Raw genomic sequence first — 56,235 nt, 5'->3', positions numbered from 1 at the left:
TTCGGCAGCGCCGCGGGATCTACGCCGTGCCGCGCGGTAGGCTGCCTGTGACGGAGGCCGCAGAGGGAGCCGGCGACCGAACCTCACGTCCCCCTGGCACCAGTGAGCACGGCTGCGGGAAGGGTGGTGCGGATGGACTGGCGTGAGTTCGCCGAGGCGATGGCCGCGCTGTCCCGGCGCCTGCTGGCGCAGGACGCGCTGCAGGACACGCTCGACGAGATCGCCTCGGCGCCGGTCGAGCTGGTCGACGGGTGCGAGGCGGCGGGCATCCTCGCGGTGCGCAAGGGCCGCGCGGTGACGCTCTCCGCGCGCGGCGACGTGGTCGCCGAGTCCGACCGGTTGCAGGGTGAGCTGGGCGAGGGGCCCTGCTTCGACGCGGCCCGGCGTGTCAACGGCGACCGCATGTTCCGTATCGCCGACCTCAGGCAGCCGCAGCCGGACTGGCCGAAGTACGCGCCGGCCGCCCGTGACCTGGGCATCGGCAGCATGATGGGCTTCCTGCTGTACGCCGACGGCCAGGACTTCGGCGCGCTGAACTTCTACTCGAGCCGCCCCGGCGCCTTCACCCGGGACAGCGAGACGGCCGGCTGGCTGCTGGCCTCGCACGCGGCGGTGGCGCTGGCCAGCGCGCGCACGGTGGACCAGTTGGAACACGCCCTGGAGACCCGGCACGCCATCGGCGAGGCCATGGGCATCCTGCGCGAGAGGCACCGGCTGAGCGAGGACGACGCCTTCGCGGTTCTGCGCCGCATCTCCCAGCACCACAACGTCAAACTCCGGGACGTGGCCCAGAACATCCGCACCACCTCCCCCAAACAACCCTGACCACGACCACCGGCCCCCCTGACGCCGTCCACTGGAACGCCGGCCCGCACCCGAGGTGGGCGGACCCGCGCCGGCCCCCGGCCGAGGGGCGCGCACTCACGGCGGCCCGCGCCTGCCGTGGGCGCCTCAGGGGAAAGCCTCACGCACGGCTGGTGCGGGATCGGGTCGCGATGGCGCATTCTTGGTCGCGTTGGCGCATTCTTGCTGTGTCTTGTTGGTGTGTCGTTCAGGTGGCGGCGCCGGGACGGGGTAGGGCCGATGACGCGCAGAGCCGAGCAGGCGGGCCGGACGGCCGCGCGGCTGTCCGCGCTGCTCGCCGACGCCTCCACGGAGGCGATCAGCGCCGCCGGCGGCCACACCGGCGGCGTCTACCTGCGCTCCGGCACCCCCGGCCTGCTGCGCCTGGCCGTGCTCGCGGGGCTGCCCGGCCCCCTGTTCCGGCCCTGGTGGCGGATGCACGTGGACCGCCGGTTCCCAGTCGCCGACGCCTTCCGGCTCGGGCTCCGTGTGGTGCTCCCCAACGCCACCGAGACCATGCGCCGCTACCCGCAGTTCGCGGCCGGCCTGCCCTTCCAGTTCGGCTCCCTGTACGTGCCCGTCTCCCACGGCTCCGCGACCTACGGGGTGCTGGCCGTGCTCCGTCCCTCGGTGCCGGACGCCACCGAGGTGCTGGCAGGGCGCGACCGTATGGTGGGCCTCGCGGACGACCTGGGCGCGGCCCTGTCCGAGCTGGCGGACGGCGAGGATGCGGCGGTGGCCTGGGACGGCGAGCCGCTGTGCGTGCGGCCGCCGGCCGTCCGGGGGTTCGAGGGCCGGGTCGGCCGCTTCTCCTGGGACCCGGCGACCGACACCGTGAGCGCCGACGAGTGCTGCCGGGTACTGCTCGGGCTGACCACCGCCGAGCTCCCCGGCACCGGGCGGGCCCTCGCCGAGGCGGTGACGGCCGGCGAGGCCCCCCAGGTGCTGGCCGGGCTGCGGGCGGCCGCCGCCGGCCGGCCCGGCACCCTGCCGCTGCCGGTGCGGACCAGGGGCGGCGCGCTGCGGCTGATGGAGTTCTGGACGTCGTACGTGACGCCCGCACCCGGCGCGTACCGGGTCAGCGGCATCGTCCGCGACCCGGGCCCCGGCCCGGTCGGGGACGCGGCGGCCGACCTGCTGCCGGACGGCGTCTTCTGCGTGGACCGGCTGGGCATGGTCGTCTACGCCAACCCGCGCGCCGCCCAGCTCCTGGGCCTGCCCCGCAGGCGGCTGGAGGGGCGCTCGCTGTGGGAGTGCGTGCCGGGGCTCGACCACCCCACGTGCGACGACCATCTGCGCGCGGCGCTGCTGTCACCGGACCCGGTGCACTTCCACGTCGTCGAGCCGCCCGGGGACGGGACGGGATCGGCGGGAGCGGCGGGAGCGGGTACGGAACCGGGAGCGGGCGCGGGGGCGGCGTCCGCGCGGCGGAGCCCGGGCCGGCTGCTGGGGCTGTCCGTGTACTCAGGGCCCGACCTGCTGACCTGCGTCCTGCGGCCGATCGACGCCGCCGACGCGCCCGCCGTCACGCCGGCCGGGGCGCCCGTGCTGCCGGAGGCCCCTCCTGATCTGGCCGCCGCCGCGTCCGTCACCGCCGAGGCGGCGCACGACGGCCCGGCCGGCACCGCCGCGTTCCCCGGCACGGCCTCCACGCCTCCCGGAACCGCCGGCACGTTTCCGGGCCCCGCCGCCGTGCCGGCCGGGCCCGGCGCCGCGTCCGCCGAGACCACCCCGGCATCCGCCGGCACCGCCCACGCGCCCGCCGGTCCCGCCGCCGTCCCGGTGGCGGGACCCGCCGCCCACCTGTACCGTCCCATCGTCCTGGCCATCGCCCTCACCGAAGCCGTGACCGCCCGCCAGGTCTCCGCCGTGGTCATGCAGGAGTTGCTGCCCGCCTTCGGCGGCAACCGGCTCGCCATCTACCTGCTCCAGGAGCGGCACCTGTACCTGGCCTGGGAGACCGGCTTCCCCAAGGGCTTCCTCGCGCCCTTCGAGGGCGTCGGGCTGGACGCCCGTATCCCCGGCGTCGAGACGCTCACCACCGGTCGTCCGCTGTTCTTCGACTCGATGCGGCAGCTCGCGGACGCCTACCCCGGGCTGGCCCTGGACGCCGAGGTGGGCTCGCGGGCGTTCCTGCCGCTGATCGCGTCGGGACGCCCGGTCGGCACCTGCATCCTGGGCTTCGACCGGCCGCGCGCCTTCAGCGGCGAGGAGCGCACCGTGCTGACCGCGCTCGCGGGCCTCATCGCCCACGCGATGGAGAAGGCGCAGCGCTACGACTCCGAGGCCGCCCTCGCCCGGGGACTCCAGCAGGCGCTGCTGCCCCGCCGCCTCGCCGTCCACCCCGAGGTGGAGACGGCGGGCCGCTATCTGCCGGGCACCCAGGGCATGGAGGTCGGCGGGGACTGGTACGACGTGGTCGCGGCGGGCGACGGGCTAGCGCTGGTCATCGGGGACGTACAGGGGCACGGGGTGCAGGCGGCCGCCACCATGGGCCAGTTGCGCAGCGCGGTGAAGGCCTTCGCACTCGGCGACCGCCCGCCCGACGAGGTGATGAGCAGTACGAACCGGCTGCTGATCGACCTCGATCCGGGCCAGTTCGCGAGCTGCTGCTACATCCGCCTGGACCCCGCGACCGGGCTGGCCCGGGTCGCCCGCGCGGGGCACCCGCTGCCGCTGCTGCGCCACGCGGACGGGCACACCGAGGTGTGCGACATACCCGGCGGGGTGGTCCTCGGGGTGGACACGCAGGCCCAGTACCCGGTGGGCGAGCTGCGGCTGGAACGCGGCGCCGTGCTGGCGCTCTACACGGACGGTCTGGTCGAGCGGCCCGGCCTCGACATCGACGTCGGGGTGAGCGCGCTGGGGGTCGCCCTGTCGAGGGTCGGCGCGGCGGCGGCCCGCCCGGCCGGCAACTCCCTCACGAGCGTCGCCGACCGCCTCACCGCGACCGCCCGGCACACCGCGGACCGCCCCGACGACATCGCCCTCCTCCTCGCCATGCGCCGCCCCTCCCCCGCCCGCCCGCGCTGACGCCTGCGACCGGGACGCCATCGCCGTGGTACGCACTCTGCTGAACACAGTTGCCGCCGGATAGAGTCGGCACATGGTCCGACTCCCGGGTCGAACCGGCACCCGGCCGAACCGCCGTGCCGGCGACCGGCGCCTCGAGCACGCGCCCGGCCCGGCCCGGCGGGCACGCGAACGGGCCGAGGAGGCCCGGTCGGTGACCGGCCGGGCCGGTCTGCGCGCCGCGCTGAGCGGGCGCAGCGTGGCCGGGCAGGTGTTCATGCTGCAGGTCGCCATCGTGCTGCTGCTGGTGCTCGGCGCGGTGGTGGCGCTGGTGCTCCAGGTGCGTCACGACAGCACCCAGGAGGCCCGCAACCGCTCGCTGGCCGTCGCCGAGACCTTCGCCAACGCGCCGGGCACCCGCGCGGCCCTGAGCACGCCGGATCCGACGGCGGTCCTCCAGCCGAGGGCGGAGGACGCCCGCAAGGCGGCGCACGTCGACTTCATCGTGGTGATGAACACCGACGGGATCCGCTACACGCACCCCAAGCCGGACCGCATCGGCAAGAAGTTCGTCGGCACCATCCAGCCCGCGCTGAACGGCGGCACGGTCGTCGAGGAGGTCAACGGGACCATCGGGCGGCTGGTGCAGGCGGTGGTGCCGGTCAAGGCGCCGGACGGCAAGGTGGTGGGCCTGGTGTCGGCCGGCATCACCACCCACAACGTGGGCGGGCTCGCGGACCGGCAGCTGCCCGTCGTGCTGGGCGCGGCCGCCGCCGGACTGGCCCTGGCCACGGCGGGCACCGCGCTGGTCAGCAGGCGGCTGCTGCGCCAGACGCACGGGCTGGGTCCGGGCGAGATGACGCGGATGTACGAGCACCACGACGCGGTGCTGCACTCCGTACGCGAAGGCGTGATCATCGTCGGCGACGAGGGTGAGCTCCTGCTCGCCAACGACGAGGCGCACCGGCTGCTGGACCTGCCCGGTGACGCCGAGCGGCGGCGCGTGTCCGAGCTCGGCCTGGACCCGGTCACCGAGGAGCTGCTGGCGTCCGGGCGGATCGCCACCGACGAGGTGCATCTGGTCGGCGACCGGCTGCTGGCGATCAACCAGCGGCCCACGGACCTGGACGGCGGCCCCTCGGGCAGTGTGGCCACGCTCCGCGACTCGACGGAGCTGCGCGCCCTGTCCGGCCGGGCGGAGCTGGCCCGCGAGCGCCTGAGCCTGCTCTACGACGCCGGTGTGGGCGTCGGCACCACGCTGGACGTGACGCGGACGGCCCAGGAGCTGACGAAGGTCGCCGTGCCGCGGTTCGCCGACTTCGTCACCGTCGACCTGTACGACGCCGTGCTGGCCGGCGAGGACCCCGAGCCGGGGGCCGCGCTGCGCCGGGTGGCGGCCGGCGGGATCGCCCAGGACGCCCCGCTGTACCCGGTGGGCCACCAGATCCGCTTCGTCTCCACCTCCCCTCAGGCGCACAGCCTCAAGACCCGCCGGCCCGTCCTGGAACCCCGGCTGGAGGCGGCCACGGGCTGGCTGGCGCAGGACCTGGAGCGCACCGGGCAGATCGTGGCGTACGGCATCCACTCGCTGATCACGGTGCCGGTGCGGGCCGGGACGCTGGTGCTGGGGCTGGTCAACTTCTACCGGTCGGAGAAGGCCGAGCCCTTCGACGCCGAGGAGCTGGCCCTGGCCGAGGAGCTGGTCGCGCGGGCGGCGGTCTCCATCGACAACGCGCGCCGTTACACGCGCGAGCACGGCATGGCGGTGACCCTGCAGCGCAGTCTGCTGCCGCGCAGCCTGCCCGAGCAGAGCGCCCTGGACATCGCCTACCGGTATCTGCCGGCGCAGTCGGGGGTGGGCGGGGACTGGTTCGACGTGCTGCCGTTGTCGGGCGCGCGGGTCGCGCTGGTCGTCGGGGACGTCGTCGGCCACGGGCTGCACGCCGCGGCCACGATGGGCCGGCTGCGCACGGCGGTGCACAACTTCTCCGCGCTGGACCTTCCGCCGGACGAGCTGCTGGGGCTGCTGGACGAGCTGGTGGGCCGGATCGACCAGGACGAGTCCGCGGAGAGCGCCGGCGCCCCGGTCACCGGCGCCACCTGTCTCTACGCGATCTACGACCCGGTCTCCCGGCGCTGCGCCGTCGCCCGGGCCGGGCATCCGCCGCCCGCCGTCATCGCGCCCGACGGCACGGTGACGTTCGCCGAGGTGCCGGCGGGGCCGCCGCTCGGTCTCGGCGGCCTGCCGTTCGAGACCGTGGAGCTGGATCTCGCGGAGGGCAGCCGGCTGGTGATGTACACCGACGGGCTGGTGGAGGACCGTGGCCGGGACATCGACACCGGTCTGGAGGAGCTGCGCGGCGCACTCGCCGCGGCGGGCGGGTCGCCGGAGGAGACGTGCCGGGCGGTGCTCGACGCGCGGATGCCGTTCCGGCCGGGTGACGACATCGCGCTGCTCGTCGCGCGGACCCGTGCGCTGCCCGCCGACGCGATCGCGGAGTGGGAGGTCCCGGCGGACCCGGCGGCCGTGAGCGAGGTGCGCGCGGCGGTGACGCGGCGCCTGGCGCGGTGGGGCCTGGAGGAGCTGACGTTCACCACCGAGCTGGTCCTCAGCGAGCTGGTCACCAACGCCCTACGCTACGGCGGCGAGCCCATCCGGGTGCGGATGCTCCGCGACCGCACGCTGATCTGCGAGGTCTACGACAGCGGCAACACCTCACCGCACCTGCGCTACGCGGCCACCACGGACGAGGGGGGCCGCGGTCTGTTCCTGGTGGCGCAGCTCGCCGAGCGCTGGGGCACCCGTTACACGCCCACGGGGAAGGTGATCTGGGCGGAGCAGCCGCTGCCCTGACCGCGCCCCCCGGCCCGCCTCTCTCGTTCGTTCCTACGAAATTCCCGTGCGATGGATGTCCGCACGTTCGAAGCTCTGATAGTAAACCTTCCTGTCAGTACCGGTACGGACCAACGTCCGAGCAACTCCCAGCCCCCCACCCTCACTTGGAGCCCCCATGGTGCATCCGAACCCCGGCCGGGCCGCCAGGCCCGGCGCCTCCCGCCGCGCCGTCCTCGCCGTTCTCGGCGCCTCCGTCGCCGCCCTGCCCCTGCTGAAGGCCACCCATGTCGCGGCGGCGCCCGCGGCCGGGACCGGCCTGGACGACCCGGCGAAGAAGGAGATCGCCATGCAGCTCGTCTCGAGCGCGGAGAACTCCTCGCTCGACTGGAAGGCGCAGTACAAGTACATCGAGGACATCGGCGACGGGCGCGGCTACACCGCCGGAATCATCGGCTTCTGCTCCGGCACCGGCGACATGCTCGACCTGGTGCAGCTCTACACCGACCGCCGGCCCGGCAACGTGCTCGCCAAGTACCTGCCCGCCCTGCGCCGGGTCAACGGCAGCGACTCGCACGACGGCCTCGATCCCGACTACCCCAGGGACTGGCGCAAGGCCGCGCAGGACACCGCCTTCCAGCAGGCGCAGAACGACGAGCGGGACCGCGTCTACTTCAACCCGGCCGTAGCACAGGGCAAGTCGGACGGGCTGCGCGCGCTCGGCCAGTTCGCCTACTACGACGCGCTCGTCATGCACGGCGACGGCGACGACCCCACCAGCTTCCGCAACATCCGCAAGCGGGCGCTGCGCAGCGCCAAGCCGCCGGCCCAGGGCGGTGACGAGGTGAAGTACCTCGACGCGTTCCTCGACGCGCGCGTGTGGGCCATGAAGCAGGAGGAGGCGCACAGCGACACCAGCAGGGTCGACACCGAGCAGCGGGTGTTCCTGCGCAAGGGCAACCTGGATCTGAGGACGCCGCTGGACTGGAAGGTGTACGGGGACCCGTACCACATCGGCTGAGCCCCCGGTCCGGGCCGGCCCGCGCGCACATGCCGGGCCGGCCCGGGTGGGTCTCCCGTCCTGGGGACCCGGGCCGGCCCGGTGCGCGCGCCGTCAGCCGCCGTTCAGGCGCTGCTTGAGCAACTGCTTGCCCAGCTCCGCGCCCTTGCGGCTGTCCGCCTGGGCCTTGCGGAACAGTTCCACGACCTCGTTGTCCTTCTCGCGCTCCGCGTCCTGGATGTACTGCTCCAGGCGCAGGGCGTTGCTCAGGCACGCCTCGACGTACCAGACCAGGTTGTAGTCCTTGTCCCGCGTACCGGTGACGTCACCGGTCTCGGTACCGCTCGTCATGCGGGCCTCCTCCTCGGTGGGGGTCTTGAAGATCCGTCTTCGGTGCCACGCCGGGTACCCTCGCCCGCCGCGGCACACACACGGGACGTCATCCAAGGGCCCGGTCCAGGTTGTAGGCGGCGCTGATGAGGGACAGGTGGGTGAAGGCCTGCGGGAAGTTGCCCTGCTGTTCGCCGGTGCGGCCGATCTCCTCTGCGAACAGGCCGAGGTGGTTGGCGTAGGTGAGCATCTTCTCGAAGGCCAGCCGGGCCTCGTCGAGGCGGCCGGCCCGGGTGAGGGCCTCGACGTACCAGAACGAGCAGATGGAGAACGTGCCCTCCTCGCCGCTGAGGCCGTCGGGGCTCGCGCCGGGGTCGTAGCGGTAGACCAGCGAGTCGGAGACCAGGTCCTCGGTGAGCGCGTCGAGGGTGGAGAGCCACTTGGGGTCCGTGGGCGCGATGAACTTCGCCAGCGGCATCATCAGCACGGCGGCGTCGAGCACGTCCGCGTCCTCGTACTGCACGAAGGCCTGCCGCTCGGCCGACCAGCCGTGGTCCATGATGCGGCGGTAGATGCCGTCGCGGGTGCGCTGCCAGCGGAGCAGGTCGGCGGGCAGGCCGCGGTGGTTGGCCAGCCGGATCGCGCGTTCGACGGCCACCCAGCACATCAGCCGCGAGTACAGGAAGTTCTTGCGGCCGCCGCGGGTCTCCCAGACGCCCTCGTCGGGCTGGTCCCAGTTCTCGCACACCCAGTCCACGAGCGCGCACACGTCGTCCCACTGCCCGCTGGAGATCGGCTCGGCCCACCGGTCGTAGAGGTAGATCGAGTCGATCAGCGCGCCGTAGATGTCGAGCTGGAGCTGTCCGGCGGCGGCGTTGCCTATGCGGACGGGGGCCGAGCCCTGGTGGCCCTCCAGGTGCGGGAGTTCGCGTTCGGGAAGGTCGGTGCGGCCGTCGATGCCGTACATGATCTGCAAGGGGCCGGTCGCCTTGCCGTCGCCCGGGCTGATGTGACGGGTCACGAAGCGCATGAAGGCCGCCGCCTCGCCGCTGAAGCCGAGGCGCAGCAGGGCGTACACGGCGAACGCGGCGTCGCGCACCCACACGTAGCGGTAGTCCCAGTTGCGCTCGCCGCCGAGCCGCTCGGGCAGGCTGGTGGTGGGCGCGGCGACGATGGCGCCGGTGGGGGCGTAGGTGAGCAGCTTCAGGGTGAGGGCGGAGCGGTGGACCATCTCGCGCCAGCGGCCCCGGTAGCGGGACTGTGCGAGCCAGCGCCGCCAGTAGGCGACCGTCGCCGCGAACTGCTCCTCGGCCTCGGTGGCGGCGCAGCGGCGCGGGGCCACGTCGCCGCCGACCTGGTCCAGGGCGAAGACGGCCGACTCGCCCTCGGTCAGCTTGAACTCCGCGAAGGCGTCGGGCCCTTGGGTCTCCAGGGGCACGGTGGCCGTGAGCGACAGGGCCCGTTGCGGCGACTCGAAGAGGACCACACGGCCCTCGGTGCGCACGGTGTGCGGGTCGGCGCCGTAGTTGAAGCGGGGCGCCACCCGGGCCCGGAACGGCATGGTGCCGCGCACGCACAGCACGCGGCGGATGAGGCGGTGCCGCTCGGCCTCGCCGCCCTCGCCGGTCACCGGCATGAAGTCCTGCACCTCGCCCACGCCGTCCTCGGCGAAGAAGCGGGTGATCAGCACGTTGGTGTCGGGGAAGTAGAACTGCTTGGTGCGCGCCGTCTCGGCGGCGGCGAGATCGAAGCAGCCGCCGCGCTCGGCGTCCAGGACGGCGGCGAAGACGCTCGGATCGTCGAAGGAGGGGCAGCAGTACCAGTCGATCGTGCCGTTGGAGCCGACCAGGGCGACACTGCGCAGATCGCCGATCAGCCCGTGATCGGCGATCGGCACGTAGCGGGGCAGGCCCGGATGGGGTGCGCGGCCGGGCAGGCCCGGACCGGGTGCGCGGCTGGGGGTCTCGGCCATCGCGACGGCCTTTCTCGCGGGGCGCGCGGGCGGTGCCGGAGCCCGCGGCCGGGCCGCCTCCTCCGGCTCTTCCAGCTTAGGTGCGCGCGGCCGGAAGGCTCGGCGGCGGACGGCCCGCGCGGAGGTTTCCCGGCGCGGCCGGCAGGTACCCCACGGGGCATGACGCCCGAAGTTCCCGCGGACCCGGGCGGGTGCCGGGGCCCTTCCGGATGCACGGTGCGGCCGGGAGGGCAATCGTGGGAGGAGGTCCCGCTTCCGCGGCGCGGCCGCGCAGTCCGGACCCGGGCGGGACACGGCCGGACCCGAGGAGGACACATGTCGACGCCACAACCCGATGCATCCCGTTCGTCCGAGGACCGGTGCACCCCGGACAATGTGCTCCACGCCCGCACCGGCACCGACGTCTCACCGGAGGACGTGGTGCTGGCCGCGGGCCGCGACATCACCCCGCGCAACCTCGAGTGGGCCAGGCACAAGATCGAGACGGAGGGCCCGGCCGCCCTGGACAAGCTGCTGCCCTAGCCGGACCGCCCAGGCCTCACGGCGCCGGGGCCGGGCACGTGGAGGGGCCGGAGTTCCGCTCCGGTCCCTTCCACTGGGGGGCTTCGTGCTGCCAGACTCCGGGGCGTGCCCGACTTCGACATGCTCGTCATCGGATCCGGACCGGGCGGCCAGAAGGCCGCCATCGCCGCGGCCAAGCTGGGCCGCCGGGTCGCCGTCGCCGACAGCCCCGACATGGTCGGCGGCGTCTCCATCCACACCGGCACCATCCCCTCCAAGACCCTGCGCGAGGCCGTGCTGTACCTGACCGGCCTCACCCAGCGCGATCTGTACGGGCAGAGCTACCGCCTCAAGGACGACATCACGGTCGCCGACCTGACCGCGCGCACCCGGCACGTCGTCGGCCGCGAGGTGGACGTCATCCGCAGCCAGCTCTCCCGCAACCACGTGTCACTGTTCGCCGGCACCGGCCGCTTCGTCGACGACCACACCGTGGCGCTGCGTGAAGTCACCGGCCACGAACGCGTGTTGAGCGCCGAGCACATCGTGATCGCGACCGGCACCCGCCCGGCGCGGCCGGACAGCGTGGCGTTCGACGGGCGCACCATCATGGACTCCGACAACGTGCTCGAACTGGAGCGGGTGCCGCGCTCGATGGTCATCGTCGGCGCCGGCGTGATCGGCATGGAGTACGCCTCCATGTTCGCCGCGCTCGGCAGCAGGGTGACCGTGGTGGAGCGGCGGCCGGCCATGCTCGACATGTGCGACGCCGAGATCGTCGAGTCGCTCCGCTACCACCTGCGGGACCTGGCCGTCACCTTCCGGTTCGGGGAGACGGTGGCCGCCGTGGAGCGGCACAGCAACGGCACCCTGACCGTTCTGGAGAGCGGCAAGAGGATACCGGCCGACGCGGTGATGTACTCGGCCGGACGGCAGGGGCTGACCGACGAACTCGACCTCGGCAAGGCCGGGTTGACCGCCGACACGCGCGGCCGGATCACCGTGGACGAGCACTACCGCACACAGGTCCCGCACATCTACGCGGTCGGCGACGTCATCGGCTTCCCCGCCCTCGCGGCGACCTCGATGGAGCAGGGCCGGGCGGCGGCGTACCACGCGTGCGGGGAGCCGGTGGGCCGGATGGACGGGCTCCAGCCGATCGGGATCTACACGATCCCCGAGATCAGCTTCGTGGGGCGCACGGAGGAACAACTCACCGAGGACCGGGTGCCGTTCGAGGTGGGCGTCTCCCGCTACCGGGAGCTGGCCCGCGGGCAGATCATCGGCGACGCGCACGGCATGCTCAAGCTGCTGGTCTCCCCGCAGGACCGCACGCTGCTCGGGGTGCACTGCTTCGGCACCGGGGCCACCGAGCTCATCCACATCGGGCAGACGGTGATGGGCTGCGGCGGCACCGTCGACTACCTCGTCGACGCGGTGTTCAACTATCCGACCCTCGCGGAGTCGTACAAGGTCGCCGCCCTGGACGCCACGAACAAGCTCCGCCAGATCGACCGCCTCGGCGACTGACCCGCGCCCACGCGCCCCGGCGGGGACCGGGGCCGTCAGGGGCGGGGCTCGTCGGGGAACGCGTCCTCGTCCTCGACCACGTGCACGGCGGCCTCCTCGGCTCCGGCGGCGCCGGCGTCGATGCCCACGTCCTCGGCGATCTCGTCCTTGGTGGTGTCGGGGTGGGCGCCCTCGTCCGGGGCGACCAGGCGTCCGGCGCGTTCCGTGCCGGCCTCGGGGTCGACCGGCTCGCCCTCGCCGCCGGGCAGGTCCCCGACGCCGTCGCCCTCCGGCACTCCCACGTCGGGCCGCTCCTGGGCCAGGCGCTGGTCCAGGCTCTCGCCCTCGTGCTGCTCGGAGGCCGTGGTGCCGTACTTGTTGACGCCCAGCGGCTTCTCCGGCGGGGAGTACCCCTCGTCGAGGGTCTCGTCGTACGTCCGCTCCCCCACCGCGTCCTGCATGTCCAGCGGCGCGGCGTCCTCCTGCTCCTCGTTGCCCCCGGTGGGCTGGTAGGCGTCGTCGGCCATCGGATCGGTGCTCACGGGTTTCCTCCCTCGCGGCGGCAACGGTATGCCGGTGCCGGTGTCACGGCTGTCGGCATCCGCGTTTCCCGCCAGGGCCGTCCCAATCCGGGAGGATCCGGTGGCCGTCCCGATCCGGGGGCCGTCCCGATCCGGAGGATCCCGGGCCGGGGGCGCCCGGGCGCTACTCGGCCGCGGATTCGGCGGGTGCGGCCAGGTTCGCCGTCCACTTCTCCTCGATGCGGCCGGCCTTCCACACCACCAGGGCGAGGATCCAGGTGGCGAAGAAGAGTCCGACGATCACGAACCCGACGACGTTGAGGTCCAGGCCCGCGATCCAGTCCCAGAAGACGCCGTGCAGCCCGAGCTTCTGCGCCAGCAGGCCCAGCAGCTCGACGGTGCCGATGACCAGGGCGACCGCGACGGACAGGCCGGTGACGGTGAGGTTGTAGTAGACCTTGCGGACCGGCTTGGAGAACGCCCAGCCGTAGGCGAAGTTCATGAACGAGCCGTCGATCGTGTCCAGCAGCGACATGCCCGCGGCGAACAGCACCGGCAGGCACAGGATCGCGTACCAGGGCAGTCCGGAGGCGGCGCCGGAGCCCGCGAGCACCAGCAGCGCGATCTCGGTGGCCGTGTCGAAGCCGAGGCCGAAGAGCAGGCCGAGGGGGTACATCTGCCACGGCTTGGTGATCGAGCTCATCACGCGGCCGAGCAGGCGGTTCATGAAGCCGCGGTTGTTCAGCTGCTCCTCGAGGGCCGCCTCGTCGAAGTGCCCGGAGCGCATCTGCCGGAACACCTTCCAGATGCCGGCCAGGATGACGAGGTTGATGGCGGCGATGACGTAGAGGAAGGTGCCGGAGACGGTCGTGCCGATCAGGCCGGTGACGTCGTGCAGTGCGGAGTTGTCGTCGCGGACCGGGCCGGCCAGGGCCTTGACGCCGAGGGAGAGCAGCAGGGCGAGCACGAAGACGACGCTGGAGTGGCCGAGGGAGAACCAGAAGCCGGTCGACAGCGGCCGCTTCCCCTCGTTCATGAATTTGCGGGTGGTGTTGTCGATGGCGGCGATGTGGTCGGCGTCGAAGGCGTGCCGCATGCCCAGGGTGTAGGCGGTGACGCCGACGCCGATGCCGAAGGACTTCGCTCCGACGCTGTAGTGCTCCGGCACGACGATCCCGGCCAGCGTGAACCAGCCGATGACGTGCAGAGCCAGCACGAAGGCGGCCATTCCGCCGACCCTGACCCACTCCTGCCGCGTCATGGAGCCGAGGACGCGGTGCCAGGCCGGGGGCTTTCGCCCGGCCTGGGCGGGGAGGGTCGGAGCGGAGTCAGGGGCGGCCGTCATCGGGTCGGGTCTTTCCGTCGGGTGCGCGGTCCGGCCGGGCGCGCACGGGCGCGGCCCGGCCTCATGTGCCATCATCCCGTACTTGCGAATGATGTGCAGTAAAGTGCCCGGCTGGTCTTCACCATGAGCAGGGAAAGTCGCGCAAGAACCGCGGGCTCAGGCGGAGAGCAGTCCGCGTCCGAGCCAGTCGGCGCGGTCGCGCACGCCGGGGAGGACGAAGAAGTAGCCGCCGCCGGTCGGCGAGATGTAGTCGACCAGGGGTTCGTCGATCAGCCGGGTCTGGGTGGCCTCGAACTGCCGCGCCACGTCCTGCTGGTAGCAGCAGAACACCAGGCCCATGTCGAGGTTGCCGACGCTGTCGACGCCCCGGTCGTAGTTGTAGCCGCGGCGCAGGATGCGCGAGGAGTCGGTGGCGGCGGTGCGCGGGTTGGCGAGCCGGATGTGGGCGTCCAGCGGGATCGCGGTGCCCTTGGGGTCCTTGGCGTAGTTGGGGACATCGGTCTCCTCGGCGCCGTCCAGCGGGGCGCCGGTGTCCTTGCGGCGGCCGAACATCTTCTCCTGCTCGGTCAGCGAGACCCGGTCCCAGAACTCCACCAGCATCCGGATGATCCGGATGACCTGGTAGCTGCCGCCGTGCGTCCAGGCGGGCTCGCCCTGGCCGTCGCCCACCCAGATCAGCCGGTTCGTCTCGCGCGCGGAGGTCACGTCCGGGTTGGCGATGCCGTCCTTGAAGCCGAGGAGGTTGCGCTGGGCGCCGGTGGGACGCGGGGTGTTCTGGAAGCCGTCGACGCGCCACTTGATCTGCATGGCGCCGCGGGTGTGCCGCGCGATGTCGCGCAGCGCGTGCAGCACGGTGTCCTGCCGGTCGGCGCAGATCTGGAGGGAGAGGTCGCCGTGGCACTCGGCCGGCCGGAGGTCGTCGTTGGGGAACGTCCGCATCGGCGTGAGGCGGCGGGGCTTGGCCTTGGCCAGGCCGTAGCGGTCGTCGAAGAGGGAGGCGCCTACGCCGACGGTGACGGTGAGCGCGTCGGCGGGGACCTCGGGGCCGAGGATGCCGTTGTCGGAGGGCGGGGCGCCGACGCCGAGGTCGGCGGGCGTGCCGCCGGCGGTGAGGAAGCGGGCCCGCTCGGTGATGGTCTTCAGCAGGCCGGCGAGTTCCTCGCGGCTGTCGGCGATGACGTCGAAGGAGACGAAGGTGGCCGCGGCGGGGGCCGGGGTGACGACACCGGCCTGGTGGGCGCCGTGGAAGGGCACCTTCGCCGTGTCGCCGGCGTCCGCCGCGCGCGCCTGGCCGGTGCCGGCCTGGCCGAGCGCGAACCCGCCGCCGGCCAGGACCGCGCCCGCGGCTCCGGCGCCCAGGGCCGTCCGTACGAAGGCGCGGCGGCCGTGACCGGCGGGGCAGCCGCCCTGCGGGGCGGACGTTTCGGCGGGCGGCATGGAGGGTTCCCTTCGGTCGTACGGTCCCGGTGCGGGCCGGGGTGTCATGGGTGCGGGTGGGCGGGCGCGCGGGCCGGTGGGCGCGCGGGCCGGTGGGCGCGCGGGCCGGTGGGCGCGGGGGCGCCCGGGTTTCACGGCGATCAGGCGGACTTCCGGATCTCCAGCAGGTCCGGTACGGGGGCGAGGTCCTCCAGGAGCTGCCCGGTGGCCCCGTTCAGCCGGGCCCGCGTGGTGGCGTCGAGCCGGTCCACCGGGGTCCAGGAGCCGCCCTGGTGGGAGGCGTCCAGCAGCTTCTGGAGCCGGGTGACGTCCGCGTCGACGGTGGGCAGCAGGTGCGGGGCGCGGCCGGCCAGCAGGGGCTTCAGCACGGTGAGCAGTTCGCGGGTGCCGGCGAGGTTGGCGTCGGTGGTGGCCAGCTCGGTGCCGCTGCCCTGGTCGGCCTGGCCGGTGAGCTCGAACTGCAGGGTGTTCTCGAGGATCTCGTGGGCGCGCAGCGGAAGGTCGCCCGGGTCGAAGTCCTGGGCCGGGAAGGCCTTGCTCAGACCGGCGGCGTCGGCGGCGAGCTGCCGGGCGGGGGCCTTGAGCAGGGCCGCGCTCTGGCCGTGCCACAGGCCGTACTCGATGCGGTGGAAGCCGGTGAAGTCCTTGTCGGCGACGCCCGCGGTCAGTCCGTCCGGCCTGCCGTTGATCCTCTTGTCGAAGTCCTCGAAGGTTCCGTAGGCGGCGCCGAGGGAGGAGTAGGTGCGGTGGGCGGTCAGCCAGTCGGTGCGGGCCGCGTCCAGGCGGCCGCCCTGGATGTCGTCGTCGAGCCTGTCGGTCTGCGCGACGAGGGTGGCGAGGCCGCCCTCGACGTACTGCTTGTACTCCTTGAGCGGGGCGGCGAGATCCTGCTCGGAGACCGGGACGACCGCCCTGGCCCCTCCCCCTCCGCCGACCCGGACGGCCTTGGAGGTGACGGCGGTGCCGCCGCTGGGCACGCAGCGCCAGGCGTAGCTGCCGCCGGCGACGGTGGCGACCAGGTCCCGGGTGGTGCCCGGGGCGAGCCCCTCGATCTCGCCGTAGACGGCGCCCGTCGCCGGGTCGATCAGGTAGACCTCGGACGTCCTGGACCCGGTGTTGCGCATCTGGAAGGTCTGCCGCCCCGGCCGGGGCGCGCTGAACCCGTCCCCGCAGTCCGCCTCGGACACGGCGACGGTCTGCGCACCGCCGGGCTTGGGCCGCCCCAGCGCGACGACGAACCCGGCCACCACGGCCGGCACCGCGACAACGGCGACGGGCACGACCCACGCGGGGCGCCGCCGAGCGGCAGAGCCCGCGGGCGCGCCGGCCCCGGCGGCGGCGGCCGGGGACGGCTTCGCCGGGGACGGGGACCGTATGCCTCGTACGAAGAGGGTCATCACCACGGCCAGGTAGCCGGCGTAGCCGGTGACCTGGAGCCAGGTCATGGTCGGGGTGAGGTTGAGGACGCCCTGGATGAGGGTGCTGTACCAGGAGCCGGCGTCCACGGTGCCGCCGAGGTCGACGGCGTACGCGGCCTTGCCGGGGAGGACCCCGCCCTCCTGCAGGTCGCGCAGGCCGTAGCCGAGCACGCCGGCCGCGATGACGATCAGCACGGCGCCGGTGGCGGTGAAGAACTTGGTGAGGTTGATCCTCAGGACCCGCCGGTACAGGCCCCAGCACAGCCCGGCCGCGAGGACGAGGCCGATGCCCGCGCCGGTGAGAGGCCCCGCCGACTCCCCCGCCGCGCGGGCGGTGGTCCACAGGAACAGGGCCGTCTCCAGGCCTTCGCGGCCCACCGCGAGGAAGGAGGTGAGGATCAGCATGCCCGCGCCCATCGCGAGCGCGCCGGTCACCTTCTCCTTGATCTCACCGGAGAGGTTCCGCGCCGAACGGCGCATCCAGAAGACCATGGCGGTGACGAAGGCGACGGCGATCACGCCGAGGGTGCCGCCGAAGGCCTCCTGGGCGGTCGCGGACAGGGACGCGGCCGTGAAGGTGAGCACCGCGCCGAAGCTCATCGCCAGCGCGATCGCCGCGAGGACGCCGGTCCACACCTGCGGCAGCCGGGACTTCGCTCCGGCCCGCACGAGGGTGGCGACCAGGATGGAGACGATGAGTCCGCCTTCGAGCCCTTCTCGCAGTCCGATCAGAAAGCTCGGAAACGCGTCGTCCCACATGCCCTGCGGCCCTCCCCGGCACACCGCTCCGGCCACCGTGGGACCGAGTTAGCGAAGGCATGCCTTACTTCGCGACCATCATGACCACTGGCACCTGGTCGGTCGGTCATGAAGTGGCAATGGGAAGGCAAAACCCGGCGCACGCCAGTGCGCACGCGCTAGAGACCCCGGGGTCCGCCGGGGCACATGGATTCACCCTTCGGGGGGACAACCGGAACGGTGCGCCGGTCGTTGTCGTCTACAGTGCAGTAGACCGTCTACAGATTTGTAGTCACTCGTCGGGCGCCGCCCGGCGTGCGTCCGTGACCCGACGAAAGGCCGGCGACGATGATCGCACCCCCGTACCTGTCGTCGCAGCTCGCCGTCAATGTGCTGGACGCCCAGTCGCTGCTGGCCGCCTTCGGCGTGCTGGGCGTCGCCGTGGTGCTGTTCGCCGAGACCGGCCTGCTCGTCGGCTTCTTCCTGCCCGGCGACTCGCTGCTGTTCACCGCGGGCCTGCTGTGCACCGGTACGGCCGACCGAGGGGTGAGGCTGTCGCTGCTGCCGCTGCTGGTGGCCGCCGTCGTCGGCGCGCTCGCCGGTTCGCAGTGCGGCTACGTGCTGGGGCGCAAGGCGGGCGGCGCGCTGCTCGCCCGCAGCCGCTCCCCGCGCCTGCACGAGGGCGCGCGCCGCGCCGAGGAACTCCTGGAGCGGTACGGCTTCGCTAAGGCCATCGTGCTGGCCCGTTTCGTCCCCGTGGTGCGTACGGTGCTCAACCCGATGGCGGGCGCGCTCGGCGTCCCGGTGCGCACGTTCACCGTGTGGCAGGTCACCGGCGGCGTGCTGTGGAGCGCCGGCCTCGTCCTGGCGGGGTACGCGCTCGGATCCTCGGTGCCCAATGTCGACAAGTACCTGCTGCCGCTGATCGCGCTCATCGTGGTCGTGTCGCTGATCCCGCTGGCCGCCGAGGCCCTGCGCTCGCGCCGCGCCGCGAAGGCCAAGGAGGCGCGCGGATGATCCTCGCCCTGTCCGGCGCCTCGATCGACGGCTCTCTCTACACCGGCGTGGTCGGCCTGGCCCGCCGCTCCCCCGCGTGGCTGGACGACTCGGTCACGGCGTGGTCGGCGTACGGACTGGCGGTGTTCGCGGTGCTGATGGCGGTGGGCTGGTGGCGGGCGCGCCGGGTGGGCGCCGAGGCCGCGGTGACCGCGCTCGCGGCGCCGTTCGTCGTGGTCGCCGCCTACGCGGTGAACAGTCTGGTGAAGCTGCTGGTGCACGAGGTGCGGCCGTGCCGGACGCTGCACACGGTCACCCTGGAGGCCTGCCCGGGGCGTACCGACTGGTCCTTCCCGAGCAACCACGCCGCGATCGCCGCCGCGGCCGCGGTCGCCCTGTTCTTCGTCTCCCGGCGGCTCGGCGTGATCGCCGCCGTGGCCGCCGCCGCGATGGCCGTCTCCCGGGTCTGGGTGGGCGCGCACTATCCGCACGACGTGCTCGCCGGCGTCCTGACCGGCGGCCTGGTGGCCTTCGCGCTGATGAAGTGGCTCGCCCGCCGGCACGGCGCGCTGGCCCGCCGCATCACCGCGACCCGGCTGCGCCCGCTGCTGGTGTCATGAAGCACATAGGTCACAGCGCGCACACCGGTCGTACCCGTCATGTCGGGCCCGCCGAGCTGGCGGGCAGTACCGGGCTCGGCGCCTGGGCGGCGTTCGCCGTGCTGGCCGTGGTCGTCGGCCGCGGCCCGGCCCCGGGCGTGGACGGCGGCCTGCTGGACTGGTCGGTGGCCCACCGCTCCTCCATGTCGGTGTCGGCGGCCCGCGCGCTGACCGACACCGGGACGGGCGTCGTGCCGTACGCGCTCGTCGCGCTGGCCTGGATGCTCCTGGGCCGCACGCTCCGGCAGCGCACGGCCGCGGCGGCCCTGGGGTGCGCCTGCCTCGCCGCGGGCCAGCTCCTGCGCTACGGCGTGATGGAGCTGATCACCCGGCCCCGTCCGCCCCGGCAGGACTGGGCGGCGTACGCCTCGGGCTGGTCGTTCCCCTCCGGGCACACCACCACCTCGGCGCTGGCCGCGGGCCTGGTGATCTGGGCGACGGTGCTGCGTGCCCCGCGCGGCCGTACGGCCCTGTGCGCCGTCGTCGGCTGCTGGGGCGTGGCAGTGGGGCTGACCCGGGTGTACCTCGGGGTGCACTGGTTCACCGATGTGGTCGGCGGCTGGCTGTTCGCGGTGGGCTGGCTCGGGGTGTGCCTGTGCGCGGCGGCCTGGTGGCTGCCCCGGCGCGGGGCGGCCCGAGAGACCGGCGAGCCGCCGCCTTTGTGACGTAGACGTAGGCATAGGGGCGTAGCGGCCGCGCTTCACACGGCCCGGCGGCGGATGAGCACGCCGAGGACCAGCAGGCCGGGCAGCAGCGGCAGCCAGACCGTGAGGAGCCGGTAGCCGAGGACCGCGGAGGCGGCCGTCGCGGCCGGGCTGCCGCCGGTGGTGAGCGCGAAGGCGAGGGCCGCGTCGAGCGAGCCGAGGCCGCCGGGGGTGGGCAGGAGGGCGGCGGCACTGCTCGCGGCGAGGTAGAGCAGGGCCACCCTGGCCGGTGACAGGGGCAGCTCCACCGCCTGGGTGACCGCGATGACCACGAGGGAGTGCGCCGCGGCGAAGGCGAGCGAGCCGCCCCACAGAGCGGCGGCCCGGTTGGGGCGGGTGTGCACGGCCCGGATGTCGGCCGCCATCGTGGCGAGGGCCCGCGTGCAGCGGGACCGCAGCGGCCCGGCCACCACCAGTGCGAGGACCGCGGCGGCGGCCAGCACGGCGGCCACGGCCGCGGCGGACACCCGGGGCAGGCGCAGCAGGCCGGGGCAGAACGCGGCGAGTACGGCGATCAGGACGGCCCGGGCGGTGACACCGGCGGTGGCCTTGACGGCGAGCGCGCTCGCCGAACGGCCGGCGGGCAGCCCGCAGCGCATCAGGAACCGCAGGTTGACCGCCCCGGCGCCGAGACCGGCGGGCAGTACGTGGTTGGCGGCGGACGCGGCGAACTGCGCGGCCACCAGCCGTGCGCCCGGCAGCGGCTCGGCCACCGCGCCCTGCTGGGCCAGTGCCGAGCACGCCCAGGTGGCGACGGCGGCGGTGGCGCCCAGCAGCAGCCATCCCTGGTCGGCCACGGCGAGCCGGTCGGCGCCGGTCTCGAGCACCGGCCAGTGGCGGCGGGCCGCGTAGGCGGCGCAGAGGAGCAGCGCGAGCATGACCCCGGTGTGCCACCACACGCGCCGGCGCCGCGCGGTCGTGACGGTGGGCAGCGTGGTGGTCATCCGGGGATTTCCTTACTGCGCGCTCGGCGCGACGTACAGGCGCAGGTCGCCCAGCCGGTGAGGGGTCCAGGAGCGGGCGTAGTCCGGTGGACTGCCCTGGGCGGTGGTGAGGGCGGCGGCCGGGATGCGCCGCGCGGTCCGCACGATCTCCTCCCGTGTGCTGTTGGCGTTGTTCCCGGAGGTCGCGGCGGAGCCGCAGCCGGTGTAGAAGGCGATCGGGATGGCGCTCTCGCCGGTGAGCAGGCACGGCGGGCGCACGCCGAGGCGGTGCAGCTCGGCGGCCGTGCGGTCCCAGGCGATCCGGTCGGCGGTGGTGCGGTCGACGGTGTGGGCGAGGACGGCGTACTGCGCCCCCAGGTGCACCGCCAGGCCCAGCGCGGTCAGGCTCAGCGCGAGCGGGCGCCAGTTGCCGGCGGGCGTCCTGACGAGGTGGGCGAGCGCGTCGGCGACGGGGACGGCGAGCAGCGCGTAGGCGGGCAGCAGGAAGCGGGGCGCGGCGTAGCCGATCAGGAAGAGGTAGGGGAAGGCGGCCGTGGCGGCGCAGGCCAGCGCCACGAGGGTGGGCCGGGTGCGGCGGGCGCGCACGGCGAGGACGAGACCGGCCGCGGCGAGCAGCGGCAGCACGAACCACCAGGCGGTGACGACGGGATTGGGCAGTGCGCCGGTGCACGGGCGGCACAGGGCGCGGCCGCCGAGGCTGCGCAGCTGGTCGACGACGGCGAAGTGCCAGCCCAGGCCGCCCTGTATCGCCGAGCCGTCGGAGAGTCGCTGGAGCAGGCCGCCGTAGGCGGTGTAGGCCTCGATCACCCACTCGGCGGCGCCGGCGGCCAGCCCGGCGAGCAGCGCGGCGAGCGCCTTCCAGGCGCGTTCGTAGAGGGCGAGGGCGAGCAGCGGGAGTGCGACCCAGACCGCGTCCACCGGCCGCATCCACGCCATGAGGGCGGCGCCGGCGAGCAGGCCCGAGAGCGCGGCGCGGTCGCCGCCGCCGGCGGGGGCGCGCATCCGCGGGCGCGTGACCGCGCGTACGGTCGCACGCCCGGCCGTACGTCCGTCCGCGCGGACGCGGAGAAGGCAGCCCGCGCACACCAGGGCGCCGATGGCGACCCAGTAGTTGGGCATGGCCTGCGGGCCGTAGAAGAGGGTCACCCACAGGGAGGCGTACAGGGCGCCGGCCAGGGCGAGAACGCCGGAGGGGAACAGGCCACGCCAGGCCCGCAGGGCCAGGTACAGTCCGAGGCCGGACAGCAGGGCCAGGTAGACGCGCAGCAGCGCGGTGGACGACGACCACGAGGCGATGGGCGCGACCAGCAGCGAGACGCCGCGGGCGCGCGGGGCGCTGAAGAAGGCCGCCGGCGCGTGCGGGCTGACCTGGCTGACGTAGACCGTCTCGTCCCAGCCGAGGCCCATGCCGGGGCGGACCAGGACGAGCTGGGCCAGGACGAAGGCCGCGGCGACCGCGGCGAGCGGCGCGTCGCCCCGGACGCGGCGGGCCCGGCCGGAGCCGGGCACGGCGGCGGACCGCCGTGTCCCGGAAATTATGGCGTGCGTACTGTCGGCCATCTCCACCCCTCACCCCTACACACTGTAGGGTTTCTGACTCTCGCGGATCGCGGGAACGGCGCAGGAGTCGGGAAAGACGTCTGGAACACGTCGGCAGGACGTCGGGGAAAGCTCACGGAAAACGACGAAAGCAGGGTCAAGCTAACCCGTCTCGGGGCCGCTCGCCGGGTGCGATACCGCCGAAGGCCTGACTCCCTACGGACTGTAAGGTTGTGGGCATGGCTGATAGAGGGCCTCACGGCAGGACGGAACGACGCAGCTCGGGAGAGCTGGAGAGCGAGGTCCTCGCGGCCCTGTGGTCCACCGAGCGGCCGCTGACGCCGGCCGAGATCCAGGCGGAGATCGACGGCGACCTGGCCTACAACACCGTGCACACCATCCTCAGACGGCTGTACGACAAGGGCCTGGTGCTGCGTGAGGTCGACGGGCGGCGAGGGGCGTACCGGCCGGCGAAGAACGCGGCCGAGCTGACCGCCGACGCGATGCACGAGGCCCTGGACCGCGGGCCGGACCCGATCGCGGCGCTCCAGCAGTTCGTGACGGGGCTGAGCCCCGAGGAGGGGCGGGCGCTGCGCGAACTGCTCACCGGCGGGCTCACCGGGGGCGTGGTATGACCCTCGACGTCTACACCCCGCTGGTGCTGTCGCTGCTGCTGGCCGCGATCAGCCCGGTGGTCGGGCGCCGGGTGGCGCCCGCGCTGGCCGCGCGCGTGCTGACCGCGGCGGCCGTGGTGACGGCGGCGGCCGGTGTCTGGTCGCTGGTGCTGCTGGCCGCCACCCTCGTCAACGACGCGCCGCCGGTCGTCGCCGAGGCCCGGGAGAACGGACGGCACCTGGCGGAGCCGGTGCCCGAGGGGATCGGGATACTGGCCTGCCTGGCCCTCGCGCTGGTCGCCCACCGGCTGTGGCGCACCGTCCACACCGCCCTCGGCACGCGCCGCGCGCTGCGCCGGATGTGCGAGGGACACCCGCCGGGCACCGAGCTGATCGTCGCGGCCTCACCGGTCCCGCGGGCCTTCGCCATTCCCGGCCCGCCGGGCAGGATCCTGGTGACCTCGGCGATGCTCGGCGCGCTGGAGCCGGTGGAGCGGCGGGTGCTGCTCGCCCACGAACGCGCCCACCTCGCCCACCGGCACTCCCTGCTGGTGACGGCCGCGAACCTGGCCGTCGCGGCCAACCCGCTGCTCGGTCCGGTACGGGCCACGGTCGCCTTCCTCGTCGAGCGGTGGGCGGACGAGCGGGCCGCCGCCACGGTGGGCGACCGCACCGCCACGGCCCGCGCGCTGGCCCGCGCGGCCCTGACCGCGGGCCAGGCCCGGCCGTCGTGCGCCCTCGGCTTCACCGACCGGGCCGTCACCCGCCGCGTCGCCGCCCTCCAGTGCGCCCCGCCGCCCCACCTGCGCTCCGTCGCCGCCGCCGTCCTCGCCCTCGGCGCCCTCCCGGCCCTGGGCGCCGCCGACGCCACCGACGACCTCCTTCACCTCCTGGCGAACGTCCTGATGTAGCCGGCGCCTGGATCAGCGCGCGTTGGGTTTCCGGTGCGGGGGCTGTTCCGGCGCGGGGCGGTGGAGCGGCGGCGGGACCGGGTGGGAGACCGGGCTGTCCGGGTTCACCGTGACCCGTTCGCCGTGGTGGCGGATGCGCAGGGAGGGCCCGGCCAGCAGGGTGTACGTGGCGCTCTGCTGGGTGATCTCCACCCGCAGCCGGCGGCCGCGGAACTGCAGCGAGAACGCCAGGCGGCTGAACTTCTCCGGCAGCCGCGGCGCGAACTCCAGCGTCTCCCCCGACCGGCGCATCCCCCCGAAGCCGGTGACCAGGGCCATCCAGGTGCCCGCCAGCGAGGCGATGTGCAGCCCGTCGCGGGTGTTGTGCTCCAGGTCCTCCAGGTCCATCAGGGCGGCCTCGGCCGCGTAGTCGTAGGCGAGCCGCAGGTGGCCCGCCTGCGCGGCGATGACGGCCTGGACGCACGCCGACAGCGAGGAGTCCCTGACGGTCAGTGGCTCGTAGTAGGCGAAGTTGCGGGCGATGTGCTCCTCGTCGAACTCGGCGCCGCAGGTGTACATCGCCAGCACCAGGTCCGCCTGCTTGATCACCTGCTTGCGGTACAGGTCGAAGTAGGGGAAGTGCAGCAGCAGCGGGTACTGGTCGGCGCGGGTGCCCGCGAAGTCCCAGCGCTGGTAGCGGGTGAACCCCGCGTGCTGCTCGTGCACGCCAAGTTCGCCGTTGTACGGGATGTTCATGGCCTCGGCCGCGTCCCGCCAGGCGGCGCTCTCCTCGTCGTCCGCGCCGAGCCGCTCCGCCTCCTTCGGGTGGCGTTCGACGACGTCGGCGGCGGCCAGCAGGTTCGCCCGCGCCATCAGGTTCGTGTACGTGTTGTCGTCGGCGATCGCGCTGTACTCGTCGGGGCCGGTCACGCCGTCGATGTGGAACGTGCCGCGGTGGTCGTGGTGGCCGAGCGAGCGCCACAGCCGGGCCGTCTCCACCAGCAGTTCCATCCCGGTGTCCCGCTCGAAGTCCTCGTCGCCGGTGGCCGCCACGTACCGCACCACCGCGTGCGCGATGTCGGCGTTCACGTGGAAGGCGGCGGTGCCGGCCGGCCAGTACGCCGACCCCTCCTCGCCCTCGATGGTCCGCCAGGGGAAGGCGGCGCCGCGCAGCCCCAGCTGGGCGGCGCGCTCACGGGCGGCGGGCAGCGTGTTCTGCCGCCAGCGCAGCGCCTCGGCGACGGCGTCGGGCGAGGTGTAGGTGAGCACGGGCAGCACGAACATCTCGGTGTCCCAGAAGGCGTGCCCGTCGTAGCCCGAGCCGGTCAGGCCCTTGGCCGGGATCGCCCGCTCCTCGGCGCGGGCGCCGGCCTGGAGCACGTGGAACAGCGCGAAGCGGACGGCCTGCTGGATCTCCTCGTCGCCGTCCACCTCGACGTCCGCGCGCGCCCAGAAGTCGTCCAGGTACTCCCGCTGCTGGCCGACCAGGCCGTCCCAGCCGCCGTGCGCGGCGGCCGCCAGGGCCGCGTCCACCTGGTCGCTCATCGCCGGCAGCGAGCGGGCGCCGGACCAGCCGTGGGCGACCGTCTTCTCCACGCGCAGTTTCTCGCCCGGCTCCAGGACGGAGGCGACCGTCAGCCGGGCCAGGTCGGGGTGGCTCTCGCTGCCGGTGGTGGTCCGCTGCGGTCCCGTGACGACGTGGTCGGCGGCGACGGCCACGCGCAGGCCGCTGTGCCGGGTGCGGTGCACCAGGCGCAGCCTGCTGCCCGAGGCGAAGTCCTCCTCCGGCTCCAGCGGCGCCTGGAGGGCCATCGCCGCGCGCGGGTCGCCTTTGGACTCCGGCAGCTGCTCGTTGGCGACCAGCTCGGACTGGATGACCACGCGCGCCTGGGAGCCGACGGCCTCGACCTCGTAGGCCACGGCCGCGATGGAGCGCTGGGCGAGGGAGACCAGCCGGGTGGAGCGCACCCGGACCGTCGTGCCCGCCGGCGAGACCCACTCGCAGGTCCGCTCCATCACCCCGCGCCGCATGTCGAGGGTGCGCTCGTGCGAGACGAGCCGGCCGTAGCGCAGGTCGAAGGGCTCGTCGTCGACGAGGAGCCGCAGGATCTTGCCGTTGGTGACGTCGATGACCGTCTGGCCCGACTCCGGGTAGCCGTAGCCGGCCTCCGCGTAGGGCAGCGGGTGGATCTCGTACACGCCGTTGAGGTAGGAGCCGGGCAGGCCGTGCGGCTCGCCCTCGTCGAGGTTGCCGCGCCAGCCGACGTGCCCGTTGGACAGCGCGAAGACCGACTCGCTCTGGGCGAGCACGTCCAGGCTCAGCTCCGTCTCGCGCACGGTCCACGGCTCGACGGCGTACGAACGGTGGGTGATCACGCGGCACCACCCCGCCCGGTCGCGCCCGTGAGGAGTTCGGCGAGGTCCTTGACGACCACGTCGGCGCCGTGGGCGTAGAGCGCGTCCGTCTGGCCCACGCGGTCGACGCCGACGACGTATCCGAAGCCGCCGGAGCGGCCCGCGTCCATGCCGGCCAGCGCGTCCTCGAACACGGCGGCCCGCCCGGCGTCTGCGCCCAGGTCCCGTGCGGCGGCCAGGAAGGTGTCCGGGTGCGGCTTGCCGGGCAGGGCGCGCTCGCGGGCGACCACGCCGTCGATGCGTACGTCGAACAGGCGCTCGGCGTCGATCGAGCGCAGTACGTCGACGGTGTTGGCGCTGGAGGAGACGATCGCGGTGCGCAGGCCGTGGGCGCGCACGGACTCGATGTAGCGCAGGGTGCCGTCGTAGGCCTCGACGCCGTCCGTGCGGATCTTCTTCAGGACCATCTGGTTCTTGCGGTTGCCGACGCCGTTGACCGTCTGCGCGTCCGGCGGGTCGTCGGGGTCGCCCTCGGGCAGTTCGATGCCGCGGGAGGCGAGGAAGGTGCGCACGCCGTCGGCGCGCGGGCGTCCGTCCACGTACTCGTCGTAGTCGGCCACGGAGTCGAAGGGACGGAAGTCGGCGCCGTCCCGTGCGCGCAGGAACTCGTCGAACGTCTCCTTCCAGGCGGCCGCGTGGACCACTGCCGTCTTGGTGACCACCCCGTCGAGGTCGAAGAGGCAGACGGTGATTTCTTCGGGCAGACCGAGCTCTGTCATAAAGGCACCTTTCCCCGCGTCGCGGCGTTGAGCGGGTGTCGAGTGCCACACGTGACGCACTTTCCGACTTCCCGGTCAACCTTCGGTCCGCTTTCCGGGTGACACACTGTCCGGTGTGCCGACCGCCTTCGACGAACTCCTCGCCCGCGCCCGCGCGCTCCCCCGCGACGGACGGCGGGCCGTCCTCGGCATCACGGGCAGCCCCGGCGCGGGCAAGTCGACCCTCGCCGAGGCGCTGGTGCGGGCGCTGAACGGCGGCTCGGAGCTGTGGGCCGCGCACGTCCCGATGGACGGCTTCCACCTCGCCGACGCCGAACTCGACCGGCTGGGCCGCCGTGACCGCAAGGGCGCGCCGGACACCTTCGACGCGGCGGGGTACGCGGCCCTGCTGCGCCGGCTGCACGAGGAGTACCGCGAGCACCCCGGGCCGGACGGCGAGACGGTGTACGCGCCCGCCTTCGAGCGCGTCCTGGAGCAGCCCGTCGCGGGCGCCGTCCCCGTGCCGCCGACGGTCCGGCTGGTGGTGACGGAGGGCAACTACCTGCTGCTGGACAACGGGGCCTGGGCGCGCGTGCGGGCGCAGCTGGACGAGGTGTGGTTCTGCGAGCTGGACGAGCCCGAGCGCGTCCGCCGTCTCGTGGCGCGGCACGTGGAATTCGGCAAGGGTCCCGAGGAGGCCGCCGCGTGGGTGGCCGGCACCGACCAGCGCAACGCCGATCTGGTCGCCATGACCCGCGACCGCGCGGACCTGGTGGTGCCGGCGGCGGCCGTGCCGCGGCCGGAGTCCGGACCGGGGTGAACCGGGGCGGCCCCGGGGCCGTACCGGTGTGTACGGCGGACGGTCCGCCGGTACGACGCGCGGGGCGGGCGATGATCGGCGAACAGCACACGGTCCCGGCACCGGGGCCGCCGTCCCCCGAGGCGTCCGGCGAGGCGTCCCGCGAGCGGCCGCCGGGCGGGGGCTCCTCGGTGCGGGCGCGCCTTCGCGGTGCGGCGCGGCGGCACCGGCACTGGCTGGTGCCCCTGGCCGCGGTCGTGCTGCTGGCGCAGATGGCCGTCGCGATGGTCACCGCGGCGGCCGAGCAGACCCCGACCATCGACGAACCGGTCTACGTGGGCACCGCGGCCTTCTACCTGCACGAGCACAGCGTGGCCTTCAACCCCGAACACCCGCCGCTGGGCAAGCTGTTGATCGCGGCCGGGGTCGCGGTCGCCGATCCGCGCGCCGACGCCGCGTTCAGGAACTTCACGGGTGACCAGGGGGCGCTCGGCCGGCATCTGCTGTACGAGTCGGGCAACGACCCGTGGCGGCTGATGCTGTGGGCGCGGCTGCCGGTGATCGCGCTGACGCTGCTGTTCGGACTCGTGGTGTTCGCGTTCGCCCGGGAGTTCGCGGGCGCGGCCGGCGGGCTGGTGGCGCTGGCGCTGTACGCCTTCTCGCCCGACGTGGTCGCGCACGGTTCGCTGGCGACGCTGGACGTGCCGGCGGCCGGGTTCGTCCTGACCTCGGCGTGGCTGCTGTGGCGGGCGCGGCGGCGGCCCGCGCTGTACGTGCCGCTCGCCGCGCTGGCGCTGGGGGCGGCCCTGGCCACCAAGATGAACGCGCTCCCGGCGGTGGCGGTCCTGCTGCCGCTCGCCGCGGTGCCGGCGTGGGCGTCCCGCCGCCCGACGGACCACCGCCCCACCGATGACCGCCTCGCCGACCACCGCCCCGCCGACCGTCGGGAGCGGGTGCGGGCCCTGGCCGCCGGGGCCGGGTGGGCGTTCGTGGCGGCGGTGGTGTCCGTCGCCGTCGTGTGGGCGTCCTACCTGGCGGTCGACCCGCGGCTGCGGTGGTCGCCCCGGGATCCCGTGCCCGCCGTGCACGGGCTGCGCGGTCTCCTGGTCGACGCGATGCCCTTCCCCGAGGCGTACCGCGACGGGATGCGCGTGCAGTTCGGCTTCGAGAACCAGCCCTGGCAGGGCTTCCTCTTCGGGCACGTCTACACCGGGTCGCGCTGGTACTACCTGCCGGCCGCGCTGCTGGTGAAGACCCCGCTGGGCACCCTGGCCCTGTGGGCCGCCGGGGCCGCCCTGCTGGTGGCGGCGCGCAGGCTGCGCCCCGCGGCCGCCTACGTGCTCGCGCCGCCCGCCGTGCTGCTGGCCGCCGCGATGCACTCCTCGCGCGACTTCGGCACCCGGTACGCGCTGTTCATGCCGATGTTCGGGGCCGTGGCCGCGGCCGCGGTGCTCCTGCCGCGCCCCGCCCGCCGGGTGCGCCGGGCGGTGCTCACCGGGGTGCCGGCGGCGCTGGTGGCCTTCACCGCGGTGAGCTCGCTGCGGACGTACCCCTACTACCTGCCGTACTCCAACGAGGCGTTCGGCGGTCCGGCCCGCACCCATCTGCGGCTGCACGACTCCAACGTGGACTGGGGGCAGGACCTGGGGCGGCTCGCCGACCGGCTGCGCACCCGCTACCCGGGCGAGCGGGTCTGGCTCGTCTACAAGGGCAGCGGTGTGCCGTCGTTCTACGGCGTCCACGCGGACGATCCCCGGGCGGTGCCGCCGGAGCGGGTGCACGGGCTGCTGGCCGTCTCCGACTCGTCGGCCGCCAAGGCCACGGGACGGCTCGCCGGACTCATCCGCACCAGCCGCGCGGTCGACGACGTCGGCCACTCGATCACGATCTACCGGCGGTGACGGCTCGGAACGCTATCCGGGCTGCGCGAAGGCCTCCGCGCTGACGTGCGGCATGACCCGACTGGCCACGCGGTAACGGCCGTTGGGCACCTCGGACGACCGCGTGACGTGGACCGTCAGCGGGCCGGCCCACTCGTAGCCGCGGTGTTCGGCGTGCCGGGCGAGGCGGTCGGTGAGCTCCTGCCCCACGCGGCTGCCGCGGCGCGTCAGTTCGTCGTGCACAGCGCCGGCGAGCTCGACGTCGAAGGCGTTGGGCACGATGACCCGGTGCTCGCTGCACACGACGGCGTTCGCGTCGCACTCGCGGCGCAGGGCGTCGAGGAGTTCGACCGGTTCCTTGCCGGTGATCCGCGCCCACAGCGCCTCCCACCGGTTCTCCAGGGCCTGTTCCAGGGCGCTCAGTACGGTCATCTCAGGTTTCACCTGCCGAAGGGGTCTCGTGTGTCCGCCTGCGGGTTCCCGCACGGGGCGCGGGTATCCCCGACGAGCGCCGGCGGCCGGAAGCACTCGTACAAGCCCTGGTCACGGCGGTGAGTGAGCTATGTTGAACCTCTGTGGGAGACAAAGGAGGCGCTTCGGTGCCATCGCCGCAGCAGGCTCGCGCGAGTGCGTCCGCGATCACCTCGGGCAGGACGGCGCCGGAGGCGGCGGCCGCGCCGGCGTCCCAGCTCAGAGCGCTCTTCGACGGCCCGCACCTGTCTCCCGGCCAGCGCCGCATCGCCCAGTACCTGATCGAGAACATCGCCGAGGCGGCCTTCCTGTCGATCACCGAACTCGCCGACCGGGTCGGGGTGAGCCAGCCGTCGGTGACCCGGTTCGCGGCGGCGGTCGGCTTCAGCGGCTATCCGGCGCTGCGCGAGAAGCTCCAGTCCATCGCGCTGCGGACGCTGGCGAGCGGGCCCGGTGCGGCCGAGGAGGACCGGGCCAACGAACTCCAGGCGGCCGTCGACGCCGAGATCGAGAACCTGGAGAACCTGCGCCGGGACTTCGCCGATCCCGACCTGGTGATCGACATCGGCCGCAAGCTGTCCCGGTCGACCCCGCTGACCGTGCTGGGGCTGCGCATCTCGGTGTCCCTCGCCGAGTACTTCGCCTACGCCGCGCGGCGCGTCCACCCGGACGTACGGCTGGTCACGCTCGGCGGCAGCGTCGCCTACGACGCGCTGCTGCAGTCCCGGGAGGCCGGCGGCACGTGGGTGCTGGCGTTCTCCATGCCCCGGCACGCCCACGAGACGCTGACGGCGGTCCAGGTCGCCCGCAGCGCCGGGCTGAAGGTCGCCCTGATCACCGACCTGGCGCTCGGTCCGGTCGCCGACGAGGCCGACGTCGTCTTCGCCACCGGGACCGGCTCTCGCCTCGTCTTCGACTCCTACGCGGCGCCCGGAGTGGTGTGCGCGGCCCTGTTGCAGGCCATGACCGACGCCGACCCCGAGCGGACCCAGGCCCGGCTCGAGGAGTACGAGCAGATCGCCGACCAGCACCAGTTCTTCCTCCGGGACTGACTCCGCCCCGCGCGGCGCACATGGGAGTATGCCGTTCAAAGCGGGCATGAATGTTTTCATACGTCTTGCAAAGCGGACGGCATATATAAATACTGCTCACGGATCACGGCCCGGCCCACTCCGGGTACGTACCGCAGCTCGGCCATCACCACCCGCAACCGCCCGAGAAAGCCGACGGCCCGCCCATGTGCCCTCCGCACCGCAGCTCCACCGGGCGCCGCCGGCTCTCCGGGCCCCCGCACCGGCACCCCGCGCCGCCGTCTCCTACCCGCGTCGGCACACGGGGTGTCCGGCCGGGCCTCGCACGCGCGAGCGCCCGCCGACGGCCCCGGTCATCCCCTAGGCCGGGGCCGTCGAACCTCGTCGGACCACCCTCCACGACGCCGCACACCCGGAAGCGATGATCATGCCCCTGACGACCACGCGCATCAGCACGGACTGGCCCTGCCAGGTCAAGACGCCCGGCAGCTACGACTGGGAGCGCTCGGCGGCCAAGTGGCTGCGCGAGCTGGTGCCCGCGCGCTACGGCAGCTATCCCGCGCTGATCCGCCACCCCGTGCTGCTCGCCCGTCATGCGCAGATCCAGGTCCAGCAGGAGATCCGGGTGGCCCGCACCGCCCTGCAGACCGCGCGCGCCGACCTGCCCCGGCTCGGCATGCCCGAGTCGGTGATCGAGCACACGATCAAGCTGTACGCGGCCGAGCTCATGCAGCTTCAGCACATCGCCCGCAGCGTCCGAGCCGTGAGCGAGGCCCTCGTGGAGCGGCACGGGGCCCACGGCGTCCGCTGACGACCGCGCGCACGGCCTCACCGCCGCACCGCCTGCCGACGGTCCCGGACGGATCCGGACCGCCGTGCCGGTGATCGGAGCGGCCCGATGTGCGATGCTCGTCGCGTGAGCAGCGAGCCCGCCGTACCCGCGGAGCCCGGCGCCGCACCCGACATCGCGGCGCTGGCCCGGATCGTGGCCAGACAGCGGGCCGAGATGGACCGGCTGCGGGACCTCGCGGCGACCTCCGCCGTGCTGGAGCGCGCCAAGGGCGTGCTGATGGCCCTCACCGGCATTTCCCCGGAGGCCGCGCACGAGGAGCTGCTCCAGCGCGCCAGGGCCGCGCACCGCACCCTGATGGAGGAGTGCTGGCTCACCCTCGGCACCCTGGTGCCCCCGCTGCCCCCCGGGCTCACCGAGGCCACCGCCGAGAGCGACGCGCCCCCGCCCACGCCTCCCGGCGGCTCGGGCACGCCGGACACGGCGAAGACCGGCAGGGCGGCGGACACCGACGCGGCCGTGCTCGCCGCGCTCGGGCCGGCGCTGGCCCGGGTCGGTACGCCGCAGGACCTGGCCCGTTGCCTGCACGAGCACCTCTCCAAGGCCGTGGGGGCCGACGCGGTGCTGCTCTACCACCGGCAGCCGGCGGGCGGGCTCGAGCTGATCGGCCACCGGGGCGTGGACGACACCCTCGCCGCCCAGTGGCGGCACGTGCCGCCGCTCAGCGGCGTCGCCGCGCTCGACGCGCTCGCCTCCCGCGAGGCGCTCTGGCTGGAGGACCCCGAGGCGGACGCCAGGCGGTACTCGCTGATCGGCGCCGGGGACCGGGCCGCGCGGTGGCCGTCCCGCGCCTGGCTGCCCGTGGTCACCGCGGGCTCGGCGGACGTCGTCATCGGCGTACTGCGCACCCGCGAGGGGCCGTTCACACCGGGGGCGCGCGAACTGATGTGTGACGTCGCCCAGTTGTGCGCGGGCCGGCTGCGCGCCTTCCTCACCCGGCCCGAACCCCTCGCGGCCGGCACGGCGGACGTCCTCCGGGCCGCGTTCGAGGCGCTCCCGGGCATCAGCGTGCTGCTCACCCCGCTGCGCTCGCCCGACGGCGAGGTCGAGGACTACCGCATCGAAGCCGCCACCCCGCAGACCGTCGACGCGGTCGGACGCAGCGGACGCCGCCTGGTCGGCCTGCGCGTGCTGGAGTGCTGGCCCGCCATGGCCGAGGAGCCGCTGTGGCAGGGCTGGCTCGGCACGCTCACCACCGGCGAGCCCTTCGAGGGCGAACCGTTCGCCCGGCAGGAACTGGTCTCCGGCAGCCAGGAGTTGTCCACGTACTCGGTGCGCGCCGCCCGCCTCGGTGACGCACTGGTGGTCACCTGGCTGCGCCAGGACTCCTCCGACCGGCAGCAGCAGCGGCTGGCCGACCTCCAGCGCCTGGGCCGGCTCGGCTGGGCCACCTGGAACCTGGTCACGCACGAGGCGGCCTGGTCCTCGCACGTGTACGCCCTGTGCGGCCGGGACCCGGCGCGCGGCCCCGTCCGCCTGGAGGAACTGCCCGACCTCGCCGTGCCCGAGGACGGCCCCGCGCTGGCCGGCGCGGTGGCCGAACTGCTCAGCGAGGGCAAGCCGTTCGACGTCCCCTTCCGGGTCAGGACACCGGCCGGCCTGCGGCATCTGCGCGCCGTCGCCGAGAGCGTCCCGGACACCGAGGGCGCCCCGGCCGAGGTGCACGGCTTCCTCCAGGACCTCACCGCGCAGCGCAGCGCCGAACTTGCCCTGTTCAAGAGTGAGCAGGCGGTGCTCACCCAGCACGAAATGCTCCAGGCCGAGCGGACGCTGGCGGGCCGGCTCCAGCACGCGCTGCTGCCCCTGCCGCGCCGGCCCGTGCGGCTGGCCGGGCTGCACGTGGACCTGGCCTACCTGCCCGCCCAGACCGGAATCCATGTGGGCGGCGACTGGTACAGCGCCATCGAACTACCTGGCGGGGACGCCTTGTTGGTGGTCGGTGACGTGGCCGGACACGGCCTCGACGCGGTCGCCACCATGGCCCAGCTGCGCTTCACCGCCAAAGGCATGATCCTCACCGGCTCGTCGCTGACCGAGGCGCTCACCGGGCTCAACACCCTGCTGCTGCACTCCCTCGACAGCCACGGCACCGCGACCATGGTGCTCGCCCGCTACAAGCCCGCCCAGCGCCGGCTGATCTGGGCCCAGGCAGGCCATCCGCCCCCGCTGCTGCTGCACAAGGGCGAGCCCCGCTACCTCGAGCGTCCCCGGGGGGCGCTGCTCGGGGCGACCCACACGCCGGTGTTCGAGGAGGCCGAGTGCCGGCTGGAGCCCGGGGACCGGCTGCTGCTCTACACCGACGGCCTGGTGGAGCGGCCGGGTGAGCCCATAGAGGTGGGTCTGGAACGGCTGGCCGCCGCCGCCTCCGCCCCGGCCACGGCTGCCCGCGGGTCCGACGCGTCCGGCTCCCTCGGCCCGCTCCTCGCGGCGATGCTGCCGGGCGAGCGGCGGGACGACGTGTGCGTACTGGACGTCCGGGTGCCGTCCACTCCCGGATAGACGGCCGCCGGGGCGGCGCGCCCGGATGGACGACAGCCGGGACGGCGCGCCCGGTCAGTCGGCGGGGTGCCCCGCCTCGATGCCGAGCGTGTCGGCGAGCCGCAGCAACGGCCCCCCGCCGTCGTCGCGCGCGCCCGACTCCACGGGGTCGAGCAGGAAGGCCACGTGGTCTCCGCCGTCGGCGCGCGTCACGATCCGGCCGACGAACCACGCCGCCGCGTCGTCGAGTACGACGGCCCCGCCGGCCCGCGACGTGCAGCGGACCTCCGCGAACTTGTCCACGCCCTCGTCACCGGTCCGGCCGCCGAACAGGGCCGCCAGCGCGTGCTGTTCGCGGGTGAGCAGGTGCACGGCGAGCCGGTCGGCGCGCTCGGCCACCCGGAACGTGCGGTTGGCCTTGGACAACCAGACCGCGAACCTCGGCGGGTCGATGGAGCACTGGGAGGCGAACCCGACCAGGCAACCGGCCCGCTCACCGCCCGCCGCGGCCGTCACCACGAACATGTCGGGGTTCAGCCGGCCCATGAACACGTCCACGCCCTGCATGTCCGCACCGCTCCTTCCGCGTCGCCGCCGCTCCCGCCGGCTATCACCGGCTCGGCACATCCGGTCGCCGGGTACCCGGTTCCGCGCGCCGTCAGCCCCCGTACCTGGCGGAGCCCGTGGTGGTACGGGACTCCAGGGAGCGCCGGGTGTCGTTGCCGTAGACGCCGGTCTCGTCGCCGCTGACGCCGTACCACAGCTGGTAGCGGGCCACGGCCTCCCGCAGGGCGGCGTCGTAGCGGCCGTCGGTGGAGCCGCCGCGGTAGACGTCCGGGACGTTCAGGAGGCGCCGCTGGAGTTCGGCGACCTCGGGTCCGCTGTCGCCCTCGCGCAGGGTGCCGGGGCCGTCGGGGTCGCCCGTGCCGGAGGAGGTGGACGCGGGGTCCGGTGCGGGGGTGGACGCGGGGTCCGGGGCGGCGGAGGCGGTCGCGGACGGCTGCCGGGCGCCGGCCTGTGCCGCCGTACTGGCCTCTCCCCTGCCGGGCAGCAGCAGGGCCCCGCCGAACCCGCCCAGCGCGGCCGCGGCCACGGCGAGCGCGACGGCGGCCCGGCGCAGGCCGCGCCCGGGAACGTCCGCCGAGGAAGGGGAGGAGGGGGAAGGGGATGGGGACGCGGGGGAAAGGGACGGAGGTACGGGGTGGGTTCCGCGCCGGCCGCCCGACCGGGACGTCCACGGCTCCCCGGCGGCTGATCTCGGGGCCGCGGGTGCGGGCGCGGCGGCCGGTACCGGGGGCAGCTCCTCGGTCGCGTCCTGGCCGCCGAAGCGGCCGCTGTCGAGGCCGGGGCCGCGGCCACCGTCCTGGCCGTTCTCCCTCCGGAACTCCCTCATCAGCTCGGCGAGCGCGTCCGTCCGCCGTGGCCGTATGACACGGACGGGTTCGACGGGCGGCCCGCCGTGCGGCTCCTCGCGTCCGGGTGGTGTCGACACGGTGCGCTCCTTCCGTTCCTGCCTGCTGCCGGCCCCATCCCGAGGAGAGATACGTGCCGGCCGCCCCGCCGGTTCAGGGAGCCGCCCGCTCCGTGGCCGCGGCCGCCGAGGCGTTGGCGGCGAGGAAGCGGTGCAGCGAGGCCTTCAGCGCGGCGACGAAGGCGTCCCGGCCCGCGTCGTCGAGGGCGTCCAGGGACAGGTACGGGTTGAGGTCCTCCAACTCGACCAGCAGCAGCCCGCCGTCCGGTGCGCGGCACGCGTCGACGCGCTGGATGCCGTGGTCGAGGCCGTTCCAGTCGATGAAGCGCCGGGCGAACTCCAGGTCCTCGCGGGTGGGTTGGTACGGCCGCAGCAGCCAGCGCCGCTCGGGGTCGGGGGCGTGCAGGGCGTACTGGAAGTCGTGGTCGACGAAGTAGAAGGAGACCTCGTAGGCGAAGTCGACGTGCGGCTGGACGAGGACGGTGCCGTCGGCCAGGGCGGGCAGCTCCCCGGCGGTGACCGTGCGCAGGCCTATGGAGTCGGCGCCCAGCTTGGGCTTGACCACGTACCGGTCGGCGGCGGGCAGCAGGTGCAGGTCCCCGGGCCGGTCGACGGTGGGGATGACCGGGTAGCCGGCGGCGGTCAGGTCGAGGAGGTACTGCTTTCCGGCCATGTCCGCGCGGCCGTCGAGCGGGTTGTAGACGGGGGTGGAGCGGGCCCGCGCGCGGGTGCGGAAATCGTCGTAGGCGTCCCGGTAGGCGAGGACGGGTCCGCTGTTGCGGACGACGACCGCGTCGAAGGCGTCCATCAGCGCGGCCGCGTCTCGCGGGTGGCACAGGGCCAGGGTGAAGTCCTCGCGCAGGCGGCCGGTCAGCGCGATGTCCTCGTCGCCGTAGCGGCGGCCGCGCGCGGGGTACGCCGGGTCGGTGACGTAGAGGATGCGGGGGCGGGCGGACGGCATGCACGGGCTCCTGAGCTGCGGGGAGGGCGGGACGGTACGGCGGAGAAAGGTTACTTCGCACGGCCCTCGACCCGTCGGGTGCACTCAGTTCCCTCGAAATACTGCACTGAGTGCCATGTACGCGGGCCGGGGATGCTACGTTCCCGTCCATGAGCTCCAGCAGCACCGCGCCCCGCCGTGGCGGGAAGGCCGAGGCGGCGGCCGCGAAGCCGCCCATCCGGGACGCGTTGGTGGCGGCGGCGTTCCGGCTGTTCCTGGAACGCGGGTACGAACAGACCACCGTGGACGACATCGTGGCGCTGGCCGGGGTCGGACGGCGGTCGTTCTTCCGCTACTTCCCCTCCAAGGAGGACGTGGTCTTCCCCGATCACGAGCGCTGCCTCGCCGACATGACGGCCTTCCTCGCCGCGAGCAGCGACGGGGACGAGCCGGTGCGGCGGGTGTGCGACGCGGCCCGGCTGGTGCTCGGGATGTACGCGGAGAACCCGGCGTTCTCCGTGCAGCGCTACCGGCTCACCAAGCAGGTGCCGGGCCTGCGGGCGTACGAGCTGTCGGTGGTCTGGCGCTACGAGCGCGCCCTCGCCGAGTACCTGCGCGGGCGGTTCGCCGGGCGGCGGGACGGGACGCTGGAGGCCGACGTGATCGCCGCCGCGGTGGTCGCCGCGCACAACAATGCCCTGCGCTCCTGGCTGCGTTCGGACGGCGAGGGCGACGCCGGAGCGACCGTGGACCACGCGCTCGGATACGTCCAGGCGGCCTTCGGCCACGCGGAGGCGGAACCCGGCGGACGGCGTTCGGGGGCCGGCGCCGGGGCGTCGGCGAGAACGGCTGCGGATGACGTGGTGGTCGTCGCGGCACGGCGCGGTACGCCGCTGTGGCGGGTGGTGCGGGAGGTCGAGACGGCCCTCGGGCCGTCAGGCGCCGCCCGAGATTAGGGTACGGAGTGCCTCCTCAACTCTTTACGCGTGGCACTCAGTGCCATACTCTGTGGCCGTGCACGGCGGCACGGCGAGCCGCGCACGGCGTGCACGGGTGCCCCGCGCACGCGGGATTTCCGGCCGAGCGCAGGGAGTTGACCAGCGTGTACCACCACTCAGGAAACGTCGCTCATACGGCAGCGGGCTCCGCGACCGGACTGCTCGAGCCCCAGGGCCGCGACCCGGAAGCCCTGTACTTCCAGCGCTGCGGCTGGTGCGGGACCGCCATGTACCAGCGGCTGCTGTGTCCGGTCTGCCGGGGCAGCGAGCTGCGGACCGAGCGCAGCGAGGGCGTCGGCACCGTCCGCCACTCCACCGTCGTGCACCGCAACACGCCCGCCGCGCGCAATGTCTCGCTGGTGGAGATGAGCGAGGGGTTCATCGTGCGGGGCAGGGTCATGGGGCCTCCCATCGGCATCCACAGCGGGGACCGGGTGCGGCTGTCCACGGCCAAGGACCCTGTGCGCGCCGAGCCGGTCTTCCAACTGCTCGACGAGCCGCTGCGCGCCTGGAGCTGACGACGGCCCGGGTCCGGCCCCCGGCGTCCGCCGCGGACGCCCGGTCGCGCTCACCGCTGGGCCCGGCGCCGACGCCCGAGTCCGCCGCGCCCCTGCCGCCCACCGCGCCACCGGGGCCCGCTCCCCCGCCGCCGCGGCACAGGGCGCCCAGGGTCAGCAGGGCGCAGACGACGTACACGCAGCCGGGCCAGGCGAGCAGCGCCGGATACGTTCCCGGGGCGACCGCGAGGTGGTCCTCCGCGCGGATGAGCTGCGGCACCACCCGGGCGCCTGCCGCCGACGCCCACGCGGCGAGCGCGAGGAAGTCGAGCGCACGCCATCCGTGCGGGCCGTGCAGCAGCCGGACCATCGCGGGCACGCACCAGATCCAGTGGTGGCTCCAGGAGATGGGGCACACCAGCAGCCCGTACAACTCCGCGACGACCAGGGCCCCGAGCCGGTCGCCCCGGCGGGCGGTGACCCACAGGGCGTACGCCGCCAGCGCGGTCACCAGCAGGCACGCCACCAGCCAGACCACGGTGGCCGTGTGCCCCGTACCGAGCAGTCTGTCGAGGGCTCCGCGCAGGGACTGGTTGCGCACCGACCACTCGGGGCCCATCCGCCGGGTGTCGGTCATCAGGCCCGACCAGTAGCGGGCCGATTCGCCGGGGGCGACGCACCAGGCCAGGGCCGTGGCGGCGGCGCCGGTGACGGCGGCCCAGGCGGCCGCACGCCACTGCCGGGTCGCCAGGAGGTACAGCCCGGCGACCGCCGGGGTCAGTTTCACCGCGGCCGCCAGCCCCACGGCCGCCCCCCGGGCCGCGGGCCGGACGGGCAGCGCCAGGCCGGCCATCACCACCGCGCCGAGCAGCAGGTTGACCTGGCCCTGGTCGAGGGTGTGCCGCACGGGTTCCAGCCAGAGTCCGACCGCCGTCCAGAGCAGGGCGAGGTTCCTGGCCCTGCCGTCGGCAAGGGGTCCGAGCAGCCGTACGGCGCAGCCCGCGACGATCAGCAGGGACGCCACGGACAGCACCTGCCACAGCACCACCGTGACCGCCCAGGGCAGGCGGGAGGGCGCGAGGAACACCAGGGCGGCGAAAGGCGGGTAGGTGAAGGGAAGCGACGGGATGGGCGGGCCGGTGCGCAGCGCGTAGTCGTAGAGGTCGCCGGTCAGCAGGTGGCCGGCGGCCTCGTGGTAGACGCGCAGGTCCAGCGGCCGGGTCGGGTGGGTGACCACGGCCAGGATGTGCAGGCCCACCGACGCGGCCAGACACCAGCCGGCACCGCCGATGGGCCGCTGTCCGGTCCCCCGGCTTCCGGCTGGGGTCTGCCCACCCTCCCCGGCCGGGGTCCGGCCGGCTCTTCGGCTTTCGGCCGGGATGTCTCCGGTCTCCTGTCTCCCGGCCGGAGTGCTTCCCGTCTCCCGGCCTCCGGCCGGGATCTCTCCGGACTTCCGGCTCTTGACCCGGATCTCCTTCACGGCACCAGCCCCGTCAGGTCCGTCCGAACGCGTCCGCGGCCGCGACACGCGCCGGCCCGGGCCAGGCACGCGTCCGCGGGTCTCGGCACGCGCCCGCCAGGTCCCGGCGCCCGTCCACGACTCTCCACGCCTTCGCAGCGTAGACCGCGCGCGTGAACACGAGCGCCGCCACGCGCACCGCGCCTGATCCACCGTCAACACACCTTGACTGGCGTGATCACGTCGGCGCCGGCGCACCTCCTCGGCGCACAGGCAACCCACAGCCTTCGTCCCCCATCCTCCGGGACGCCAGAGGCCCCCGGGACCGCAGGGGGCGCGTGCTGCGAGGAGGGGACATTGATCCGTGCCCGGCGAACAGGGGTCACCGCGGTGGCGGTGCTCGCCCTATTGGGGGCGGCGCCCGTCGCGGCGCAGGCCCGGCAATCCGGTGAGCCGAGAACGCCTGCCGCGACGGCCGACCGTCACGGCGGGCTGCCGCCCGGCTGGAGCCTCACCGGGAAGGGAACCGGCCGCCAGTTGGTGTGGCGCTCGGACACGCCCGTGCCCATGGGGGACGCGCGCGTCGAGTTCTACGCCGGGGACCGGCTGCTGGGGCGGCCCGTACCCGGCGGCGACGGCCGCGTCTTCCGGCTCGGCCTGGACCGGCTCGGCCCCGACGGTGCGGGGGTTGCCCCGCGCCTTGACGATCTGCAAGTACGCGCCGCGGGGCGGAGGCTGGACGCGCCGCCCGCCGCCGCACCGCACGCGCCCGGCAGCGGACTGGCGGCCGGGGCCACGCATCCCGCGCCGCTCCCGGCGAACGGCGTCGACCCCGGAAAGCCCGGCCCGTACCGCACCCTCACCGGCGAGTACACGCTGAACTCCGTGCGCCTGCCCGGGTTCCCGGCGCCGGTCGAGATGCGCGCCGTCGTAGTGGCACCGCGCGGTGCCACCGGCCGCCGCCCGCTCGCCCTGTTCCTGCACGGCCGCCACGCCACCTGCTACAAGCCGCACACCGACGAGGTGACCGGCGACTGGCCCTGCCCGGCCGGCACCCGGCCCGTTCCGAGCTACCGCGGCTACCTCCAGGACCAGCAACTCCTCGCCTCCCAGGGCTATGTGACCGTGTCGATATCGGCCAACGGCGTCAACGGCCAGGACTCCGCGGCCGAGGACGGCGGCGCGCAGGCCCGCTCCTCGCTGGTGCGTGCGCACCTGGCCCGCTGGGCCGGCTGGGCCGCCCACCCGGCCACGGCACCCGGCGCCGTGCGGAAGGCGCCGCCGGCCGACCTGTCACGCGTGCTGCTCGTCGGGCACTCGCGCGGCGGCGAGGGCGTCAACCGGGCCGCCATGGACAGCCTCTACCCGCCGCCCGCGAGCCAGGACCCCCTGCGCGGCCCGGCCCGCTGGAACATCAAGGGGATCGTCCTCATCGGCCCCACGGTCTTCGGCCAGAACCCGGTCGCGGACGTGCCCTCCACCACGATCCTGCCCGGCTGCGACGGCGACGTCTCCGACCTCCAGGGCGAGGTCTACGTCGACGGCACGCGCGGCGTCAGCGGGGGCGCCGCGCTGCACAGCGCCGTCTACGTGACCGGCGCCGACCACAACTTCTTCAACACCGAGTGGACCCCGGGCAAGGCCGAGGCGCCCGCCGAGGACGACTTCTACGACATCCCCGACCAACGCGACCCCGTGTGCTCGCCCGGCACCCGCACCCGGCTGACCGCCGACCAGCAGCACCGGGCCGGCGCCACCTACATCGCCGCGGCGGCCCGGCTGTTCGTCGCCGGGGACGACCGGGTACGGCCGCTGCTCGACGGGTCCGGCTTCCGGGCGCCCTCGGCGGACCCCGCGCGGGTGCTCACCCACGCCGTGGGCGCCGCGCGCACCGGCGGCTTCCTTCCCGACGGGCCGGTCACGGTGACCGGCGGACGGCTGTGCTCGGCGGTGGACCCCCGCCCGTCCGTTGCCTGCCTCGGCTCCGGCACGACCGGCCTCTCGCCGCACTTCGCCCAGTGGGAGACCCCGCGGGAGACCGGCCGCCGTGCCGTGGCGCTGCGCTGGACCGCCGCCGGCTCCGCGACCCGGATACGCCCCTCGGCGCCCGTCTCACTGGCCGGCGCCAAGGACCTCGCGCTGCGGGTGTTCGTACCTCCGAACACCACCGGGACCCGGCTGGAGGCGGCCCTCACCGACGCCTCGGGCCGCCGCGCGGTCCTCGGCACGGCCGGGGTGGACGGGCTGCCGGGCAGCGAGCGGACCGCCTCCTACTGGGCGCGCGAGGTGCGCGTACCGCTGACCGCCGCCGCACGCGCCGGTCTCGACCTGCGCCGGGTGACCACCCTGGAACTGACTCCGCGCAGCCGCTCCGGCAGCGCCTGGCTGATGGACGCCTGGGGCTGGCGCCCCGGGACTCCGGCGGTCCGTGCCGCCGCGCTGCCCCGCGTGGACGTCGGCAGGCTGACGGTCAAGGAGGGCGACTCCGGCGTGCGCACCTACCGGGTGCCGGTACGGGTGTCCGGGCACGACAGCGGCCAGGTGCGGCTGTACGTCCTGGACCCGCTCACCGGCGCCGGAAAGGACCGGCTGGTGACGGTGCGGCCGGGCGGCCACGACATCGACGTCCCCGTGCGCGTGGCGGGCAACACCCGCTTCGGCTACGACGTCTCCCACGACGTCATCGTCAAGGCGGTCCACCACTCGGTGATCGGCGCCTACCGGGGCGGCGTGACCGTCGAGAACGACGACCCGCGGCCCACGGTCACGGTCACGCCGCTCGCCACGCGGGTGACCGAGGGGCAGCCCCTGAAGTGGCGGGTGAACCTGTCGGCGGCCGCCGACGTGGACCTCTTCCCGTCGTTCGTCGTACGGCCCGTCGCCGGCGGCGGACCGGAGCTGTCCACCAAGGACGTCGACGCGACCTGGCTGCGGGAGAACACCGGGGCGTCGCCCGACCCGGAACGCCCGCTGTCCTCGATCGAGGACTTCATCCTGACCGTCCCGGTCCCCGCGGGCCGGCTGAGTGCGGAGGTGACCCTGCCGACGGTCAGGGACTCGGTCAAGGAGCAGCCCGAGTCGGTCCGCTTCCAGTTGACGGACGACGGGGGCCGGCCCCAGGAAGGCGGCCCGGAGCTGAACGGCACGGTGCTCGACGCCTCGTAGGGCGGCGGTGAGTAGGACGGAAGGCCGGCCGCGCGGATCTGTCAGGGTCCGCACGGCCGGCCTTCCGCAGTCCGACTACGTGTTGTTCCCGATGAGTTCGGGGAACCGGCGGGCGAAGAGCCAGCCGGTCCCCCCGTCGGCGCGCACGCCGTGGCTGATCGCGCCGGCCGAGGGCTGCGGCGATTTCGGCCGCCTTCGCCATCATGCGCGCCGGCTCACTCCTGGCTGTGCTCCCCGCTGAGCAGGCCGATCTCGATGGCCCGGCCCGGGTCGCTCCAGATCCCCATTGCGGTCTTCATGCGCAGGAAGCCGAGCCTGCCGTAGAAGTCCTCAGTACCCGGGTTGGCGTAGAGAATGATCTTCTTATGGCCGTCGGCGAGCTCCACCAGCCTGCGCATGATGGCGGATCCCAACCCTCGTCCCTGGTGGTCGGGATGGACCGCCACATCGCCGATGTAGGCGCAGTCCACGCCGTCCGCGAGCGCCCGGCCGGCCCCCACGAGCGCCCCGTCGGAGTAGACGAAGCAGACGAACATGCTGTTGCCGAACACCGTCGCGAGCGCCTGGGGAGACTTGTTGCCCAGCGGCGCCACCCGGTACAGGTGCGCCAACTCCTCCAGGTTCACGTCGTCGACGCGGTGCACCCAGGAATATCCGTCCACGGCCTGTCCCCTCAGCTCGATCCGTTCAGTCGAAGCGTAGGCTGCCGGCGCGTTCCCGCTTCAGCTCGAAGAAGTCCGGGTGTGCCGAGAGGGTCCGCACCGCGTCGAAGATTCGTGCGGCCTGCTCGCCTCGCGGGATGCTGTTCATCACCGGGCCGAAGAAGGCCGTTGAGTCGATGTGCATCGTAGGCGTGCCCACGTAGGCACTCGCCGTGGGATCCTTGCCCGCGTCGTGGCTGCGCTTCAGTACGGCGTCGTACTCGGTGGAACGAGCTGCCTCCGCGAGGCTCGCCGGGAGCCCCAGCTCGGCCAGGGACTCGGCGGTGACCGCGTCGAAGTCCTTGTTCCCCTTGGTGTGGATGCGGGTGCCGAGGGCGGTGTAGAGGTCGCGGAGCACGGCTTCGGAGTGGTGCTCGGCCGCGGCCGTCGCGACGCGGACCAGGCCCAGGGAGCGGTCGACGAGCTCGCGGTACCACTCGGGCAGCTCGTTGCCCTCGTTGTGCAGGTACAGGCTCATGATGTGGAACCGGACATCCAGACGGCGCAGCGGCTCCACCTCGAGGATCCACCGCGAGGTGATCCAGGCGAAGGGGCAGGCGGGGTCGAAGTAGAAGTCGACACGGGTTTGTGGCGCGGATGCTTCATCTGTCACGTCAGCGACGTTACGCGCGCATTGGAACATGCGTGAGATCCAATCCCGTGACAATATCCTGGTCCACTTCGGCCGTCCTGGGCGTCGACCTCCATCTGGATCCGGCCCAGCGGGCGGCCGACAGTCCGGGCTCGAGCGGGCGCTCCGGGAGGCGATCCGCACGGGCCGGCTCGCCCCCCGCGCCCGGCTGCCCGCGAACCGCAGGCCGGCCGCCGAACCGGGCCTGCCCCGGGGAACGGTGCAGGCGGCCTACGAACGACCGTCGAAAGTCGCTCGACCTGGTTACCTCCTTGAAGAGATCCTCTGGGCATGGAGTTCCTCTGCTACCACCGCGACCGGCCCGGCTCCGTAGCGCTGCGGTACGAGCTGCTGGAAGACCATTGGTCCTACATGGACCGGTACGCGAAGGAGATGATCGCCAGGGGTCCAACCCTCGCTGACGACGGCGACACACCCACCGGAAGTCTGCACATAGTCGGCCTGCCCGATCCCGCCGCCGCCCGCGCGTTCGCCTTCGACGAGCCGAACTACCAGGCCGGCGTCTACCGGGACGTGCTGCTGCGACGGTGGCGCAACACGCTGGGGCGCACCATGTGGGACTTCTCCGGCGGCCGGACCGGCGGCAACCGGTACCTGGTACTCGGCCTCAGCACGGGGCAGGCCGTGGATCTCGCCGTGCCGCCCGGCCGGGACGATTTGATCGCATACGGGCCTCTGCTGTCCGACGACGGCGCCACCTGGCTGGGCACGGCGGCCTTGGTCCGGGCGCCCGACCCGGACACGGCACGGGCCATCCTGACCCAGGACCGGTACGCCGACATCGAGGTGCACAACTGGCAGTTCGGCGGGCGGCCGTCATGACCCCAACTGACAGTGCACCCGCCGGCACGGCATACCCTCCCGTCACCGGCGCACCTCCTCAAGCTGCACCCGGCGCTGCCGCGCCCACCCCTGCTCACCCAGTCGCTTCCCACCGACGGCCAGGCCGGGACGCCTGCCTCACCCCCCACCGGGGAGCGGTGTCAGGACGCGCGTGCGCCCGTCGGGACGGTCGCGCCGAACCGTCCCGGGGCGTCAGGCGGTTGCCGTTCTCATGCGGCGCACCGCCTCCGTGAGGATGTCCGGGGAGGTGGCCAGGTTGAGGCGGGCGTGGCCCGCGCCGCCGGTGCCGAAGGGGATGCCGGAGCTGAGGGCGACACGGCCGCGGTCGAGGAAGACCTGCGCGGGGTCGTCGCCGAGGCCGAGGGCACGGCAGTCCAGCCAGGCGAGGTAGGTGGCCTCGCCGGCGCGGTGGGAGACGCTGGGCAGGTGCTCGGCGAGCAGGCCGGACAGGAGACGGCGGTTGGCGTCCAGCCCGGCGAGCAGCGCGTCCAGCCACGCAACGCCCTCACGCAGGGCCGCGGTGTGGGCGATGACGCCGAGGTGGCTCGCCCCGTCGGCGACCTCGCCGGGCAGCCGGGCCAGGTCGGCGGCGGCCGCGGGGCCCGCGACGGCGACGGCGGCCTTGACGCCGGGCAGGTTCCAGCCCTTGCTGGCCGACATCAGCGACAGTCCGCTCTCGCCGCCCGGCACGCTGAGGTACGGCACGAAGCGCACGCCCGCGGCGACGAGCGGTGCGTGGATCTCGTCGGCCACGACCCGTACGCCGTACCGGTCGGCGAGGGCGGCCACGGCGATGAGCTCGCCCTCGGTGTGCACGGTGCCGGTCGGGTTCTGCGGGCTGCACAGCAGGTAGGCGGCGCGCCCGCCGTGGGCGACGGCCGACTCGAAGACTTCCTCCAGCGCGGCGAGGTCCAGGCGGTGGTCGGCGCCGAGCGGGGCCTCGAGGACCTTCCTGTCCATGTGTGCCACGAACTCGTAGAACGGCGGATACACCGGCGGGCTGACGACTACCGGGTCACCGGGCCCGGTCACCAGCTTGAGCATCTCCACGACGCCCAGCATCACGTCGGGCACCAGCGCGGTGCGCCCCACCGCGAGCCCGCCCCAGTCCCACCGCCGCTCCGCGAAGGCGGCGAGCGCCTCGGCGTAGGCGGTGCCCGCGGCGTAGCCGGTGTCCCCGATGGCCAGCGCCTCGGTGACCGCGCGCACCACGGGTTCGGCGAGCGGCACGTCCATCTCGGCCACCCACACCGGCAGCACGTCGGCCGGGTACGCGCGCCACTTCTCGCTCGTGCGCAGGCGCAGGTCGTCGAGGGTGAGGACGGCGAGGGGGTTCGGTTCACCGGACGTGTCGCGCGGGATCCTGTTCATGGGCTCAACATAGGGCGCTCACGGCGCCACGCGGAACGGCGAGGCCGGGGGCGCCGCACGGTCCGTGGCGGCGGGCGGCGAAGAAGATCATGCCCGGCTGAACGCGTCCGTGCCCCGGCACGTATGGAGGTGGGGCGCTCAACGACCGGAGGGCCCCGCGGTGTTGAGCGCCGCGTGTTCGGGTTCGGGAGCCACGCATGAGGCACGCACGACGACGGGTGGTCCGGCGAGTGACACGGCTGACGGCCGTCGCGGGACTCCTCCTGGGCGGGGGGATGGTCACGCACGCGGCGATGGCGAGCGAGGCCCCCGGCGCCGCGGCGACCCTGCGCAGCGCGTCGCAGTCGCCCGGCGGAACCGGCGGAACCGGCGCCGGCCTGGTGGCGCGCCTCGGCGACGCCCGTACGGCGGGCAGCTGGATCGGGTCCGACGGGCGTGCGGTGGTCGCCGTGACCGACGAGAAGACGGCGCGGGAGGTGCGGCGGGCGGGGGCCGAGGCGAAGCTCGTGCGGCACAGCATGAACGAACTCGAGGCAGCCACCGCGACGCTGCGCGCGGCCCCGAGGGTGGCCGGCACGGCGTGGGTGACGGACTACCGCACCAACCGGGTCACCGTGGAGGCCGACAGCACGGTGTCCGCCACCGACTGGGCCCGGATGAGGAGGGTCGCCGACGGCATCGGCGGCGGTTTCGTGCACATGCGGCGGACCGAGGGCCGCTTCACCACACGGCTCAACGGCGCTCAGCCCATCCTGTCGACGGGCGGACGCTGCTCGGCCGGCTTCAACGTGACCAACGGGCAGAGCGACTTCATCCTGACCGCCGGGCACTGCGGTCCCGCCGGGTCCGTCTGGTTCGCGAACAGCCAGGGCGACCAGCAGCTGGGCAGGACGGTGAGCAGCACCTTCCCCGGCAACGACTTCTCCCTGGTGCGGTACGACTCGGGCCGCGCCGGGCAGGGCGCGGACGTGGTGGCGATCGGCGGCGGCAACGGCGTACGGATCACGGGGGCCGGGGACGCGAGCGTGGGGCAGCGGGTGTTCCGCAGCGGCAGCACGAGCGGGCTGCACGACGGCGAGGTGACGGGGCTGAACGCCACGGTCAACTATCCCGAGGGCACGGTCACCGGCCTGATCCAGACGACGGTGTGCGCGGAGCCGGGCGACAGCGGCGGCCCGTTGTTCTCCGAGGGGGTCGCGCTGGGTGTGACCTCGGGCGGCAGCGGCGACTGCAAGACGGGCGGTACGACGTTCTTCCAGCCGGTGACCAAGGCCCTGACCGCGCTGGGCGTGAAGCTGATCGTGTCGGCGCCGCAGCAGGGCGCGGGCGCGGCTCCCTCGGGGACGCCGTCCGGCGCGGCCACCCACAGCGCCATCGCGCCCGGCGGGACCTCACCGGGCTCCTCGGCGCCGGTGACGGGCGGCACGCAGGGCGCCACGCTGCTGGCCCGGCTGTCCGACCCGCGCAGTGTGGGCCCCGGGCTGCTGATCATCGGGGGCAGCCTGATCGCGCTGGTCGCGACCCGGTGGATCCGCTCGGAGCAGGACCGCAAGGCCTACCAGCGGTACTACTCGGCGACCTGGGGCTGACGGCGGCCCCGGGGGGCGACGGAAGAGGAAGACCCGGCCGGGAAGAGAAGACCCGGCCGAGAAGAAGAGAAGGGCACCCATTCGCTCATGGGTGCCCGGGGACGATGGTCCGCTCGCCGGCGGTGGCCGGTGAGGAGGGGCGGTCAGGCCGCCTGGGCCGGGTCCGGAGCGGCCATGGCCCACTCCATCACGAGGCGCTGGTAGATCTCGCGCTGCTCCGTGGTCAGTGTCCCGCCCGACCGGCGCCACAGGGCCCGGATCTCCTCGTTGACCTCCGCGGCCGATCGCTCGGAGACGGCTTCAACAGTGGTGGACATGCCGTGAAGCATATGCCGATCGACGTGAAGACGCTGTGAATAAGTATGAGCAATACGGACATACCGGACCGTGTTGCTCATCACGTCAATTTCACGCCGCTGATCAGGCAGTTCACCCTCCGGAAGGGTCGCCACGAGTGTCCCCTCCCCTCCGCTCAGGTGCCCGGCTTGCGTCCGTACACGAAGACGTCGTCGCCCTTCTTCAGCAGCGACCAGTACTTCTTCGCGTCCGTCGTCGTCATGTTGACGCAGCCGTGCGAGCCGGGCGGGTTCCACATGCTCAGGCCCACGGAGTGGAAGGCCTGGCCGCCGTCGAAGAACTGGCTGTAGGGCATGGGCACGTTGTAGACCGTGGAGACGTGGTCGATGTCACGCCAGTAGATCTTCTTCAGTCCGGTACGGGTCTCGTAGCCGTCGCGTCCGGTGCGCACCGGCACGGGGCCGTAGACCAGGCGCTTGCCGTCCTGGATCCAGCTGAGCTGGAGGGTCAGGTTGACGCAGGCGATCCGGCCCTTGTTGACGGGGCACTTGCCGTCCTTGTTGGGGTTCTTGCCGACGGCCTTCTGCTTGTTCATGAGGTCCATCACGCCCCAGGTGACGGGCCCGGCGTACCCGATGGCGGGCGTGATGCCGTGCTTGTTCTGGAAGGCGCGGATGGCCGTGCAGTCGGCGGCCGACTGCCGTCCGTCGACCGGCCGTCCGAGGAACTTCTCCACCTGCTTCTGGTACGGCCCCGTCCGCGTCGTGCAGCTGGCGGCCTGCGCCGGAGCCGCCCCCAGCGCGACCGTGAGCGGCGTCACCAGGCCCGCCACTCCCAGTACGACCGCTCCCCGCCTGCCCATGTGTGCCATGCCGGCCCCTCCCCGTGCCTCGCGCAACCGCGCTCTCCGACTCCTAGACAATTGCCGGGGCGTGCGGGTTGTGCGGCACGGCGGCCCGAGACGCAATGGTGACAATCAGGGGCCCAGCCGTCGGCTCAGCCGTCCTGGACCGCCCTGTTGAAGCCGGTGTGGACGGCCGTGAGGCCGCCGTCCACGGTGAGGGTGGTGCCGGTGATCCAGGCCGCGTCGCGGGAGGCGAGGAAGGCCACGGCGGCGGCGACGTCCTCGGGCTCGCCGACCCGGCCGAGGGGATAGAGCTCGCGGACCCGGTCGAGCTCGGCGTCGCGCCCCTCCCACGCCGAGGTGCGGACCGTGCCCGGCATCACGAGGTTGACGCGTACGCCCCGGGCGGCGGCGTCCCCGGCGAGGGTGCGGGTGAGGGAGGCGAGGCCCGCCTTGGCGGCGCTGTAGGCGTGGTTGCCGAAGTCCTGCACGGCGTTCACGGAGCCGATGCTGACGATGGCGCCGCGCCCCGAGGCGGCGAGGTGGGGCAGCGCCGCGCGGCAGCAGCGCTGGGCGCCGGTCAGGGTGACGTCCAGGTCCCGGGCCCACGTCTCGTCCGGGCCGTCCTCGAACAGCGGGGTGTCGGGCGTGCAGTGCGCGGCGCAGTTGACCAGGACGTCGAGCGAGCCGAACAGCTCGATCACGTGCCCCACGGCCTCCTCCACCGACGCCCGGTCGGCCACGTCCAGCGGATGCGCCCCGGCCGCGAGGCCGGCGTCCCGCAGGGCCGCCGCGGTCTTCTCCGCCTGGTCCGCGTCCACGTCGGTGACCAGGACCCGGGCGCCCTCCTCCGCGAGCCTGCGGGCGGTGGCGGCGCCGATGCCGCGTCCCGCGCCGGTGACGAGAACCCCGTACCCCTGGAAGCGACTGATCTGCGTCATGCGCCAGAACCTACTGGCCCGCGCGACCCACCGGGCGGATAACGTGCGCGCATGTCCGTGTTCTGGCAGCAACTCCCCGCGCTCATCGGCGTCGTGATCGGCGCGCTCGGCTCGTACCTGGCCGTCGTGCGCAGCGACCGGGCCCGCTTCCTGCGGGAGCGCACGGCCCGCTGGGAGGAGCGGCGGCTCGCCGTGTACGCCGACTACGCGCGCACGCTGAAGCAGTCGGTCACGCTGGCCTACCGGGTCGCCGCCCACTTCGGCAACGACCCGCATCCGCACCCCCTGGCCCCGGCGGAGGCCGGGCCGCTGCAGGCGCAGGCGGCCATCGCCCGGGACCCCTCCGGGGAGGCGCTGATCATGCTGGGCAGCCCGGAGGTGGTGGACAGGGCCCGGGCGTGGGTCGTGGTGGTCCTGGAGATGGAGGCCTTCCTGCGTGAGGAACGACAGGACCCACAGGCCTGGCAGGTCCTGCTCGCCCGCCAGCGCACGGCCCGCGCCGGCTACTACGCCGCCGTGCGCGAGGACCTGGCACTGCCCCCGGGCCACTCGGCCCGCTGGTCCCTGCCGGACCCGTCGGCGACACCGCCGGCGCCCCGGGGACCGGACGCGCCGGCGCTCTGAGCACCGCCGCCGGATCAGTGGCCCTGGGCGATCCATTCCTGGAGGTGCGGGGCCTCGGCGCCGATGGTGGTGGGCTCGCCGTGGCCGGTGAGGACCTTCGTCTCGGGCGGCAGCGTCAGGAGGCGGTCGCGGATCGAGTCGATGATCGTCGGGAAGTGGGAGTACGAGCGGCCCGTGGCGCCCGGGCCGCCCTGGAAGAGGGTGTCGCCGGTGAAGACCGCGCCGAGCCCCGGGTCGTACAGGCAGACGGCGCCCGGCGCGTGGCCGGGGGTGTGGATGACCGTCAGGTCGGCGCCGGCCGCCTCGATGACCTGGCCGTCGGCGAGGTGCTCGTCGGGGTCGCGGCCCGGGTGGGTCATCTTCCACAGCGGCAGGTCGTCCGGGTGCAGCCAGATGGTCGCGCCGGTCAGCTCCGCGAGGGCGGGCGCCGCGTTGACGTGGTCGTTGTGGGCGTGGGTGCACACGATGGCGGTCAGCCGGCGGTCGCCCACGGCCGCGGCGATGGCCCGGGCGTCGTGCGCGGCGTCGATGACGACGGCCTCGTGGTCGTCGCCGACGATCCACACGTTGTTGTCCACGTCCCACGTGCCGCCGTCGAGCGTGAACTGCCCGGAGGTGACGAGGCGTTCGATGCGCGCGGCCATCACAGCACCACCACCGAGCGCAGCACGTCGCCATGGTGCATCCGCTCGAACGCCTTCTCCACCTCGTCCAGTTGGATGGCCTCGCTGACGAACTTCTCCAGCGGCAGGCGGCCTTGCAGGTGCAGGTCGACGAGCATCGGGAAGTCCCGCGAGGGCAGGCAGTCGCCGTACCAGCTGGACTTGAGCGCGCCGCCGCGCCCGAAGACGTCCAGCAGCGGCAGTTCCAGCTTCATCTCCGGCGTCGGCACCCCGACCAGCACGACCGTGCCGGCCAGATCGCGGGCGTAGAACGCCTGCTTGTACGTCTCGGGGCGGCCCACCGCCTCGATGACGACATCGGCGCCGAACCCGCCGGTCAGCTCGCGGATCGCCTCGACCGGGTCGGTCTCGGCGGAGTTGACGGTGTGGGTGGCGCCCATGGTGCGGGCGGTGGCGAGCTTGCGGTCGTCGATGTCGACGGCGATGACCTTCGCGGCGCCCGCGAGGTACGACCCGGCGATCGCCGCGTCGCCCACGCCGCCGCAGCCGATGACGGCGACACTGTCGCCCCGGCCGACGCCACCGGTGTTGATGGCGGCGCCGATGCCGGCCATCACGCCGCAGCCCAGCAGTCCGGCCACGGCCGGCGAGACGGCCGGGTCGACCTTGGTGCACTGGCCGGCCGCGACCAGGGTCTTCTCGGCGAAGGCGCCGATGCCGAGGGCCGGGGAGAGCTCGGTGCCGTCGGTGAGGGTCATCCTCTGGCGCGCGTTGTGGGTGTCGAAGCAGTACCAGGGCCGCCCGCGCAGGCAGGCCCGGCACTTCCCGCACACCGCACGCCAGTTGAGGATCACGAAGTCGCCGGGCGCGACGTCGGTGACGCCGTCGCCGACCGACTCCACCACGCCGGCGGCCTCGTGGCCGAGCAGGAAGGGGAACTCGTCGTTGATGCCGCCCTGCTTGTAGTGCAGGTCGGTGTGGCAGACGCCGCAGGCCTGGACCCGTACGACGGCCTCGTGCGGGCCGGGGTCCGGCACGACGATCGTCTCGACCCGTACCGGCTCGTTCTTCCCGGGTGCGATCACGCCGCGCACTTCCTGCGCCATGGTGGTGTCCCTTCCGTCGACCGATGTCCGTCTCCCCGACCCTACGCCGTGACTGATCGGTGACGGCACGCGTCGCCCTCGGCGGGCGGCCGAGGTCAGCGCACCGCGGGCACCAGCCCGAATGCCGGCGAGAGCAGCCCGGTGACCTGGTTGAGCCGGCCGAGCTGGCGGAGGTCGCGGACGTGGTGGAGCGCGGAGAGCTGTTCGGAGACGGTCGGGACCTCGGCCCGCTGACCGGCCGGGATCCCGCTGGTGGCGAGCGAGTCGAGCGCTCCGAGCGGATTGAGTCCGCCGGCGGCCGGCGCGCCCGCTGCGGCGGCGCCCGCGGGAAGCGCGGCCAGGCCCGTGACGGAGACGGCGAGAGCGGCGACGGCGACGATACGTCGAGTGGAGATCATGTCCGGAGCAACGTCACCGGCCCCCTCCCGGACACGGCCGCCCCGGCCGGCTCACCCGGGAGGGCGAGCCGGACCGCACGCGCATGAGGGCAAGCCGACCCGCACACCCAGCCCCGCGCCACGGCACACCCCGTCTGCGCTTGCCGAGTGCGGTGGGGCGGGGGAGGCTCGGAGGTGAGGCCCGTCGCGGCCCGCTCCTCCCGGGCCGCGGCCCTCGAAGGAGGTCACCATGGCTACCACGGCAAGCCCCGCCTTCGACACCGGCACCCTGCGCCGCGGCATCGAGGAACACACGGCGTCCGCGCTGCTGTCGCTGTACGCGGACGACGCCGAGATCCGCATCGTGGACCGCGACACCCAGCCCAGTCATCCCAAGGTGCTGCACGGGCGGGACGAGATCGGGGCGATGCTCGACGACGTCTACAGCCGCGACATGACGCACAAGCTGGAGAACTGCGTGGTCCAGGGCGACCGCGCCGCGTTCGTCGAATCCTGCGAGTACCCCGACGGCGTCCGCGTGCTCGCCGAGTCCATGATCTCGCTGCGCGACGGCAAGATCAGCGAGCAGATCATGATCCAGGCATGGGACGAGTAGGAAGGAAGGCCGCCCGCATCCAGGTCAGCTCCCGGCTGACCTGGACTTTCTCGGCCCGCGCGGGCCTGGGCCGGTCCCGTTCCGCAGGCCTCGCACCCTCCCGCGCGGCCACCACGGCGCAGCGCGCGGCATCGGTCGCCCTGCTGCGGTCCCTGCTCCGCGCGGCCCGCGGACCCCGCCCTTGCCACACGCGGGCCCACGCCCTGCGAACCCGCCGCTTCCGCCGCCGCTGAACCGCGCCGGGCGGTACCGCCGCCGGCCGGGACGGCCAAGCGGCACCGGCCAGGCGAGACGGCCAAGCGGTGCTGGCCAGGCGGAACGGGCCAAGCGGTGCCGGGCAGCCGGGGCGGGTCAGGCGGAGGCGGGCTTCCAGCCCGGCGGGCGGAGGATGGACAGCAGCTGGCGGACGAGTTCGTCGACGACCTCGTCGAGGGTGGCCTCCACCCAGCCGGCGCTCCAGTCGTGCAGGAGGCCGTTGACGCTGCCGATGAAGGCGGTGGCGGCGATGCGGTAGTCACGTGGCGCGGCCTCCCCGCGCGCGGCCGCCGCGTCGGCCTCGGCGCAGATCAGGTCGACCCAGTGGGACCGCCGGGCGAGCCGCTGCTCCTCCAGGCGCGGGCTGACGCCGATGATCTCGACGAAGGTGATGCGGACGCGGCGCGGGTCGGCCGTGACGCTGGCGGCGTAGGCGCGGAAGAGGGCGGTGACCCGTTCGGCCAGCGGCAGCGCGCCGGCTTCGGCGACGGCGTCCAGGACGGCCCGCTCGGCCCAGCCGTTGACCTGGAGGTGCAGGGCCGCCAGGACGTCCTCCAGGGTGCGGAACTCCTCGTAGAACTGGCGCGTGGACAGTCCGGCGGCCTCGCTGAGCGCGGCGACGGTCGTGGCGCGGAAGCCGGGGGCGTCGCCGAACAGCTGGAGCGCGGCGGCGAGGAAGCGCAGGCGCCGCTCGGCCTGCCGCTGCGCGGCGCTCTTGCCGCCGTACCGGCCGGTCGGCGCTCTCAGCCTGCCCACCACGGTTCCCCCTCCTAGCGTCGCCCGCCCCGACGGCCCCGCTCGATTTTGTCGTGTGCGCGGTCTTGTGGAATAGGCGGCCCTCTCCTTACTTTTCAGTAAGTTCTTTTGAAAGCACGCGTGTTCAGATCTTCCCGGCTCGCGCGGGCCCACCCGCGTCGCACCCCCCATCACAGAGGAGAGAGCACTCATGCCTGCCTTCAGACCCAGGCACCTTTGCTCCGTGGCCGCCGCCCTCGTCCTGACCGCGACCGCCCCCGCCACCGCCGCGACCGCCGCCGCGGCCACAGCCCCCGCCGCCGGTTCGTCCGCCGCCGGACTGCGCGAGGTGCTGTTCGTGGGCAACAACTGGGACGGCACCGCCGACGTCATCCGGTCCTCCGGCGACTTCGCCAAGGTCGGCCGGATCAACGTCATCCCCGACAAGGACCAGCGGATGGCGGAGATCAACGCCGACCCGGTCAAGTGGATCTACTTCCAGGCGATCCGCAACAGCGTCGGCGAGGGCCACGACCAGTTCGCCGACGACATGTACTCCACCCCGGACGGCCGTTCCGTGGTGGTGTCGCGGCCCAGCTTCGCCGACGTCGTCTCCATCGACCTGGCCACGGACAAGATCAACTGGCGTTTCCCGGTGGCCGGTTACCGCGCCGACCACATGGCCCTCTCCCCCGACGGCACCCGCGTCGCGGTCTCCGCGTCCACCGCGAACACCGTGCACGTGCTGGACATCGCCACGGGTAAGCAGCTCGGCTCGTTCGCCACCGGCGACAAGCCGCACGAGAACATCTTCACCAAGGACGGCAAGTACATCTGGAACATGTCCATCGGGGACGTCAACACCGCGCTGGACTCCCCCGCCTGGGACTGGACCAAGGGCGACCGGCACATCACCGTGGTCGACGCGACCACGTACAAGCAGGTCCGCGTCATCGACATGCGGCAGCGGCTGGACGCGATCGGCCTGAAGGACTTCTCCGACGCGGTACGGCCCGCGGTGTTCACCCCGGACGAGTCCACGCTGTACTTCCAGGTGTCGTTCTTCAACGGCTTCCTGGAGTACGACGTCGCCACGGACAGGATCACCCGGGTCAAGACGCTGCCGAAGAACCCGGCGACCAGCGAGGACCGCACCACCTGGGTCAACGACTCGCGCCACCACGGCATCTCCATGAACCCCGAGGGCACCAAGCTGTGCGTCGCCGGGACCATGGACGACTACGCGACGGTCGTGGACCGCGCCACCCTCCAGGAGGGCCCGCTGGTGCCCGCGTCGAAGCCGTACTGGGCGACGGTCAGCGGCGACGGCAAGGACTGCGTGATCTCCGAGAGCGGCGCCGACCAGGTCACGGCCGTCGACTTCGCCACGGGCCGCAAGGTGGTCTCGGTCCCGGTGGGCGACCACCCGCAGCGCGTCCGGCTCGGGCACGTCCAGGCCGACTGGACGGGCCCGTCGGCCGGTTGACGGGCCCCGGCCCGCGGTCAGAAGTATGCGGCGGCCCACGCCGAGAACTCGGAGCGGGCCGCCGCCGGCACGTCCGCGGAAGGGACGGGCCGCCGGCGCTCCGGCGCGAGGGTGCCGGTGCGGGTGCTGCCGGCCGGGCACGGAACGCTGATGGATTAACGCTCAACAAACCCCGCCGCACCACTCGCCGCGTCCGGGACTCGGCCATAGAGTGACGT

Annotated in this window: 49 protein-coding genes and 1 pseudogene; 25 read left to right on the top strand and 25 right to left on the bottom strand. The window is 73.8% G+C overall.

Annotation, left to right across the window (positions count from 1 at the left end):
- Positions 1-132 precede the first annotated feature (132 nt).
- The 4 genes from IE217_RS12275 (at position 133) to IE217_RS12260 (ending at position 7,709) form a co-directional block, all read left to right on the top strand.
- Complete coding sequence (locus IE217_RS12275) at positions 133-825, top strand: GAF and ANTAR domain-containing protein (RefSeq protein WP_190177816.1); 693 nt, start codon at positions 133-135, stop codon at positions 823-825.
- A 258-nt stretch (positions 826-1,083) separates the two neighbouring features.
- A complete protein-coding gene (locus IE217_RS12270) occupies positions 1,084-3,876 on the top strand; it encodes a SpoIIE family protein phosphatase (RefSeq protein ID WP_190177815.1) in 2,793 nt (930 codons plus the stop codon).
- Positions 3,877-3,949: 73 nt separating this feature from the next.
- Positions 3,950-6,709, top strand: a complete 2,760-nt coding sequence (locus IE217_RS12265) for a SpoIIE family protein phosphatase (protein ID WP_190177814.1) — start codon at positions 3,950-3,952, stop codon at positions 6,707-6,709.
- Between the two features lie 157 nt (positions 6,710-6,866).
- Complete coding sequence (locus IE217_RS12260; RefSeq protein WP_190177813.1) at positions 6,867-7,709, top strand: chitosanase; 843 nt, start codon at positions 6,867-6,869, stop codon at positions 7,707-7,709.
- Between the two features lie 93 nt (positions 7,710-7,802).
- Here IE217_RS12260 and IE217_RS12255 read toward each other — a convergent pair whose 3' ends face one another.
- Together IE217_RS12255 and IE217_RS12250 are read right to left on the bottom strand one after the other, a co-directional pair.
- Positions 7,803-8,039, bottom strand: a complete 237-nt coding sequence (locus IE217_RS12255) for a hypothetical protein (RefSeq protein ID WP_189704221.1) — start codon at positions 8,037-8,039, stop codon at positions 7,803-7,805.
- Positions 8,040-8,127: 88 nt separating this feature from the next.
- Positions 8,128-9,990: a glycoside hydrolase family 15 protein gene (locus IE217_RS12250; protein ID WP_190177812.1), complete on the bottom strand. Its 1,863-nt coding sequence runs from the start codon at positions 9,988-9,990 to the stop codon at positions 8,128-8,130.
- 315 nt (positions 9,991-10,305) lie between these two features.
- Here IE217_RS12250 and IE217_RS12245 point away from each other — a divergent pair, with 315 nt between their 5' ends.
- Together IE217_RS12245 and sthA are read left to right on the top strand one after the other, a co-directional pair.
- Positions 10,306-10,512, top strand: coding sequence for a hypothetical protein (locus IE217_RS12245; RefSeq protein ID WP_190177811.1), 207 nt, complete (start codon positions 10,306-10,308; stop codon positions 10,510-10,512).
- 105 nt (positions 10,513-10,617) lie between these two features.
- Positions 10,618-12,021, top strand: coding sequence for a Si-specific NAD(P)(+) transhydrogenase (gene sthA / locus IE217_RS12240; RefSeq protein WP_190177810.1), 1,404 nt, complete (start codon positions 10,618-10,620; stop codon positions 12,019-12,021).
- A gap of 35 nt (positions 12,022-12,056) precedes the next feature.
- On the opposite strand, the gene IE217_RS12235 is transcribed toward sthA, so the two are convergent.
- From IE217_RS12235 to efeU, 4 genes are all read right to left on the bottom strand, one after another.
- Positions 12,057-12,542, bottom strand: a complete 486-nt coding sequence (locus IE217_RS12235; protein ID WP_190177809.1) for a DUF5709 domain-containing protein — start codon at positions 12,540-12,542, stop codon at positions 12,057-12,059.
- A gap of 163 nt (positions 12,543-12,705) precedes the next feature.
- Positions 12,706-13,866: a Nickel transporter NicT gene (gene nicT, locus IE217_RS12230; RefSeq protein ID WP_190177808.1), complete on the bottom strand. Its 1,161-nt coding sequence runs from the start codon at positions 13,864-13,866 to the stop codon at positions 12,706-12,708.
- Between the two features lie 156 nt (positions 13,867-14,022).
- Positions 14,023-15,303, bottom strand: a complete 1,281-nt coding sequence (gene efeB / locus IE217_RS12225; RefSeq protein ID WP_190177807.1) for an iron uptake transporter deferrochelatase/peroxidase subunit — start codon at positions 15,301-15,303, stop codon at positions 14,023-14,025.
- A 140-nt stretch (positions 15,304-15,443) separates the two neighbouring features.
- Entirely contained in the window at positions 15,444-17,480 is a 2,037-nt protein-coding gene (gene efeU / locus IE217_RS12220) for an iron uptake transporter permease EfeU (protein WP_190177806.1), read from the bottom strand.
- A 327-nt stretch (positions 17,481-17,807) separates the two neighbouring features.
- Between efeU and IE217_RS12215 the strand changes: the two genes are divergently transcribed.
- From IE217_RS12215 to IE217_RS12205, 3 genes are read left to right on the top strand one after another with little or no spacing between them, the layout of a single operon-like run.
- On the top strand, positions 17,808-18,476 hold the full coding sequence (locus tag IE217_RS12215) for a DedA family protein (RefSeq protein WP_190177805.1): 669 nt from the start codon (positions 17,808-17,810) through the stop codon (positions 18,474-18,476).
- Positions 18,473-19,075 (top strand): phosphatase PAP2 family protein, encoded by a 603-nt coding sequence (locus tag IE217_RS12210; protein ID WP_190177804.1) that lies wholly within the window; start codon positions 18,473-18,475, stop codon positions 19,073-19,075. Before IE217_RS12215 ends, IE217_RS12210 begins: the two co-directional genes overlap by 4 nt.
- Positions 19,072-19,779: a phosphatase PAP2 family protein gene (locus tag IE217_RS12205; protein ID WP_190177803.1), complete on the top strand. Its 708-nt coding sequence runs from the start codon at positions 19,072-19,074 to the stop codon at positions 19,777-19,779. Before IE217_RS12210 ends, IE217_RS12205 begins: the two co-directional genes overlap by 4 nt.
- Before the next feature lie 35 nt (positions 19,780-19,814).
- On the opposite strand, the gene IE217_RS12200 is transcribed toward IE217_RS12205, so the two are convergent.
- Positions 19,815-20,762, bottom strand: coding sequence for a lysylphosphatidylglycerol synthase transmembrane domain-containing protein (locus IE217_RS12200; protein ID WP_190177802.1), 948 nt, complete (start codon positions 20,760-20,762; stop codon positions 19,815-19,817).
- 12 nt (positions 20,763-20,774) lie between these two features.
- Positions 20,775-22,322 (bottom strand): hypothetical protein, encoded by a 1,548-nt coding sequence (locus IE217_RS12195; RefSeq protein ID WP_190177801.1) that lies wholly within the window; start codon positions 22,320-22,322, stop codon positions 20,775-20,777.
- Between the two features lie 218 nt (positions 22,323-22,540).
- On the opposite strand from IE217_RS12195, the gene IE217_RS12190 reads away from it, so the two are divergent.
- Both IE217_RS12190 and IE217_RS12185 read left to right on the top strand, forming a co-directional pair.
- Positions 22,541-22,936 (top strand): BlaI/MecI/CopY family transcriptional regulator, encoded by a 396-nt coding sequence (locus IE217_RS12190; protein ID WP_190177800.1) that lies wholly within the window; start codon positions 22,541-22,543, stop codon positions 22,934-22,936.
- Positions 22,933-23,826 carry a M56 family metallopeptidase gene (locus tag IE217_RS12185; protein WP_190177799.1) on the top strand — a complete coding sequence of 298 codons (894 nt, stop codon included), beginning with the start codon at positions 22,933-22,935 and terminating at the stop codon, positions 23,824-23,826. Before IE217_RS12190 ends, IE217_RS12185 begins: the two co-directional genes overlap by 4 nt.
- A gap of 12 nt (positions 23,827-23,838) precedes the next feature.
- On the opposite strand, the gene IE217_RS12180 is transcribed toward IE217_RS12185, so the two are convergent.
- On the bottom strand, positions 23,839-26,181 hold the full coding sequence (locus tag IE217_RS12180) for a glycoside hydrolase family 65 protein (protein WP_190177798.1): 2,343 nt from the start codon (positions 26,179-26,181) through the stop codon (positions 23,839-23,841).
- On the bottom strand, positions 26,178-26,939 hold the full coding sequence (locus IE217_RS12175) for a beta-phosphoglucomutase family hydrolase (RefSeq protein ID WP_190177797.1): 762 nt from the start codon (positions 26,937-26,939) through the stop codon (positions 26,178-26,180). Before IE217_RS12175 ends, IE217_RS12180 begins: the two co-directional genes overlap by 4 nt.
- 115 nt (positions 26,940-27,054) lie before the next feature.
- On the opposite strand from IE217_RS12175, the gene IE217_RS12170 reads away from it, so the two are divergent.
- Positions 27,055-27,738, top strand: a complete 684-nt coding sequence (locus IE217_RS12170) for a nucleoside/nucleotide kinase family protein (protein ID WP_190177796.1) — start codon at positions 27,055-27,057, stop codon at positions 27,736-27,738.
- Positions 27,739-27,809: 71 nt separating this feature from the next.
- The gene (locus tag IE217_RS12165; protein WP_373297997.1) at positions 27,810-29,618 is read left to right on the top strand and encodes a phospholipid carrier-dependent glycosyltransferase; all 1,809 of its coding nucleotides are present in this window, start codon (positions 27,810-27,812) and stop codon (positions 29,616-29,618) included.
- A gap of 12 nt (positions 29,619-29,630) precedes the next feature.
- Here IE217_RS12165 and IE217_RS12160 read toward each other — a convergent pair whose 3' ends face one another.
- Positions 29,631-30,029 carry a DUF3662 domain-containing protein gene (locus tag IE217_RS12160; RefSeq protein ID WP_190177795.1) on the bottom strand — a complete coding sequence of 133 codons (399 nt, stop codon included), beginning with the start codon at positions 30,027-30,029 and terminating at the stop codon, positions 29,631-29,633.
- A 167-nt stretch (positions 30,030-30,196) separates the two neighbouring features.
- On the opposite strand from IE217_RS12160, the gene IE217_RS12155 reads away from it, so the two are divergent.
- The 3 genes from IE217_RS12155 to IE217_RS12145 all read left to right on the top strand — a co-directional run bounded on the left by IE217_RS12155 (position 30,197) and on the right by IE217_RS12145 (position 34,448).
- The gene (locus IE217_RS12155) at positions 30,197-31,120 is read left to right on the top strand and encodes a MurR/RpiR family transcriptional regulator (RefSeq protein WP_190177794.1); all 924 of its coding nucleotides are present in this window, start codon (positions 30,197-30,199) and stop codon (positions 31,118-31,120) included.
- Positions 31,121-31,520: 400 nt separating this feature from the next.
- Entirely contained in the window at positions 31,521-31,910 is a 390-nt protein-coding gene (locus IE217_RS12150; RefSeq protein ID WP_190177793.1) for a hypothetical protein, read from the top strand.
- A gap of 87 nt (positions 31,911-31,997) precedes the next feature.
- Positions 31,998-34,448 (top strand): SpoIIE family protein phosphatase, encoded by a 2,451-nt coding sequence (locus IE217_RS12145; RefSeq protein ID WP_190177792.1) that lies wholly within the window; start codon positions 31,998-32,000, stop codon positions 34,446-34,448.
- Between the two features lie 54 nt (positions 34,449-34,502).
- Here IE217_RS12145 and IE217_RS12140 read toward each other — a convergent pair whose 3' ends face one another.
- From IE217_RS12140 to IE217_RS12130, 3 genes are all read right to left on the bottom strand, one after another.
- On the bottom strand, positions 34,503-34,994 hold the full coding sequence (locus tag IE217_RS12140) for a flavin reductase family protein (RefSeq protein ID WP_190177791.1): 492 nt from the start codon (positions 34,992-34,994) through the stop codon (positions 34,503-34,505).
- Between the two features lie 91 nt (positions 34,995-35,085).
- A complete protein-coding gene (locus IE217_RS12135; RefSeq protein ID WP_229865221.1) occupies positions 35,086-35,919 on the bottom strand; it encodes a peptidoglycan-binding domain-containing protein in 834 nt (277 codons plus the stop codon).
- A 73-nt stretch (positions 35,920-35,992) separates the two neighbouring features.
- On the bottom strand, positions 35,993-36,859 hold the full coding sequence (locus IE217_RS12130; RefSeq protein WP_190177790.1) for an ATP-grasp domain-containing protein: 867 nt from the start codon (positions 36,857-36,859) through the stop codon (positions 35,993-35,995).
- Between the two features lie 149 nt (positions 36,860-37,008).
- Here IE217_RS12130 and IE217_RS12125 point away from each other — a divergent pair, with 149 nt between their 5' ends.
- Positions 37,009-37,794, top strand: coding sequence for a TetR family transcriptional regulator (locus IE217_RS12125; protein WP_190177789.1), 786 nt, complete (start codon positions 37,009-37,011; stop codon positions 37,792-37,794).
- 146 nt (positions 37,795-37,940) lie between these two features.
- Entirely contained in the window at positions 37,941-38,354 is a 414-nt protein-coding gene (locus IE217_RS12120) for a Zn-ribbon domain-containing OB-fold protein (RefSeq protein WP_229865220.1), read from the top strand.
- Between the two features lie 400 nt (positions 38,355-38,754).
- Here the strand turns inward: IE217_RS12120 and IE217_RS34660 are convergent.
- Positions 38,755-39,570, bottom strand: a pseudogene (locus IE217_RS34660) (glycosyltransferase 87 family protein); the annotation flags it as partial.
- A 579-nt stretch (positions 39,571-40,149) separates the two neighbouring features.
- Here IE217_RS34660 and IE217_RS12110 point away from each other — a divergent pair.
- Positions 40,150-42,957 (top strand): S9 family peptidase, encoded by a 2,808-nt coding sequence (locus IE217_RS12110; RefSeq protein WP_190177788.1) that lies wholly within the window; start codon positions 40,150-40,152, stop codon positions 42,955-42,957.
- A gap of 215 nt (positions 42,958-43,172) precedes the next feature.
- On the opposite strand, the gene IE217_RS12105 is transcribed toward IE217_RS12110, so the two are convergent.
- Complete coding sequence (locus tag IE217_RS12105) at positions 43,173-43,619, bottom strand: GNAT family N-acetyltransferase (RefSeq protein WP_190177787.1); 447 nt, start codon at positions 43,617-43,619, stop codon at positions 43,173-43,175.
- Between the two features lie 25 nt (positions 43,620-43,644).
- Positions 43,645-44,301 carry a mycothiol-dependent nitroreductase Rv2466c family protein gene (locus tag IE217_RS12100; protein ID WP_190177786.1) on the bottom strand — a complete coding sequence of 219 codons (657 nt, stop codon included), beginning with the start codon at positions 44,299-44,301 and terminating at the stop codon, positions 43,645-43,647.
- A gap of 279 nt (positions 44,302-44,580) precedes the next feature.
- Between IE217_RS12100 and IE217_RS12095 the strand changes: the two genes are divergently transcribed.
- On the top strand, positions 44,581-45,132 hold the full coding sequence (locus IE217_RS12095) for a YciI family protein (RefSeq protein ID WP_190177785.1): 552 nt from the start codon (positions 44,581-44,583) through the stop codon (positions 45,130-45,132).
- A gap of 213 nt (positions 45,133-45,345) precedes the next feature.
- On the opposite strand, the gene IE217_RS12090 is transcribed toward IE217_RS12095, so the two are convergent.
- Positions 45,346-46,524: a MalY/PatB family protein gene (locus IE217_RS12090; protein WP_190177784.1), complete on the bottom strand. Its 1,179-nt coding sequence runs from the start codon at positions 46,522-46,524 to the stop codon at positions 45,346-45,348.
- Positions 46,525-46,721: 197 nt separating this feature from the next.
- On the opposite strand from IE217_RS12090, the gene IE217_RS12085 reads away from it, so the two are divergent.
- Positions 46,722-48,113: a S1 family peptidase gene (locus IE217_RS12085; protein WP_190177783.1), complete on the top strand. Its 1,392-nt coding sequence runs from the start codon at positions 46,722-46,724 to the stop codon at positions 48,111-48,113.
- A gap of 143 nt (positions 48,114-48,256) precedes the next feature.
- Here IE217_RS12085 and IE217_RS12080 read toward each other — a convergent pair whose 3' ends face one another.
- From IE217_RS12080 to IE217_RS12070, 3 genes are all read right to left on the bottom strand, one after another.
- Positions 48,257-48,442, bottom strand: coding sequence for a hypothetical protein (locus tag IE217_RS12080; protein ID WP_190177871.1), 186 nt, complete (start codon positions 48,440-48,442; stop codon positions 48,257-48,259).
- Positions 48,443-48,585: 143 nt separating this feature from the next.
- Entirely contained in the window at positions 48,586-49,281 is a 696-nt protein-coding gene (locus tag IE217_RS12075; protein ID WP_190177782.1) for a L,D-transpeptidase family protein, read from the bottom strand.
- Positions 49,282-49,406: 125 nt separating this feature from the next.
- Entirely contained in the window at positions 49,407-50,195 is a 789-nt protein-coding gene (locus IE217_RS12070; RefSeq protein ID WP_190177781.1) for an SDR family NAD(P)-dependent oxidoreductase, read from the bottom strand.
- A gap of 51 nt (positions 50,196-50,246) precedes the next feature.
- Here IE217_RS12070 and IE217_RS12065 point away from each other — a divergent pair, with 51 nt between their 5' ends.
- The gene (locus tag IE217_RS12065) at positions 50,247-50,819 is read left to right on the top strand and encodes a hypothetical protein (protein ID WP_190177780.1); all 573 of its coding nucleotides are present in this window, start codon (positions 50,247-50,249) and stop codon (positions 50,817-50,819) included.
- A 14-nt stretch (positions 50,820-50,833) separates the two neighbouring features.
- Here the strand turns inward: IE217_RS12065 and IE217_RS12060 are convergent, their stop codons facing one another.
- The 3 genes from IE217_RS12060 to IE217_RS12050 form a co-directional block, all read right to left on the bottom strand.
- Entirely contained in the window at positions 50,834-51,463 is a 630-nt protein-coding gene (locus IE217_RS12060) for an MBL fold metallo-hydrolase (protein WP_190177779.1), read from the bottom strand.
- Positions 51,463-52,548 (bottom strand): S-(hydroxymethyl)mycothiol dehydrogenase, encoded by a 1,086-nt coding sequence (locus tag IE217_RS12055; RefSeq protein ID WP_190177778.1) that lies wholly within the window; start codon positions 52,546-52,548, stop codon positions 51,463-51,465. Before IE217_RS12055 ends, IE217_RS12060 begins: the two co-directional genes overlap by 1 nt.
- Positions 52,549-52,643: 95 nt before the next feature.
- Positions 52,644-52,946 carry a hypothetical protein gene (locus IE217_RS12050; RefSeq protein WP_190177777.1) on the bottom strand — a complete coding sequence of 101 codons (303 nt, stop codon included), beginning with the start codon at positions 52,944-52,946 and terminating at the stop codon, positions 52,644-52,646.
- A 229-nt stretch (positions 52,947-53,175) separates the two neighbouring features.
- Between IE217_RS12050 and IE217_RS12045 the strand changes: the two genes are divergently transcribed.
- Both IE217_RS12045 and IE217_RS12040 read left to right on the top strand, forming a co-directional pair.
- Complete coding sequence (locus tag IE217_RS12045; protein ID WP_190177776.1) at positions 53,176-53,541, top strand: nuclear transport factor 2 family protein; 366 nt, start codon at positions 53,176-53,178, stop codon at positions 53,539-53,541.
- A complete protein-coding gene (locus IE217_RS12040) occupies positions 53,529-53,774 on the top strand; it encodes a hypothetical protein (RefSeq protein WP_190177880.1) in 246 nt (81 codons plus the stop codon). Before IE217_RS12045 ends, IE217_RS12040 begins: the two co-directional genes overlap by 13 nt.
- A 118-nt stretch (positions 53,775-53,892) precedes the next feature.
- Here IE217_RS12040 and IE217_RS12035 read toward each other — a convergent pair whose 3' ends face one another.
- Positions 53,893-54,555 (bottom strand): TetR/AcrR family transcriptional regulator, encoded by a 663-nt coding sequence (locus IE217_RS12035; protein WP_190177775.1) that lies wholly within the window; start codon positions 54,553-54,555, stop codon positions 53,893-53,895.
- 187 nt (positions 54,556-54,742) lie between these two features.
- Between IE217_RS12035 and IE217_RS12030 the strand changes: the two genes are divergently transcribed.
- A complete protein-coding gene (locus IE217_RS12030; RefSeq protein WP_190177774.1) occupies positions 54,743-56,017 on the top strand; it encodes a YncE family protein in 1,275 nt (424 codons plus the stop codon).
- The last annotated feature ends 218 nt before the right edge of the window (positions 56,018-56,235 follow it).

The sequence above is a fragment of the Streptomyces naganishii JCM 4654 genome (genome assembly GCF_014650575.1).
Taxonomy (GTDB): domain Bacteria; phylum Actinomycetota; class Actinomycetes; order Streptomycetales; family Streptomycetaceae; genus Streptomyces; species Streptomyces naganishii.
The sequence above is the reverse complement of the archived record's forward strand: the minus strand, read 5'-3'. Positions and strand labels throughout refer to the sequence as shown.

Excerpts from the sequence above, each read along its gene's own strand:
- IE217_RS12275 (WP_190177816.1), top strand. The coding sequence starts at position 133 with ATGGACTGGCGTGAGTTCGCCGAGGCGATGGCCGCGCTGTCCCGGCGC.
- IE217_RS12270 (WP_190177815.1), top strand. The coding sequence starts at position 1,084 with ATGACGCGCAGAGCCGAGCAGGCGGGCCGGACGGCCGCGCGGCTGTCC.
- IE217_RS12265 (WP_190177814.1), top strand. The coding sequence starts at position 3,950 with ATGGTCCGACTCCCGGGTCGAACCGGCACCCGGCCGAACCGCCGTGCC.
- IE217_RS12260 (WP_190177813.1), top strand. The coding sequence starts at position 6,867 with ATGGTGCATCCGAACCCCGGCCGGGCCGCCAGGCCCGGCGCCTCCCGC.
- IE217_RS12255 (WP_189704221.1), bottom strand. The coding sequence starts at position 8,039 with ATGACGAGCGGTACCGAGACCGGTGACGTCACCGGTACGCGGGACAAG.
- IE217_RS12250 (WP_190177812.1), bottom strand. The coding sequence starts at position 9,990 with ATGGCCGAGACCCCCAGCCGCGCACCCGGTCCGGGCCTGCCCGGCCGC.
- IE217_RS12245 (WP_190177811.1), top strand. The coding sequence starts at position 10,306 with ATGTCGACGCCACAACCCGATGCATCCCGTTCGTCCGAGGACCGGTGC.
- nicT (WP_190177808.1), bottom strand. The coding sequence starts at position 13,866 with ATGACGGCCGCCCCTGACTCCGCTCCGACCCTCCCCGCCCAGGCCGGG.
- efeB (WP_190177807.1), bottom strand. The coding sequence starts at position 15,303 with ATGCCGCCCGCCGAAACGTCCGCCCCGCAGGGCGGCTGCCCCGCCGGT.
- efeU (WP_190177806.1), bottom strand. The coding sequence starts at position 17,480 with ATGTGGGACGACGCGTTTCCGAGCTTTCTGATCGGACTGCGAGAAGGG.
- IE217_RS12215 (WP_190177805.1), top strand. The coding sequence starts at position 17,808 with ATGATCGCACCCCCGTACCTGTCGTCGCAGCTCGCCGTCAATGTGCTG.
- IE217_RS12210 (WP_190177804.1), top strand. The coding sequence starts at position 18,473 with ATGATCCTCGCCCTGTCCGGCGCCTCGATCGACGGCTCTCTCTACACC.
- IE217_RS12205 (WP_190177803.1), top strand. The coding sequence starts at position 19,072 with ATGAAGCACATAGGTCACAGCGCGCACACCGGTCGTACCCGTCATGTC.
- IE217_RS12200 (WP_190177802.1), bottom strand. The coding sequence starts at position 20,762 with ATGACCACCACGCTGCCCACCGTCACGACCGCGCGGCGCCGGCGCGTG.
- IE217_RS12195 (WP_190177801.1), bottom strand. The coding sequence starts at position 22,322 with ATGGCCGACAGTACGCACGCCATAATTTCCGGGACACGGCGGTCCGCC.
- IE217_RS12190 (WP_190177800.1), top strand. The coding sequence starts at position 22,541 with ATGGCTGATAGAGGGCCTCACGGCAGGACGGAACGACGCAGCTCGGGA.
- IE217_RS12185 (WP_190177799.1), top strand. The coding sequence starts at position 22,933 with ATGACCCTCGACGTCTACACCCCGCTGGTGCTGTCGCTGCTGCTGGCC.
- IE217_RS12175 (WP_190177797.1), bottom strand. The coding sequence starts at position 26,939 with ATGACAGAGCTCGGTCTGCCCGAAGAAATCACCGTCTGCCTCTTCGAC.
- IE217_RS12165 (WP_373297997.1), top strand. The coding sequence starts at position 27,810 with ATGATCGGCGAACAGCACACGGTCCCGGCACCGGGGCCGCCGTCCCCC.
- IE217_RS12160 (WP_190177795.1), bottom strand. The coding sequence starts at position 30,029 with ATGACCGTACTGAGCGCCCTGGAACAGGCCCTGGAGAACCGGTGGGAG.
- IE217_RS12150 (WP_190177793.1), top strand. The coding sequence starts at position 31,521 with ATGATCATGCCCCTGACGACCACGCGCATCAGCACGGACTGGCCCTGC.
- IE217_RS12145 (WP_190177792.1), top strand. The coding sequence starts at position 31,998 with ATGTGCGATGCTCGTCGCGTGAGCAGCGAGCCCGCCGTACCCGCGGAG.
- IE217_RS12140 (WP_190177791.1), bottom strand. The coding sequence starts at position 34,994 with ATGCAGGGCGTGGACGTGTTCATGGGCCGGCTGAACCCCGACATGTTC.
- IE217_RS12130 (WP_190177790.1), bottom strand. The coding sequence starts at position 36,859 with ATGCCGTCCGCCCGCCCCCGCATCCTCTACGTCACCGACCCGGCGTAC.
- IE217_RS12125 (WP_190177789.1), top strand. The coding sequence starts at position 37,009 with ATGAGCTCCAGCAGCACCGCGCCCCGCCGTGGCGGGAAGGCCGAGGCG.
- IE217_RS12100 (WP_190177786.1), bottom strand. The coding sequence starts at position 44,301 with ATGTTCCAATGCGCGCGTAACGTCGCTGACGTGACAGATGAAGCATCC.
- IE217_RS12095 (WP_190177785.1), top strand. The coding sequence starts at position 44,581 with ATGGAGTTCCTCTGCTACCACCGCGACCGGCCCGGCTCCGTAGCGCTG.
- IE217_RS12090 (WP_190177784.1), bottom strand. The coding sequence starts at position 46,524 with ATGAACAGGATCCCGCGCGACACGTCCGGTGAACCGAACCCCCTCGCC.
- IE217_RS12085 (WP_190177783.1), top strand. The coding sequence starts at position 46,722 with ATGAGGCACGCACGACGACGGGTGGTCCGGCGAGTGACACGGCTGACG.
- IE217_RS12080 (WP_190177871.1), bottom strand. The coding sequence starts at position 48,442 with ATGCTTCACGGCATGTCCACCACTGTTGAAGCCGTCTCCGAGCGATCG.
- IE217_RS12075 (WP_190177782.1), bottom strand. The coding sequence starts at position 49,281 with ATGGCACACATGGGCAGGCGGGGAGCGGTCGTACTGGGAGTGGCGGGC.
- IE217_RS12070 (WP_190177781.1), bottom strand. The coding sequence starts at position 50,195 with ATGACGCAGATCAGTCGCTTCCAGGGGTACGGGGTTCTCGTCACCGGC.
- IE217_RS12065 (WP_190177780.1), top strand. The coding sequence starts at position 50,247 with ATGTCCGTGTTCTGGCAGCAACTCCCCGCGCTCATCGGCGTCGTGATC.
- IE217_RS12060 (WP_190177779.1), bottom strand. The coding sequence starts at position 51,463 with ATGGCCGCGCGCATCGAACGCCTCGTCACCTCCGGGCAGTTCACGCTC.
- IE217_RS12055 (WP_190177778.1), bottom strand. The coding sequence starts at position 52,548 with ATGGCGCAGGAAGTGCGCGGCGTGATCGCACCCGGGAAGAACGAGCCG.
- IE217_RS12050 (WP_190177777.1), bottom strand. The coding sequence starts at position 52,946 with ATGATCTCCACTCGACGTATCGTCGCCGTCGCCGCTCTCGCCGTCTCC.
- IE217_RS12045 (WP_190177776.1), top strand. The coding sequence starts at position 53,176 with ATGGCTACCACGGCAAGCCCCGCCTTCGACACCGGCACCCTGCGCCGC.
- IE217_RS12040 (WP_190177880.1), top strand. The coding sequence starts at position 53,529 with ATGGGACGAGTAGGAAGGAAGGCCGCCCGCATCCAGGTCAGCTCCCGG.
- IE217_RS12030 (WP_190177774.1), top strand. The coding sequence starts at position 54,743 with ATGCCTGCCTTCAGACCCAGGCACCTTTGCTCCGTGGCCGCCGCCCTC.